A 55930-nucleotide genomic window follows, 5' to 3' on the forward strand; every position below is an offset into this window, starting at 1 on the left:
GCGATGCGCTCCACCATGCCGTCGCGGCACAGCCGCTTGGTGGTCAATGTCAGCATCCGCTGTGAGATCCCGGGAATCGCCCGCTCCAATTCACGGAAACGCCGCACCCCTTTACTCAATTCGACGATCACCAATACCGTCCACCGATCCCCCAGCCGGTCGAGCACATCGCGGATGCCGCAGTCGTCATCGCCACAGGGCCCATCGGGAATAGTGCCCGCGACCTGCGCGGTGACCGCTGTGTTCGTGACCGACATGAAAGTGCCTCCTTATGCCGCGCGCCGCGGCCACCGATGCTGGGGACGAATTCAGCAACTACAACAATCGGGAGCGTTGCAATGATCCTGGTAACCGGTATCTCCGGATCCCTCGGCGGCCTCGTCCACCGCGGCCTGTCCGCCCTCGACGGCCTCACAGTAGCGGCGGGCAGCCGCTCCGGTGACGACACCATCACGCGCCGAATCGATTTCGACGATCCGGCAACATTGTCCACGGGACTGCGGGATGTCGATGTTCTGGTACTGATTTCGGCCGGATATGCCGAAGACGATGTGGTGTTGGCCCGCCACGGTGCGGTGATCGACGCCGCCGCGGCGGCGGGGGTCCGGCACGTGATCTACACCAGCCTCGCGGGTTCCGGGGAGCTGATGACCATTGCCCTGCCCCATCGGTGGACCGAAAAGCGGCTGGCTACAGCACCATTCGACGTGACCGTGCTCCGCAACGGCCTCTACGCGGAGGTTCCGGTCGGGCTCGCCGTCGCCGGCGCGGCCGCCTCGGCCGAATCCGGGGTGTTCGCCGCGGCATTCGGCACCGGCCGGATATCAGTGGTGGCGCGCGAGGATCTGGCCGAGGTGGCCGTACGGGTGGCCGCGGAGACCGAGCGCGATCTGGTCGACGGAAGGCGGAGCAGGCATGCGGGCAAGGTGTACGAGCTGGAGGGTGTGACCGCGGTCGGTGGCGCGGATATCGCCGAGATTCTCAGCGAATCCCTCGGTCGCCCGGTGCGATACGCGCCGATCTCGCTCGGCGCAATGCGGAATATGTTGCAGGGCAGTGGATTGGAGCCGTATCAGATCACGCACACGCTCTCGTTGTTCGCGAACCTCGGTGCCGGACTGCTCGAAGCGTCGAGCAGCGACCTGCTCGACCTGCTGCCGAGTGCACCACGTGACGTTCGAGCACTCATCACCGGCGCGGTGCAGGCGGGTGGGTACCTGTCTGTGTCGGTGAACGCGGCGCAATGAGCCGGGCGGGCGTACGCTCCCGCGGCCCTGACACCGTCCCAAATCGGTAGCCCTGCCGCCCGACCTAATTCGGTGGCCGCGTGCTTCGGCCCCGAATAGGCTCGGTAGATGCGCTTGCTCGTGCCGTACCACCTCGATGAATACCGGCCGGAGATCAATGCTCCGATCACCCCGGATGCGGTGGTCACGGCCGAGCTGCCGGATGTCGATGATCCATGGGCACGGATGGCCGTGCTCTATGACGCGGTGGCGGATCGTGTTGCCGAGTCCGCGATCCGCGGTGAATGCGCGATCGTCGCCTCCGGAGATTGCACGACCGCGCTCGGCACGGTGGCCGGATTGCAAAGGGCCGGACTGGATCCCGCGCTCGTCTGGTTCGACGGGCACGGTGACGTGCAAACCCTCGAGACCTCCGCGTCGGGCTACCTCGGTGGCTTCCCGCTGCGGATGCTCGTCGGCTATGGCCGTCACTTGATAGCCGACCGAATCGGCTTGCGTGACATCCCCGAAGACCGTGCCGTCCTGGTCGGCGGCCGCGATCTCGACCCACCGGAGGTCGAATATCTGCACACCGCGCAGATCCGGCACCGTCCGGTCGACGATATCGGCGACCTCCCGGACGGCCCGCTCTATCTTCACATCGACTTCGACGTGGTCACCCCGGATGACCTCCCGGGCCTGCTCTTCCCCGCCCCGAACGGCCCGACCCTGGCCGAAGTCTCAGACGCCGTCCGAGCGGTTCTCGCCACCGGCCGAGTCGCCGCCTTCGGCCTGGCCTGCACGTGGCGCGACGACGCCACCGCCGCCGCGCACGTCCGCTCCCTCGTCGACTCCGCCTGATTCCTACCCGGCGGCCTTGTACTTGCGCAGGTACTCGCCGGTGAGTGAAGTGGGATGGGTCAGCAATTCGGCGGGGGTTCCGGTGAAGACGATTTCGCCGCCGTCCTTGCCGCCGTCGGGGCCGAGATCGATCACCCAGTCGGAGTGGGCAACCACGTCGAGGTTGTGTTCGATCACCACCACCGTATTGCCGCGGTCGACCAAACCGTCCATCAGGGCGAGCAGGGTGTCCACATCCGACATGTGCAGACCGGTGGTCGGTTCGTCGAGGACATAGACGGTGCCGGTGTTCTGCAGTTGGGTCGCCAGTTTGATGCGTTGGCGTTCGCCGCCGGACAGGGTGCTCATGGCCTGGCCCAGGCTGAGATAGTCCAGGCCCACTTCGTTCATCGTGCGCAGCTTTGTGGACAGTGCCTTTTCGGTGAAGAAACCGAGGGCCTCTTCGGCCGACATCGCCAGCACATCGGCAATCGACTTGTCGCGCAAGGTCAGTGCCAGTACCTCGTCGGAGAACCGTCGTCCGTCACAGGCATCGCAGTGGGTGGTCACCGGGTCCATATAGGCGATCTCGGTAATGATCACGCCGCGACCCTCGCACTGTTTACAGGCTCCGGTCGAGTTGAAACTGAACAGGCCGGGCGACTCCCCCGTCGCCTTGGCGAACAGCTTCCTGATCGGGTCCATCAGGCCCAGATACGTTGCGGGCGTGGACCGCGACGATGCCCCGATCGCCGACTGGTCGACGAAGATCGCATCCGGATACTGCCGGACGAACACATCACGGATGAGGCTGCTCTTACCGGAGCCGGCGACGCCGGTGATCGAGGTGAGAATGCCGGTCGGCACCGCGACGGTCACATCTTTCAGGTTGTGCACATCGGCATGCTCGATCAGCAACGCGCCGTTCGACTTACGGAAGGTCTCCTTCACCGCGAACGGCCTGCGCAATCCCGCACCCGTCGGCGTATCCGCGGTCCGCAGTTCGGCGAAGGTCCCCTCGAACACCACCTGCCCGCCGTGCAGACCGGCACGCGGACCGACGTCGACGATATGGTCGGCGATCTGGATGACATCCGGATCGTGCTCGACCACCAGCACGGTATTGCCCTTGTCCCGCAGTGCCTTCAGCAGGTTGTTCAACCGGCCGACATCACGCGGATGCAATCCGACGCTCGGTTCGTCGAAAACATAGGTCATCCCGATCAGCGTGCTCGACAGATGTTTGATCATCTTGAGCCGTTGCCCCTCACCGCCGGACAGGGTCGAGGTCGGCCGATCCAGGCTCAGATAACCGAGTCCGATATCGGTCACCCGCTGCAGCGCGGTCCGGATCGCGGCGACCAGTCCGAGTGCGGCCGGATCGGTGATCTCATCGAGTGCCGCCATCAGATCGGTGATCTGCAGTTCGGACCAGTCGGCGATATTGCGGCCATCGATCTTCGTGGCCAATGCCGCTTCGTTGAGCCGAGCACCACGACAGGTAGCGCAGACACCCTCGGTGAGGAATTTCTGCATCTGTTCGCGCGTCTTCTCGCTGAGCGTGGAGGTGTCGCGCTGCAACCGGGTGCGCGTAAATTTGGCCGCCAGCCCTTCGTAATTCGCCTTCCAAGTGCCCTTCGCGAAGGTCAGCTCCACCTTGCCGCCGGTGCCGTAGAGCAGGTCGGTGAACTCGTCCTCGGTGTAGTCTGCCAGTTTCTTATCCGGATCGAAGCGCCCGGATTTGCCGTACATCTGCCACTCGCCACTGTCCACCGCATAACCGGGCAGCAGAATCGCACCCTCGTTCAGCGATTTGCTCCGGTCGACCAACCGATCCGGATCGGCCCGCACCGCGACCCCGAGTCCGTCACAGTCCGGGCACATGCCCTGCGGCACATTGAACGAGTAGTTGTAGACGAATCCGGCTGAGGGCGAACCGAATCGGGCGAACATCGCCCGCACCATCGAGTAGATATCGGTCATCGTCCCGACGGTCGAGCGCGGCCCACCGCCGACGGGCTGCTGGTCGATGATGACCGGAGCCGTCAGGTTCTCGATCGCCTCGGCGTGCGGCCGTTCATAGCGCGGCAGGAAGTTGAGAATGAATGCCGGGAATGTCGCATACAGCTGACGCTGCGACTCCACGGCAATGGTGTCGAAGACGATCGACGATTTGCCCGACCCGGAGACGCCGGTAAAGACGGTGATCTTGTTCTTGGGGATTTCCAACGACACATTGCGCAGGTTGTGCTCACTGGCACCGAGCACGCGGATGACATCCGTGGGGGCGACGGAATCGGCAAAAGGCATGTCGCCCACCATGCCATGCGCTACCGACAAATTGCCCGGCGGAACGTGATGCAGATCACATTAATGCAGTATGTGCATGGAATGGTCGATAAGCCCTGACCAGCGCTTTCTTCGGCCGCGGCCGGAAAGGTCCAACAGCTCGGCGGATTCCGTTGAGGCTCTTGAATTTCGCCTTCCGCGGCTCTACGTCTCGTCTTATGAACCAAGGAAGAGGCGTTCGCACGGAAGGCGCGGATAGCGACTGGTGTCGCCGAGGTCGATGGTGACCGCGTCGGCGTGGTGCCGCCGCTGGTGCTCACGCGTGAATATCAGCGCGGCGGTAAGGCAGGCGGCGTAGTCGAGGCGCACGCCGTGCAGGAATACGCTGAGGTGTACATCCGGTTCGTCGGGACGAGGCGAAACCCCTTTGGGTTCATGATGTTTCGGACTCACGACTCCTCGATGTCGCGAACATCTGTGGGATGAATGGTGATTGCGTCGGCGTGGTCGAGATCAGCGTCCGAATCGGAAGCCCATCCGTCCTCGTCGACCGGCAACACCGAGCCGTCCGCCCCATGAAACATCGGACGGCTATCGACGGGAGCACGGTCGAGTTTCTGGTGGGTGTCTTCGTGAAAGTCCGCGAGCAGACGACGCACGGATGGAGCTATTCGCGGGCCTGCCCACTCGCGGACGGCGGCCGCGACTTGCTCGACCAGCTCGGGCGGTGCGCCGCTGTACTCGACTGGCGGCCCGATGAACGGATCTCGTTGTGGAAGCTCTCGTTTCGGCTCGGACATGACGCAAAGGGTGTGTCAAGTGCCAACGTTCGGGCAGGCGCAATTGCGAACTGGCGAAACTCAAGTGAAAGCGCAGTAATCCTTCCGCTGACACAGTTACGCTCCTTCCGCCACGGAAGGAAGCTGCATCGCAAGCCGGAAGGGGATCGCAAGGGGTGACCACCGAAGACGATGATGGGCCAGAGGACAACGGAACCACATTGCCGCGTAGGCAACTGGGCCGTTTATTGCGAGAAGCACGGACGCGGGCGGGCCTGAGCTTGGAGGTGGCCGCGCGAACACTCGGCTGGGGTAACGCAACGATTAGCAGACTGGAGAACGGCCGCAACAAGACCGTCAGGGCGACAGATCTTGATGCCCTGGGTGGGCTGTACGGGATCGACGCGGAAGACCTTGTGGCTTGGAAGGAGCTTGCGGGACAGGCCCCGGTCCGGTCCTGGCTGCGCACCTACAGCGACCTACTGGAACCGAAGTTCAACACCTACATCGAACTCGAATCCGCCGCAAGCGAATTGGCTATATTTCAGCCGCTCATCATCCCCGGTCTGCTCCAAACTCACGACTACGCGCAGGCCATGAACCGAGCTAAGCGGCCGCGAATCCCGGACGAGGGGTTGGAACGGGTGGCAGCGGTTCTTGCGCGGCGTCAGAATCTGCTCACGCGGCCCCGGAACCCGTGCAAGCTCACGGCCGTGATCCACGAGAACGCGCTGCGGACCATCATCGGCGGCGCACAGGTGATGGCTGATCAGTGCAGGCACGCGGCGGACATGAGTACGCTCGACAACATCGAGGTACGCATACTCAGGCAAGAAGCTGGCTTGCCGATTGGCAGGCTGGTCACCCCATTCATCGTGATGACCTTCCCGAAGGACGGACAAGGCAAACCGGTGGAACCGGCGGTCGTCTACGCGGAAAGTTACACAGGGGATGCGTACCTGGAGAAGCGCGACGACGTGCAGCGCTGTCGGCACACGTTCCGTACGTTGGCCGGGGCGACGATGGACGCTCGCTCGAGCCGCACCCTATTGAGAGAGATGGCGAGGAGTTACAACTGTGAACGCTGAAGTCGACCTAGCAGGGGCGAAGTGGTTCAAATCAAGCCGCAGCTCGGGGACCAGCGGCGAATGCGTGGAGGTTGCCTGGCTCGACGGGGGCGCGGTCGGTGTACGTGACTCGAAGAACCCCACCCGCGCGGCGCTGGTGTTCACTCCGTCCGAGTGGGACGCCTTCACCGCAGGCGTGAACGACGGCGAGTTCGACCGTCCGTAAGTCCCGATTCCCGATAGAGATAGCAAGGAGTCATGGCAGTGAATCTTGATGGCGACCTGGCTGGCGCGCAGTGGTTCAAGTCCCGACGCAGTGAAGCCGGAAAAGACTGCGTTGAGGTGGCCTTCCTCGACGGCGGCCACGTCGGCATCCGGGACTCGAAAAACCCGACCGGCCCCGCGCTTGTCTTCACGCCCGGCGAGTGGGACGCCTTCACCGCTGGCATGAACGATGGTGAGTTCGACCGCACGTAGTCCCGAAATAGCAAAGCGGCCCTCAGTTTTCAATCTGCTGGGGGCCGCTTTGTGTGTCCGCTTGTCGCGTATTCGGACTATTTGTTGAGGAAAATGCCTGCGATATCAGCCTTTTTGATCTGGGTGTCCTGATTGACCTGGGCACCGCACAGCAGGTCCACCTGGATCATCGTGGCGTCGACCGCCGTGCCCGCGGGCTCGTGATCATCGTTGGTCTGCTGCTTGATGAATTTGGTGATCGTCGTGCGTTTGGTGTCCTGATCCTGTTTGACGTAGTCGCGGCAGGTGGTGTCACCACCTTGGTTGAGCGCCCGCTCGATATCGGTGCATCCGGCCAGCAGTGCCGCGACCGCCGCGACCCCGAGTCCGGTGCGTAAGAGCGTGGCGTTCATAGAGATCCTCCTGGCGGTTCGGCGGGCGACCATGCCCGCGACAACGCCGTACAGCCTAGGGCAACGGCGCGGTTACGGTCGGAACGTGCACAGCGGCACATTCATCTCCGCCGATGTGAGCGAACCATGATGGCCGATCAGCATGGACTCGAGCGGTTCGGCACCGGTGCGCACGACGCCGCGCAGACCACTTGCCGCGACCACGAGATCGCCGATGCGCTGGGCGATATGCGGTGCCACGGTGGGGCCGAACCAGCCGCGATCTATCGCCTCGGTGCGGGGGATGACATCGAAGTCGGCGCCGAGGTATTCCCGCCAGGTCGCCGCCACATCGGCGGTCGCGCCGTCGGCGGTGAAGACATGGCGGGCGCGCGGTTCGCCACCGAGTAGGCATACGCCCTCGCGCAGTACCTCGATTTTGTCGTAGTCGACGCGGTCGACGAGTTCCACCATGCCGTGGTCGGCGGTCACGATGAGCGCGGCGTCGGGTGGCAGATGTTCGGCGATGGTGGCAGCCAGCCGGTCGACGTGCGCGAGCTCCAAAAGCCAAGCGTCCGAGGATGGTCCGCGCACATGACCGGTCGTGTCGAGGTTGCCGTGGTAGGCGTAGACCAGCGAGCGCGGGCCCGCGCGCAATGCGATGGCGACGCCGTCGACGAAATCGCCGACAGAAACATAGGGGCGGAATTCGCAGCCGCGCAGCACCGCCCTGGTCAGCCCGGACCCCGCCTGTAGACGCGGCGCGACCTGGGCCACCGCAATACCGTCGGCCGCGGCGCGCTCGAAAACCGTGGCGGTGGGCTGGAATTGCTCCGGCACCAGATCCTGCAGCAGGTCGATCTTCGGTCCCGCGCCGTGTAGCCGCCAGGTCAGCGCATTCACCAGCCGGTCGTAGCCGGGCACGTGTATCAGGTATCCGGTGAACCCGTGTTCGCCGGGCGGCACGCCGACGCCGAGTGAGCTCAGGCTGACCGTCGTCGTGCTCGGGAAGCCCGCCGTCAGCGTGCGCTGCGCCAGTGCCGACAGGAATGGCGCCGCATCGGAATTCGCGGCGAGTGCGTCCGCGCCGAGACCGTCGATCAGCAGCACGCAGATCCGGTCGGCGGCGAGCGCGAGGCCGAGCCGGTCGACCTCGCCGGGCACGCCGAGCCCGGCGAGGAGGGATGGAAACAGATCAGCCAGGGAGCCCGTGCCGTAACGGGGCGTGGTGAACACGAACTCGAGGGTACTCAGGCCTGGCCGGTCTCGAATCGACTGATTTTGCTGTCGCGGACGGTGAAGCGCCACGTGGTGCGCATCGAACCCCAGCGGGAATTCGTGTAGTCGGCAACCAGTTCGGTGCCGTGGTCGCCGATCGATTCGACATTCATGCGCCCATTGCTGCCGAAGATCTCGGAGTCGGTCCACTGGACGAGATTGCGCTCCACACCGTCATCGGACATGGTCGCGTCGTCGGTGAGGATGGCGTAGAAGCGGTCCTGATCGCTGTCGTTGAGCGCGGTGACGAATTCCTGGACTGTGGGATCGAGCTGCTGTGTCATCGGAACATCCCTCTCGAAGAGTGCGGGTGCATCGGAGGAGCAAACGTTCGGCTTCACTCTAGTGGCGTGCGCGCTCGCGCGGGTGTCACGCGCCGGGGCCGACCAGCGCGGTGAAGGTGCGCATGATGTCCTCGACCAGCGTGGGCGCGGTGGTGCCGAGTTGGATGCTGCGCTTTTCGAGTTGACCGTCCAGCCACAGCGAGGCCATGCCGTGCGCCAAGCTCCACCACATGACGGCCAGCGTGTCGGCTTTGTCGGCGGGCAGCAATCCCGCGGCGACGGCTTCGGCGATGGTATCGGCGAGGACATCGAAGGCCGCGTCGCCCGCCGCCGCCGCATCCGGATGCTTATCGGGTTGCGAGAGTTCCGGGCGGAACATGAGACGGAAGTAGCCGGGATTTTCCTGGGAGAACCGCACATAGGTTTCGGCCAGCGCGGTCAACGCTTGCAGCGGTGTGCCGGCGGCGGCGCGCGCGGCGGCCAAGTCGCTGCCGAGCCGTCGGAAACCCTGAGTCGACAGAGCGGCGAGCAGGGCCGAGCGATCAGCGAAATGGTGGTACGGCGCGCCGGTGCTCACGCCCGCCTCGCGGGCCACCCGCCGCAGGCTCACCGCGCCGAGGCCCTCGGTCTCGATCAGCCGCAGGCAGGCGGCGAGGAGCGTGTCGCGCAGCGCGCCGTGATGGTAACTGGTCCGCGTCACCAATCGAGCGTATTCGACGCCTGCTGGACAGCCTAACTATGCAGTGCTTAGATGATCTGAGCGGCGCTCAGATGGGCTGGCCGCCATCCCTCCTTCGAAGCGGGTAAGCATATGAGCTCACAGGTACTCGTAACCGGCGCAACAGGATTCGTCGCTGGACACGTCATCGCCGAACTGCTCGAGCACGGATATGCCGTGCGTGGCACGGTTCGCGACCTCGGAAAAGCGGATAAACGCGCACATCTGGTGGCACTCGCGGATCGGCTCGGCGGCGAGTTGGAGTTCGTCGCGGTGGATCTCAACGACGATGCGGGCTGGGCGGCGGCCGTTTCGGGCTGCGCGTTCGTCCTGCACGTGGCATCACCGTTTCCGGCGACGCCACCGGACGACGAACGGGAACTGATCGATACCGCGGTCGACGGGACATTGCGAGTGTTGCGGGCGTGTGCGGACAGTGGTGTTCAGCGGGTCGTGCTCACCTCCTCGATCGCCGCGATCACCTATGGTCACGAGACGGATGCGGTGCGCACCGAGGCCGATTGGTCGGTGGTCGAACGTAGTGCGGCCTATCAGAAGAGCAAGACGCTGGCCGAGCGGGCGGCGTGGGATTTCGCCGCGGATTCGGACCTCGAGCTGGTGGTGGTGAATCCCGGAATGGTGTTGGGGCCGTTGCAATCCGCGGCGACGAGCACCTCGCACGAGCCGGTGCGCCGACTGCTCGCCCGGGATGCGCCGGGTTCACCGCGGGTGGGATGGGCAGTGGTGGATGTGCGGGATCTCGCAGTGGCGCATCGGCTGGCGCTGGAGGCTCCCGGCGCGGTCGGGAATCGGTATATCTGCGCGGGCGAACATGTCTGGATGGCGGATATGGGGCGTACGTTGGCCCAGGAGTTCGGGCCGCGTGGATACCGGGTACCGACTCGGGTGATCCCCGATGTTCTCGTGCGGGCGATTGCATTGTTCGACAAGGGGATTCGATTGACAGTGCCGATGTTGGGTCGTACCGAGCAGCTCAGCTCCGAGAAAGCGCGGCGGGAACTCGGATGGTCGATGCGGCCGGTGCGGGAGACGGTGCTGGATACCGCGGAGAGTTTGATCGAGTTCGGCGTCGTGCCACGGGCTGCCGACGCGGCGGCGCGTCGGACAGCCGTGAATGCGTAGGGCGGGGCCATGCTGATCGCGACACTCATCATCGGCACCATCGGTTTGGTGCGACGCTGGTTGGGGAGGCGGACACCGGAGACGAAATCCGGTGCGCCGCAATGGCGAAATGCGGTGCGCCGGATCATCGGGTCGGTCAGGTTGCGGCGACCGGGTCCGGCATTGGCGGCGGTGATGACGTTGGCCGGGATGATTTGGGTGGGACTGGCGCTCGCGCCGTGCTGATCGGTTCGGCCTGGTAGACAGAAAGGGTGACGGCTGCGCGACGCAAGTTCCGGTTCGGTGTCACTCTGCTCGCTCCCGCTTCGCGGGCGGAGTGGATACAGAAGTGTCGCAGGGCCGAGGAACTCGGGTACGACGTGGTCGGTGTGGCCGACCATCTGGGGTTGCCCGCGCCGTTTCCGGCAATGATTCTCGCGGCCGAGGCGACCGAGCGGGTTCGGTTGACGACGTTCGTATTGAATACGCCGTTCTACAACGCGGCGCTCTTGGCGCGCGAGGCCGCGACGGCCGATCAACTCACCGATGGACGGGTCGAGTTGGGACTCGGAGCCGGGTATGTCCGGGAGGAATTCGAAACGGCCGGAATCACTTTCGAGAGCGCGGGCAAGCGGGTCGAGCAGTTGGCGGCGACCGCGGCGACATTGCGGCGGTTGTTCGCCGATCCCGAGTATCAGCCCCGGCCCGCGCAGCCCTCGGGTCCGCCACTGGTCATCGCCGGTTGGGGCGATCGGCTGCTGCGGGTCGCGGCCGAATATGCCGATATCGTCGCGCTGCCGGGTGCCGCTCCGGCGTACAACGGTGGACCACTGCAGTTCGTCGGACCCGCCGCCACCGATGCGCGGATGGCGTACCTGCGGGAGTTGCTCGGGTCACGGGCCGAGGAGGTCGAGCTGAATATCCTGCTGCAGCGGGTAATTCCACCGGAGGAACGGTCGGCCGCATTGGAACTGTATGGGCCGCATCTGCCCACCGATGTCGCCGACCGCCCAGAGGAGTTGCCCGCATTGCTGATCGGCACGGCGAAGGAAATGGCGCGGCAGTTGGAAGAGCGCCGGGAACGGTTCGGATTCAGCTACGTCTCTGTGCTGGAGACCAGCATGGAGCCGATGGGCGCGGTCATCGAACTGCTGCGCTGAATGCGGGGACACGCCACGGCAGGTCAGTCCGCGACATTGTGTGCGGCCAGCCAGTCGGCCGCCCGTTTGCGGGAAGCCCGACTCAGCCAGGCGTCCTGGATGACCTCCGCCAACTCCTGCCTGCTGAGTTCACCGATGCGGCTGCCGCGCACCAGGACCGATAGATGCCCGTCGAAATGCGGGGTGGTGAAGAACGGTGAATCCGGATCCTGTACCAGCGCGAGTTTGTCGGACTCCGAGGGCACCCAGATCACGATCACATCGGTATAGCGCTCACCGGTGTCCGGGTCGAAAGCGTCGGGGCGCGGATTGCGGAAGAAGACGAAGGATTTGCCGCCGACCTGGTACACCGCATTGCCGTGCGGTCCGTCCACCCGGTTGACGAACGGCATGCCGGTGGCCAGTTCGTGCACGTCGGCCACCTTGGCTCGTCGCGAAACTCTCGCCATATCAGCAGCGTAGACCGCAATCGCAGATCGGAGTTGAACCTTCAATGGAGGACGGTCGGTTTGCCGTCGAACTCTCGACGCAACCTATATGCGTACGCCATCATGAGATAGCGAATGTGAGCTCACACTAACGATGGGGTTAACGAGGTGGCACAATTCCGCACCCTCACCCAACAACGGGCCGCACTGGAAAAAGAATGGGCGCGTTGGGCGACGGCTCCGAGTAGCACTCTCGGTATACCCGCGGGTTCGACCTCGCTACGCAATGAGGTCATCCAGTCCTGGCAGCGCTCGCTGACGACCGTCGATCCGAATCGCACCGAGGCGCCCGGTTTGGGCGATGTCCGCGATCGCTGGACCGAATCGCCACTGCGCCAACCGATTACCGAGCTGGCCGGTGATCTGCGCGATATCTCCGAGGACTCCGGCTATCTCGCGGCAGTCACCGATGCCGCGGGCACCATCCTCTGGTCCTGCGGCGATCGCGCGCTGCGCCGCCAGGCCGAGGCGGTGAACTTCGCGCCGGGCGGCTGCTGGGACGAAAGCCATATGGGTACCAACGGATTGTCGCTCGCCCTGCACAGCGACCGCCCGACCACCGTGTTCTCCGCCGAACATCTGGTCGCCGCGCTGCACGGCTGGGTGTGCTATTCCGTGCCGATCCACGCACCCGACGGCCGCCAGGTCGGTGCGCTCGATCTGTCCAGTTCCTGGGAGCGTTCGCATCCGATGGTGATCACCTCGGTCCGCGCGCTGGTCACCGCGGTCGAGACAATGTTGCGGGCGGCCGCACCGACACCGGCGCGCGGTGTGCGGCTCGAATGTCTGGGCGGCGCACGGCTGGTCCGCGACGGCAGGCCGGTGCCATTGCCGCCGCGCCACCTGGAAATTCTGGCGCTGCTCGCGCTGGAGCCCGACGGGTTCACTCCCGAACAACTGCAGGCCGCGGTCTACGGCGACCGTCCGGTGTCCTCGAGCACGCTCAAGGCCGATGTCTCACATCTGCGGCGCACGACCGGCGGTGAGATCAGCAACCGCCGCTACATGCTCACCGGTCCGGTCTCCTGCGATGCGGTCGATCTGCTCGCCGCGATCCAGGCGGGCGACACCACCTCGGCGGTCTGGCTCTACCGCGGACCGCTGCTGCCCGGTTCGGACACTCCCGGCGTGCTGCAGTGGCGCAACCATCTCGATGTCGGGGTGCGCACCGCGGTACTGGCTAGTGACCGCGCCGATCACGCCGTCGCCTTCGGCGAGCACTCACCCGGCGATATCGAGGTGCATGAGCACGCGCTGCGGTTGCTACCCGCCGACGATGTGCGCCGGGCCGTAGTCGTCGCCCGGTTGTACACCGCACTGCGCTCCTGAGTCACCCCTGTAACAACGGCACCAACCTCGCACCAACCTTCTCGGGACATAGTGGCCCGGCAGGCAGATTCGCGAGGAGCGCCCACACATGATCTACGCCAAACCGGGGTCCGCCACCGGCATCGTCACCTACGCCAGTCGCTACGACAACTTCATCGGTGGCGACTGGGCGGCTCCGATCGAGGGCAGGTACTTCGAGAACCCGTCCCCGGTGGACGGCGAAACCTTCTGCTCGGTGGCACGATCCTCCGCGGCCGATATCGATATGGCCCTCGAAGCCGCGCACCTCGCCGCCGGGAATTGGGCCGCCACCTCGCCCGCCCAGCGCGCGAATATCCTCAACAAGATCGCCGACCGGATCGAGCACAGCCTCGAACCCCTCGCCATCGCCGAAACCTGGGACAACGGCAAACCCGTTCGCGAAACCCTCGCCGCCGACCTGCCTTTGGCGGTCGATCACTTCCGCTACTTCGCCGGCGCCATCCGCGCCCAGGAGGGCAGCATCGCCGAAATCGATGCCGACACCATCGCCTACCACTTCCACGAACCACTCGGCGTGGTCGGTCAGATCATCCCGTGGAACTTCCCGATTCTGATGGCCGCGTGGAAGCTGGCCCCGGCCCTGGCGGCGGGCAACTGCGTGGTGCTCAAACCCGCCGAGCAGACCCCGGCATCGATTCTGCTGGTGATCGAGCTCATCGCCGACCTACTGCCGCCCGGAGTTCTCAACGTGGTCAACGGTTTCGGTATCGAGGCGGGCAAGCCGCTGGCGGCGAGTCCGCGCGTGGCCAAGGTCGCCTTCACCGGTGAGACCACCACCGGACGGCTCATCATGCAGTACGCGAGCGAGAACATCATTCCGGTCAGTCTGGAGTTGGGCGGTAAGAGCCCCAATATCTTCCTGCCCGATGTCATGGCCGCCGATGACGAGTTCCTGGACAAGGCCGTCGAGGGTTTCGTGATGTTCGCCCTCAACCAGGGCGAGGTGTGCACCTGTCCCTCGCGCGCACTGATCCATTCGTCGATCTACGACGAATTCCTGGCCCGCTGCATCGAGCGGACCAGAGCCATCAGGGGCGGTAATCCGCTCGACGACACCACCATGATCGGAGCCCAAGCCAGCAACGACCAATTCGAAAAGATCCTCTCCTACATAGATATCGGCAGGCGGGAAGGCGCCCGCGTACTCACCGGAGGCGAAGCACGCAAGGTGGACGGACTGCCGGGTGGCTACTACATCCAGCCGACGATTTTCGAGGGCACCAATACGATGCGGATCTTCCAGGAGGAGATCTTCGGCCCGGTGGTGGCGGTGACCAGGTTCGACACCGTCGAAGAGGCGACCATGATCGCCAACGACACCCTTTACGGCCTCGGCGCCGGGGTGTGGACCAGGGAGATCACCACGGCCTACCGGATGGGCCGAGCAATCAAGGCAGGGCGAGTATGGACCAACTGTTTCCACGCGTACCCCGCACACGCCGCCTTCGGCGGGTACAAGAAGTCCGGCATCGGCCGGGAAAACCACAAAATGATGCTCGAGCACTACCAGCAGACCAAGAATCTGCTGGTCAGTTATTCACCGACAAAACTCGGATTCTTCTGATGCATCGCAGAGTAGCCCGCGTCGCGATCACCGAGCGGGCGCGAGAAGTGTTGCGCCGGTTGATAGAACAGCACGGACCGGTGCTGTTCCACCAATCCGGCGGCTGCTGCGACGGCAGTTCACCGATGTGCTTCGGGGTGCGCGAATTCCGGGTCGGCGCCGCGGATGTGCTGCTGGGCCGACTACCGTGGCATACCGAATTCTGGATCAGCGGCGATCAATTCGAACTGTGGAAACACACCCATCTCACCGTGGACGTGGTCGCCGGGCGCGGCAGCGGATTCTCGCTGGAGGCGCCCGAGGGTGTGCGGTTCATCATCAGATCGCGGCTGCTGACCGATGAGGAGACAGCGGTGTTGGCGGCCGGACCGCCACCACGGACGGGAGCCGATCGGATGAGTTGACTGCCGAAAAGTCAGTCGCCGGTGCCTGATTCACGCCTGCGGGTGCGTCCGCGGGCGGCCAACGGGTGATCGGCCAGGGGGTCCGCAGCCCCGGGCCGACACCACGAAGCCCCGCCGTCCCGCTGCAGACCGGGACGGCGGGGTCCGGTGTCTTACCGACCAGGCAGGAAACGGAAGCCGCGGGTGAGCGTCATCAGCAGCCGCTGCCATTTGTCCTGCGAAATCACCGGCGGCGCATCGAGATTCATGAACCGCGTGACCACCACGGTCTGCGGTTCGGTGAACTTCAGCAGCCCGTCCGAGCCGTGCCTGCGCCCGACACCGGAGATACCCATACCGCCCATCGGGGCTGCGGTGGTGCCCCAGGCCGGGGCATAACCCTCGTCGACGCAGACGGTGCCCGCGTGCAGCCGCTCGGCGATCCGCTCCCCCGCGTCCTTGCTCTCCGCCCAGACGCTCGCGTTCAAGCCGTATTCGGTGTCATTGGCCAACCCGATCGCCTCCTCGACGCTATCGACCGGGTAGATCGAGACCAGCGGGCCGAAGGTTTCGTTGCGGCCGCATTCCATCTCGCCGGTGACATCGGCGAGCACCGTGGGTTCGAAGAACAGCGGTCCCAGATCCGGGCGCGCCTTGCCGCCCGCGAGTACCTGAGCGCCCTTGGAAGTCGCGTCGGCGACGTGCTTCGAGACGGTCTCCAATTGCGCCTCGGAGATCAGGCTGCCGATATCAGCCGAATGGTCATAGGCCGCACCGAGTTTCGCGGCCTGAACGGCGGCGACGAACTTCTCGGTGAACTCCGCGGCGACCGCCTTCTCCACATACAGTCGTTCGATCGAAATACACAGCTGACCCGCATTGGAGAAGCACGCGCGCACCGCGGCCTTGGCGGCCTTGTCGAGCTTCGCGCCGCGGGTGACGATCATCGGGTTCTTGCCGCCGAGTTCGGCGGAGAAGCCGATGAGCCTGCGCCCGCACTGTTCGGCCAGGGTGCGCCCGGTCGCGGAGGAGCCGGTGAACATCAGGTAATCGCAGTTGTCCACGATGGCGGTGCCGACCACGGTGCCCGGTCCGGTGACGACGGCGAGCAGGTCGCGGGGCAGTCCGGCCTGGTACAGCAGTTCGGCGCCGGCCAGTGCGGAGAACGGGGTCTGGCTATCGGGTTTGACGATTACCGCATTGCCCGCGAGCAGCGCCGGGATCGAATCGCCGATGGACAGCAGCATCGGATAGTTCCACGGCGCGACCACACCGACGACGCCCTTGGGCTGGTGACGCACGGTCGCCCGGTTGAGCACCGGGAAGGCGCCGGGAACACGGTGCGCGTCGAGCAGATCGGGCGCGACCCTGGCGAAGTAGCGGGCCGCGAACATCAGGCCCATGATCTCTTCCTGGGCGGCCCAGCGCGCTTTACCGGTTTCGGCCTGGATCACGTCCATCAGGAATTCGCGCTGTTCGACGACCAATTCGCGGTATCGCTCGAGTACCGCGGCACGATCCTTGGCCGAGCGCACGGCCCATCGGGACTGCGCGGCCTTGGCCTTGTCGAATGCGGCGGCCACGTCATCGGCGGTGCCCACGGGTACGCTGCCGAGTGCGGTGCCGGTGAAGGTTTCGGCGATGGTTTTGCGCGCACGGGCGTCCGGATCAGCGATCGCGGCGAGCGCACTCAGGCGGTCGAAGACTTCGGCATTCGGCGCGGGCATCGGTGCCTCCTACTTGTGAGTAACCCCCGGATACACACAACATACGCCGCCTGCCGTAGCCATAGCAGCCACTACCCGGGTTTGGCAGGTGACAACGCCTATTCGACCGAAACTGTCACGTTCGCGAGAGCTGATTTGTCTCATGAGCACCTGAACCCCATCGAGGGAGGAACCATGAATATCGCACTCTGGATCGGACAGATCGTGCTGGCCGTCGTGTTCACCGCATCCGGGATCGCGAAATCCACACAATCCAAGGAGAAGTTGGTCGAGATGGGCCAGACGGGTGTCGCGGTGTACCCGAAGACGGTGGTGCGCTTGACCGCCTACGCCGAATTGCTCGGTGTCATCGGCATTATCGTGCCGTGGTGGACCGGGATCGCGCCGGTGCTCACCCCGCTGGCGGCGGTCGGTTTCGCCGTGGTGATGATCGGTGCGATCAGCTCGCACATACGTCTGCGCGAGCCCCGCAACATCGCGATCACCACGACGATCCTGATCATTGCCGTACTGGTCGCCATCGGCCGATTCGCCGGCCTGTGACCGCGTTAATTGAGCCCACACCGGGCTCGCTCCATGCGCACGCGGGTCGACGAAGCGCTCAAAGGCAGAGCACGGGTTCGCGTGGCCCGGTATCAGCGAGGTCGCACCGCTGCGCACCGAGGAATTGATCGCCGGTTGAGCAATTCCTTTGCCGCCGTGGACTTCTTCGAACGACGCGGACTGGCGTTCATGGTCGCCGTCAACTACTTCGACGGCGCACCGGTCTACACAGTCGAGGAGGTCCGCGACGCCCTGGACCTCGACGACCACATCCCGGTACTGCTCGGCGACGCCCGAAACCGCCAGTCCTGCAAGAACAACCCTGCTGACGCTGGTCCAGCATCTCATCGAACGGGCCAGCGCAAGTAGGACGGGTATGTCAACTCGAGTCCCGCTCAGCGGGACATGAGCAACGAAATGGTCACAACTGGTTTAGGTTATGGCGATGTTCAGAGCGAGGCTCGGGGTCCGAACGCGGATTCTGGCGATCGCGCTCGTGCCGAGCCTGACTCTGCTCGTGGTCGGCGTGGGCGCGGCGGGATATCTGGTTGCCGAGGGAAATAAAGCCAAGGACTGGGCGGCACAGAATCAGCAGGCGATACCCGCGGCCCGCGAATTGCTCGAGGCTGTCCAAGGCGAACGTGCGGTTACGCTGGCCGCGCTAACCGGCGACGAGACGCTCACCCCCACCCTGGGCGCGGCCCGCATGCGCCTCGACAGCGCGCTGAAGGGGCTGCTCGATGCTTCGGCCGGATTGCGGGAGGTGGACGATTCGAAGATCGGCGATAACGCCGCGAACTTCACCACCCTCACGGCGTCGATGACACAGGTCCGCACGCTGACCGATGCCGGGACGTTGCCAGTCCCCGACGCATACAACTTCTACAACAGGCTGCTCGACATCTTCACCTTCGGCACCGAGCTAGCCGAGCAGAGCGCACCGGATGCCGAGATCGGCGTGCACATCGCCGACAGTATGCGGATCTTCCTGGTGGTCGAGGCGATGTCGCGCAGCACCGCGCTCGCGGGCATGATCGCCAATGCGAACGGGCCGACCCCCATTCCGATGGAGGAGTTCCTGCGCGAGATCGGCTTCTATCACGCCGAGGCCGCCAATCTCGCAGGCGAACTGGACCGCACGCAGCGCGAGAGCCTGCAGACGCTGACGACTAGCCAGGCCTGGCAGCAGCTGACCGCCATGGAAAACGCGCTCGCCCAACGCAATACATCAGCGACGAGTACCACCTCCAGCTCGTCGAGTTCGTCCAGCAGCACTACCAAACAGGCGACGCCGCCAGCCTTGCCGTTGAGCACCCAGGAGTGGCACAGTGCCGCCGCCGAGGTGAACCGCGGCCTGATCGATGTGTGGATCACCCAGAGCAAGTACTCGCAGCAGTTGGCCGAGGAGAAGGCCGACGATGCCACCGCGCGATCCGCGTGGGCCGGTGGCGGTGTCGTCGTGGTCAGCCTGCTGGCATTCTTGATCGCGATCCTGCTGGCCAACCGAGTCATCAACCGGCTCGAGCGGCTTCGCGGTGAAACCCTCGCGCTGGCCGATGAGCGGCTGCCCGAGCTGATGCGTCGGCTCGGCGAGGGTGAGCTCATTGATCCGGAGGCCGAATCAGCGGAACTGGATTACGGTCACGACGAAATCGGCCAGGTGGCCCAGGCCTTCCAGCACGCGCATGCCGCGGCCGTGGCGGGCGCGGTGACCGAGGCACGCACCCGTGAGGGCGTGAAGGCGGTCTTTCTGAATATCGCGCACCGCAGCCAGATCGTGGTGCACCGGCAACTGGAGATCCTCGACAAGGCCGAAGAGCGCCAAGAGGATCCCGTCATGCTGGACACGCTGTTCCGGCTCGATCACCTCGCCACTCGCGAACGCCGCAATGCCGAGAACCTGATCATCCTCGCCGGTGGTCAGCCGGGCCGTCAGTGGCGCAATCCGGTGCCGTTGATCGACCTGGTGCGCAGCGCGGTCGGCGAAACGCTGGACTACGCAAGGGTGCGGGTATCGCGGCTGCCTGAAACCCATGTACACGGGGCGGTGGTGGCCGACTTGATCCACCTGCTCGCCGAGCTGGTCGACAATGCGACCTCCTTCTCACCGCCGCAGTCGCGGGTCGAGGTGAGCGGCAATGTGGTGGGGAAGGGCGTGGTCACCGAGATCAGCGATCAGGGGATGGGCATGGCCGAGTCCGAGATCGCCCGGGTCAACGAGATGCTGCGCAAGCCACCGGATTTCGGTGTCGCGGCATTGTCGTCGGACTCCCGCCTCGGACTGTTCGTGGTCGCACAGCTGGCCACCAGGCACGGGGTGTCGATCCGGCTGACGGAATCCGACTACGGCGGCATCCGCGCTATCGTGCTCATCCCGTCGGCTCTGCTCGCCGATGAACCAGCCGCGCTGACAACGGGTTCCGAGCAGCTGGAATCGGCGCGCCGACGACGGCACCCGGTCCCCTTCGTCGACTCCTCTCCCTTTGGTGGCGCCGAAACCGAGTCCGCCGTGCTCACCGCACCTGCGCTGGCATCGCCCGCGATCGAGTCATCGGCGCCGCGCCCTGCGTTCGAGGCGCCGCAGCCCACCGCAGCGGATACCAGGCCCGCGCTACCGCGCCGGAACCGGCAGGCCAGCATCGCACCACAGTTGACGCAGCCGACCGTGGTCGAGCCGGAAGCCGAAGAGTCGCAGGAGCGGGAGCGCTCCGCGGAGCAGGCCCGAGATCTGATGTCCGCCATCGAAAATGGGACCAGGCAGGGCCGCCGCGCCGTCCCCGATGCCGTGCTGCCCGAAGTGGCGGCCGCCGAGCAATTCGGCACCTATCAGGGACCGAGCGGCAATCCCTCGGATGAACAGGAAGGCAACGGTGACTTCTTCCAGCCCCGGTGATCTCAACTGGCTCCTCGACGACCTCGTCGATCGACTGGCCGGCGTGCGCTACGCCGTAGTCCTATCCACCGACGGCCTACTGCTGGGCCGCTCCACCGCCATGACCCGCGAAGACGCCGAACACTTCGCCGCCATGTCCTCCACCCTCTACGGCCTCGCCCGTAGCGCCGGCGCCCGCTTCGACGGCGGCGGAGTCCGCCAAGCCGTCATCGAACTCGACCGCGCCGTACTGTTCGTCACCTCCGCAGGCGACAACGCCTGCCTCGCACTACAAGCCACCGAAACAGCCAACCTCGGCATGGTCGCCTACGAAATGAACGTCACCGTCCAACGCGTCGGCACCTACCTATCCACCCCAGCGCGTTTGCCATGACACACGGCGGTGGGCAATGGTTCGACGACGAGGCCGGTCCGCTGGTCCGGCCCTACGCGGTCACCCGCGGGCGGGTGATGGGGGCAGGCCATGACCTGGACATGCTCACCGTGGTCGTCACGGCCGATCCGCCGCCCACCCTGCGGCGGACCGACCCGGAATACGCGGATATCGTACGACTGTGCCGCGCACCGCAGTCGGTCGCCGAGGTGGCGGCGTATCTGAAACTTCCCTTGGCAGTCACCAAGATTCTCGTCGGCGATCTGATCGGCGAGGGCCACTTGATCTTCCGGGCACCGGTGCAGCCGGACGCAGGACCCGGCGATCTCAACATATTGCGAGCGGTACTGGATGGCATCCGAAAACTTTGACCCGACCCGGCCAGCTGCGACACCGCAGCTCGCGGCCTCGGTCAAAATTCTCATCGCCGGCGGATTCGGCGTCGGCAAAACAACCATGGTGTCCTCGATCAGCGAAGTCGCACCGCTGCGCACCGAGGAATTGATCACCGAGGTCTCCACCGGAGTCGACGACCTATCCGGCGTCGAACACAAAACCACCACCACCGTCGCCCTCGACTTCGGCCGCATCACCATCGACCACGACCTCGTCCTCTACCTATTCGGCACACCCGGCCAAGACCGATTCTGGTTCCTCTGGGACGAACTCTCACGCGGCGCACTCGGGGCCGTCGTCATCGCCGACACCCGCCGGTTGAGCAACTCCTTCGCCGCCGTGGACTTCTTCGAACGCCGCGGACTCGCATTCCTCGTCGCCGTCAACTGCTTCGAAGCCGCACCCGTCTACACCATCGACGAAGTCCGCGACGCACTCGACCTCGACCCCCACATCCCAGTCATGCTCTGCGACGCCCGCGACCGCACCTCCTCTAAAGAAGTACTGCTGAACCTGGTACAGCACCTCATCGAACGGGCCGGGCGGGCTCCTGTCGCCACCTGATCGTGGCCAAGGGACCTTCGAAGCCGTTGTCGGCCAGAAAGACCCGGACTGCGGCGAGGCTGTCGTGCGGTTCCAGCTCAGTGATGTCGGTGCTCATTTCTGATGCCCTTGAACGCGGAACGCAGTCCGTCGATCCGGATCGATTCACGATCGAACGATCAACCGGAAACCCAGATGTGAGGTCGAGGTCTCAACAGCCTGGGCCATTCGGGCCGCGGGTCGGTACCGCCGGCAATAGTTCAGGGCGCACAGGTGTGAGCCGCCCTTGATGACGCGGCGGCCGATGCGCGGCTGCGCTCTGTCGCGACTGTTTTCTTCCGTGCCGCCTCGCGGATCGACGGCGACACAGCAGGCATGCGCTTGGCTCTGGTGCGCGGTGTACCAGTCCTGGGTCCACTCCCACACGTTGCCGACCATATCCACCAGGCCGTATCCGTTCGCAGGGAAGGAACCCACCGGCGACGTTCCTTCGAATCTATCCACCCGCGTGTTGTGGTACGGGAATTCGCCGTGCCAGGTGTTGGCCATCACCGTATTCCCCGGCTCGAATTCGTCACCCCACGCGAACTCGGCGCCCTCCAAACCCCCTCGGCAGGCGTACTCCCATTCGGCCTCCGTCGGTACGTCCTTACCCGCCCAGTCGGCGTATGCCGCGACGTCGTCCCACGCGATGTGCACCACCGGATGGTCGGGCCGCTTCCGGATCGAGGTACCCGGTCCCTGCGGATGCCGCCAATTCGCACCGGGAACCCAATGCCACCACTGATACGGGCGGTCCATGCGCACAGGACGATCCGGCTTGACGAACACCGACGAGCCCGCGACCAGCTGATCAGGATCGGCATCGGGGTAGTCAGCTGCCGTCGGCGCCCGCTCGGCGACGGTGACGTAGCGGGTGTGGGAGACGAATCTGGCGAATTCGGTATTCGTCACCGGACGCGGGTCGATCCAGAATCCGCCGACCGACACCCGGTGTGCCGGCGCCTCCTCGGGATAGTGGCTGTCCGAGCCCATGGTGAACGTGCCGCCCTCGATCCACACCATCCGCTCGTGCCCGCCCGGTGCCGGTGACCGGGTAGGGGTGGTCGGCGAATTCCTGGCACCGCTGTCCGTCGCGCGGCTCGAATCCGGACGATGATCACTGTGCTGTAGCCCGTTCGCTGCTCCACTCATACTGTCCAACTATCCACCGCCGACGAAAATCCGGGTATGTGATTCGATTTCATCACCGCGGCGGTCCTATTCCGCATCCGGCATCCTGGTGGTTATCGCGGCATCGGCCGAGCCTGCGGAGTATCGTCAAGCCTGTCCACAGGGTCGGCCGTCGTTGCCGATACTGGTGCTGAATCGCGACCCCGACCGCGAGTTCGACTACGTAGCGGCGCCGAGCAGGCGGTCGACTGTCCGACGCGCAGGGCTGGACGGTGGTCAGCATCAGGAACGACCGGGCGACGGTATTTGAAGCGCCGCAGGGCAACTCGCCTTCGAGGCGAGGGCCGCAGTTCGACGCCTGACCTCGTTCTCACCCGTCGTGGGTGAAGTGAGCGTATCCGCGGCTGCCTAGATTTCGGTCCGGGGGTCTACCCATCGGGGGTCTATCTGTGAGGAGAACGCCCATGGCAATCCCATTCCGCGGTGTGGTCAACCTCGATATCCGCGATTCGGTCCCGGACTGGGGCCCTTACGAGCAGCCGAAGGCGCCATCGGGATCGCCCAATGTCGTGTACATCGTGCTCGATGACGTCGGGTTCGGTGCCATGAGCTGCTACGGCGGTCCGATCGAGACGCCGAATATCGATCGGATAGCCGCGAAAGGCCTGCGCTACAGCCAGTGGCACACCACCGCGCTGTGCTCCCCGACCCGCTCCTGTCTGCTCACCGGCCGCAACCACACCACCAACGGCATGGCCTGCATCAGCGAGTGCGCGGTCGGATTCCCGGGAGCCAACGGCCACATCCCACCGGAGTGCGCCACCCTCGCCGAGGTTCTGGTCGAGCAGGGCTTCAGCACGGCAATGGTCGGCAAATGGCATCTGTGCGCCGAGGACGAGATGAATCTGGCGTCCACCAAGCGCAATTGGCCCGTAGGCCGTGGGTTCGAGCGCTTCTACGGATTCCTCGGAGCGGAGACCAACCAGTGGTATCCGGATCTGGTGCACGACAACCATCCCGTCGAGCAGCCGTCGACACCGGAGGAGGGCTATCACCTCAGCGTCGACATCACCGACCGAGCCATCGAATACATCGACGACGTCAAGGCCATCGCCCCCGATCGTCCGGTCTTCCTCTACTACGCCCCGGGCTGCGCGCACGCTCCGCACCACGCACCCCGCGAATGGATCGAACGCTACCGCGGCCGGTTCGACGCGGGATACGAGGCAATGCGCGCGGAAAACCTCGACCGGCAGAAGCAGATGGGCCTGGTCCCCGAGAACACCGAACTGCCGCCACTCAACCCGATCGGCACCCCCGAGACCCGCAGCGGACCCGACGGCGAGCCGTTCCCGCCGCTGGACTACACCCGCCCCTGGGACACCCTCGCCGATGACGAGAAGCGATTGTTCTCCCGCATGGCAGAGGTGTACGCGGGATTCCTCTCCCACTGCGACGACCAGATCGGCCGCCTGCTCGACTACCTGGAACGCATCGAGCAACTCGACAACACCATCATCGTGGTGGTCTCCGACAACGGGGCCAGCGGCGAGGGCGGACCGGATGGCTCGGTCAACGAGAACAAGATTGCCAACAGCGTCCCCGACGACCTCGCCGAGAACCTGGCCAAACTGGACGAGCTGGGCGGTCCCAAGACCTACAACCACTACCCGAACGGGTGGGCGGTGGCGTTCAACGCCCCCTTCAAGATGTGGAAGCGGTACTCGTTCAACGGTGGTACCTGCGATCCGTGCCTGATCTCCTGGCCCGCCGGGATCAACGCCCACGGCGAGATCCGCGACCAGTACCACCACGCCGTCGACTTGGTGCCAACTCTGCTGGACTGTCTCGGAATCCAACTTCCCGACATGGTGAAAGGCCACGCTCAGGTGCCGCTGCAGGGGGTGAGCATGCGCTACAGCTTCGACGCGGCCAACATTCCGACCGCCAAGCACTCGCAGTTCTACTCCATGCTCGGCGGACGGGGGATATGGCACGACGGCTGGAAAGCCGTCACCACCCACCCCACCCTCAGCGGCTGGAGCCACTTCCCCGACGACACCTGGGAGCTCTACCACACCGAGGTGGACCGTTCCGAGATGCACGACCTGGCCGCCGAGGAACCGGGCAAGCTCGCCGAACTCATCGGCCTGTGGTTCTACGAAGCGGGGACCAACCAGGCATTCCCGCTCGATGACCGCTCGGCCGTCGAAATTCTCACCACCTCCCGCCCCCAGCTCACACCGCCGCGCAACCGTTACGTGTACCGGCCGGGCGGCGCGGAGGTACCGGAGTCGGTCGCGGTCAACATCCGAAACCGCTCCTACTCGATCGGAGCGCTCGTCGACCTGCCCGGCCCGGACGCCTCCGGTGTGCTGTTCTCGCACGGCGGCCGGTTCGGCGGGCACGCCCTCTATATCAAGGACAACCGGCTGCACTACGTCTACAACTTCCTGGGCAGCGAGGAGCAGCGGATCATCGCGACCGAAGATCTACCCCCCGGCCAGAACCTGATCCTGGCCGCCTCCTTCGACAAGGACAGCGAAGATCCGCCCGGCACCGCTCGCGGAGTCCTGAGCCTCTACTACGGCGACCGCAAAGTCGGTGAAGGCCGAATCCGCACCCAGCCCGGCAAATTCAGCATCGCCGGGGAGGGCCTCCACGCGGGCCGCGACAACGCCGAAGCCGTCACCGACGACTACCCCGGAACACGACCCTGGTCCCTCACCGGCGGGACCCTACACCGGGTCGCTGTCGACGTCAGCGGCGAACCGTTCGTCGACCTCGAACGCGAAGCCGTCGCCATGCTCTCGCGCGAGTAACGGCACGGACGACCACCAGGCGTTGCGGAAAGTAGAAGACAGGCAGCACCTGGTGCGAGGAGTGATGCCATGACCACACATGACCAGACCGAGACTGACGCCCGTCTCACCTGGCAGCGCACTGCACCAGCCGGCGATCCGCTTCCGAGCTGGAGGGACTCCGTCAGCAAACAGGAAGTGGTGGACTTCGTCGATCGGGTGACCACCGAAGGCGGTCCCGACGAAGTCCCGCCGGAGGACCGGATCGCGGTCTTCGACAACGACGGCACCCTGTGGTGTGAGAAGCCGATGCCGATCCAACTCGACTTCGTCTTACGCCGCCTGGTCGTGATGGCCGAGCAGGATGAGGCCCTGCGCACCCGCCAGCCCTGGCAGGCCGCCTACACCAAGGACTACGGGTGGCTGAACGACGTGATCACCAAGCACTACCACGGCGACGACAGTCAGCTGAAAGTGCTGGCCGCCGGTGTCCTGGCGGCGTTCGCCGAAACCAGCGTGGAAGAGTTCGAGGCCCACGCCGACACGTTCCTACGCACCGCCCGACATCCCACCCTCGACCGCGACTACCTGGCGTGCAGTTACGCGCCGATGGTCGAACTACTGAAATACCTGGCCGCCAACGGGTTCCACAACTACATTGTCTCCGGCGGCGGCCGCGACTTCATGCGGCCGATCAGCCAGGACGTGTATGGAATCCCGCGGCAACGGGTCATCGGCAGCGGGGTATCGCTGGCTTGGAAGGACGACGGATACAGCGGCACCATCGTCCGCGAGCCCAAGGCCGATGTCTTCGACGACGGTCCCGAGAAGCCGGTGCAGATCTGGAACCGTGTCGGTAGGAGGCCTCTGCTGGCAGCGGGAAACAGCAACGGGGACATCCCGATGCTGCAGTTCTCCGAACAGCCGAACCGCCCCGCGTTGCGGTTGCTGCTGCTGCACGACGACCCCGACCGCGAGTTCGACTACGTCGCGGGCGCCGAGCAGGCTCTCCAGTTGGCCCGCAACAACGGATGGACGGTAGTCGGCATCAAGGACGACTGGACCACCGTGTTCTGACCGATCCCGACCCGCCAGCGTCCCGGCCCGATACCGATCAACATCCACAGCCGGACCCCGCCGCCGTGGCCATCCGAGTGGCGAACGTATGCATCAATACCTGTTCGCCACCGCAGGCAGTTCGGGTGTCGGCCCGATGCGCGGTGGCATCAGCGCCAGCACGACCGGTAGTTCCTTCCGCGCATTCAGGCTTGATGCAACCAGGAAATGAAGAGCAGCACGCCACCGACGGCCAGCAGCAGTGATACCGGAATCGGCCACCACGGGCCGTGCCGACCGAGCAGCCGGCGGGTCAGACGCACCTGCACCGCACCGAGTCCGGCCAGCGCCAGTCCCCATACGGGCAGTAGCCCAACCCCGAGCAGTGCGTGTACCGCCCAGGCCCCGGCCAGCGTCGGACCACCCCACGAGTGCTCGAGATCGTTGTCCGCGATGAGCGGATAGCAGATTCCGCGCACCGCCGCGATTGTTGCCAGGAAAGCAAGAAACCAGGTCAGCAGGCCGATCACACCGGCCAGCACCGAATGCATGACTGCACGCACTGCCAAGGAATCTCGCGGCGCGATGAAAATGCCCAGCAACCGGCGAGGGACCCGAAACCGGCTCGCTATGGGGCCGAGACCGATCACTGGCGCAACCAACGCATATGCGGCCCAACGCAACAGTGAGTGAACCGTGGTCATGTCATCGACCGTATCCCGCGCAGCCGATGCGCGGGCACCTCAGGCCAATCGGCCCGCATCGACGAGGTCGTCGAACAGCAACTGATCGACCGGCGGCACCAGCGCGCGATCCGCATAGGAGAACCAGGCGACCTCTTCGATTTCACTGCTGGCCGCGAGGGTGCCGCGGTAGTCGGCGGTGTAGCAGCTCATCCGGACGACCACATCGCTGGCCGGTCCATGCAGTGCGGCCTCGTAGGTGCCGACGTGGGCGACGGATTCCGGGAGCAGCGCGACGGTCAGTTCCTCTTCGATCTCACGCAGCAGCGTCTGCAGGTCGGACTCCGTGCCCTCGCGTTTGCCGCCCGGAATGTAGAAGATGTCCTTGCCCTTCGGGCGCGCGCACAGGATGCGGCCGTCTTCGATGCGTACCCACGCGACCGTGTCGATCAGCTTCGGCACTCGCCCATCCGCCACCGCCGCAGCCTAATGGACGTATCGATCAATGGGCGTGCTGGAGGTCGGCGGGCAGGATGGAGCGCCCGCCCGCCGCGCCGGGACCATCGACGGGGCGCAGGTCCTGCCCGCGTACCCGCTCGCCGCATTCGGCGCAGACCGGTTCGATCACCGTGGTCTTACCGCAGGATTCGTGCACGGCCTGCACCGGCGGGCCGTCAGGTGCGGCCCACTGGTCACCCCATTGCCGCATGGTATTGACGACGAGCCAGAGTGAGCGGCCCTTTGGGGTCAGCCGGTAGTCGTAGCGGACCGGATTCTCCTGATAGGGCACCTTGACCATGATGTCGTGCGCGACGAGGTGTTCCAGGCGCTGGGTGAGCACATTGCGCGCGATGCCGAGACGCGCGCGGAAGTCGTCGAAGCGGGTCACGCCGAAGAGTGCGTCGCGCACGATCAGCAGCGTCCACCATTCGCCGACCACCTCCAGACACTGGGCGACCGAGCAGTTCATCTCGTCGAAGCTGGTCCTGCGCATGAGCCTCAGCATAGTCGGTTGCTTCAAAGAACTCACTAGCCTAACGGTTCGTTTCCCCAACAGCCGGTCCTCGTCCGCGCGACCAATGTCAGTACCGGCGGCGGTTGGTCAGTCGACGACATCGCTATCTGGGATCGCGGCGGCGCACTGATCGCCTCTGCCCGGCAAACCCGCCGAGTCCTCGGCTGAATCGGGAACTGTCGTGACTTCTGTTGTCGCGGCGCAGGAGATAGGGCCCCACCCACGCATGGTGATCATGACCAGGTGTGGTTACTACGCCACGTGCACGGTGAATCCGGTGTGACCCATGGCTGCGGCGACATGGTCGGCGGCGGCTTTGAGGTCGCGGGTCGGGGGTAGCGAGCCGTCGAAGGTGGTGACCGACAGATCGTCGGCGGTGGTCTCCCAGGTGCCCGCGATACGGCCGCCGATGACCAGGATGGGAGAGATCCAACCCGCTGCCCGACTCACCCGGGCGCGATGTTCGGTGCGGAGTAGTTCGGTGTCGCCCGTGCCCGGTCCGAGGACGTATTGGTCGAAAGCGCCCAGCAGATGTACCGAGGTGCCGGTCGGTTCGGTGGCGGCCAGTTCGTCGGCGTGTTCGGTGAGTATGTAGGCGCGCCTGCCCGCGATATCGACCTCGGTGAGTGCGTCCCCGAGTTCCGAGAACCACCGGCGCACCGTCGTCTTCTTCAGACTGTTGCGGCTGAGCCAAGCGTCGAAGGTTTCCGGTGTCGCCGGGCCGTACGCGCCGAGGTAGCCGGCAATAGCCAAGGGTGCGGCGGCATCGGGTTCGGGTAGGCCGCGCCAACCGTTGATCAGATGGGCCGGGCTGGTGAAGGTGATCCGATTGCCTTGCGCGGGACCGTGACACAGTGCCCCCTGCCAGGCCAGCGGCTTGAGCAGCGCACCCCAGCCGGAGCGCAATTCCTCGCCGAGCCGATGGAATGCGGGTTCGGCGACCAGCGCTTCGACCAGTTCGTCGCGGCTGAGCACCACGCCATCGAGCACCTGGGCCACCGCATCGGCCAGCGCCGCGACCTCCGCCGGCGACGCCCCGAAAGTGCGCTGCCAAGCGGGCTTTTCCCAGGTGCGGGCGGACCCGATCAAGGAGAGGATCGCTGCCGCCATATCGGGGGCGAGCGCGTGCAGAGTTCCGCGCATGGCCCAGGTCTTCATCAGGGTGCCCGCCGCCAATTCCGGTGATAGGGCACCTGGATCGGGTTTACTGCGCCGCAGCGCCACCGCGAGATCCGCGGCCGCGGTCACCTGGGCCTGCACACCGCACAGCCGCTCGACGATCTGGGCGACCCCGACATCGTTGGGTGACGCGACGAATTGCCTGCGCAGCCGCCAAGCGAAAACCTGATCCCAGGTGACGTGCACCTATGCCCCTCCTCTGTTCTGCCGACCGACCAGACCCAACCCCTTACCGGGTCCGGTGCAGTACCGGATTCATCCCAGCACTGTGCTGCAGAACAGTACTCCGACCGCGATCTCGAGAAGACCCACTACGGTCGCCGCCATCACGGCGAGCAATGCGGTCCGGTTCGTCGCGCGACGCACCGCGCCGACCGGCGCGACCAAGCGCTCGGCCCGATCCAGTACGGCAGTTGCCGCTGCGCTCAGCGCGACCGTCGGGGGCGGTTCGGTCGCGCCGACGATCGCGAGCAGGCCTCCGAGCAGCGGCTCCCGGCCGTGCGTGCGCGCCGCCGTATCGTCGGCGCACATCTCGAGTAGTCGGCCGATTTCGTGCACCCCGTCGGTCACCAGACGCATCCCGGGCAACGTGATCGCGATGCCGCGCAGGAATCGGAGCAGTCCGGCATGCCGCTCGCTCAGATGTGCATGCTCGTGGGCGAGCACCGCGGCGAGCTGTTCGTCGGTCAGCGCGTCGACAGCCGCGCTGGTGACGACGATGGTGTCGGGCCGTCCGGGCACGCAATAGGCTTGGCGCTCCGGCGAATCCAGCACGACCGCACCGACGCCGGGCACGCGACGACCGACCATGCGGACGGCGCGTCCGTGCGCGATGGTTTTGCGTCGCATGTACAGCATCGCCTGTGCGACGTGTGCCAGGATGCCGAGGAGCGCGACGGCGACCAGCGCCGCGCAGGTCAGGGTGCCCAATTGGACGAGCAGGCCACCGTGCAGGCGCATCGGCGTCGCCAGCGCGTCAAAGCTGTCGCGCAGCGTATCGATGGGATGCCAGTAGGTGGCGAATTCGACGATCAGCATGGCGGCCGCGATCGCCCACGCACCCAGTGCGCCCGCGATCGCGACCAGCCACGCGAGCACCCCGAGCCGGGGCGCGACACCGCGCCGAGTCAGTCCGCGCAGCACGGTCGGGCCGAAGGTGGCCACCAGGCTGCCGTAGATCATCAGGCTGACGGCTACGTTCACGGCGCCTCTGGGGTTTTGCGTGAGGTCAGGCGGCGCAGCGCGGCACGCAGTCCAGCCGACTCCTCCTCACTGATCCGATCGACGAAATGGCTGAGCACCAGATCCGAGCGCCCGCCCGAACCCAGTGCCTCGAGCATGAGCCGTGCGCTGTGTTCCTCGCGGGTCAGCGTCGGCCAATATCGATATGCCTTGCCCGCGCGTTCGCGCGCCAACCAGCCCTTGCGGTGCAGATTGTCCATGGTCGACATGACCGTGGTGTAGGCAATACCGCGCTCGGCGGCCAGTTCGTCGAAGATTTCGCGGACCGTTGTGGTCTCCGCGTCCCGATCCCAAATGCGGTCCATGATCACCGCCTCCAAATCCCCGAATCCACGCACGATGCCGACTCCCTCATCAACTACTGGACATCTCTGACGTCCCAGGGTAGCTGGCTCGGCTTGTTGCTACGTAGTCATACCGTAGATTCGTTCGATAGCGGCACGCTCTGCTCGAAGCTGAAGACGTTCTCCGGATCGTATCGGGCCTTCACCTGACGTAGCCACTCGCGGCCGGCACCGTAGTACTCGCACTCCCGATCCAACGCTCATCGTCCAATTCTCGGCGCTCTCACTTGCATCGACCCGATGAGCTGCCCGCGCCGCCGCGCAGTCTCCGCTCTACGCACTCGCCGGTCAGCACTATCCGCACCTTGTCCCCGACTGAACATAGAGTGCTGCCGTGGACGTGGTGATCGCTATTGGAGTCGTCATTGGTGCGGTAGTCGGCGTGCTGGGAGTGGTTGGCGTGCACTGGTTTCTGTGGCGGCGGCTCGTATGGGATACGACCGAGCGCGGGTCGATCGCTCGCCGGGTGGGGACCGGGGTGATCGTCGCGGGGACAGCACTTTTGATCGGTGCATTTGCGTCCGAATCGGCCGGGGTTCCATTTCTGATCACGCAGATCATCGCCTGGCCCGGCTATATGTGGGGCGCGCTCTTCCTCTACCTCGTGCTGTGGCTGTTGGTGGGTGAGCTGGTGCGGCCGCTTTTCCGGCGTTGGATTGCGCATTCGAGGACGGCCGAGGACGCTGCGGAAACTGCGGCCGGAGATCATCCCGCGCCGGTTTCACGGCGGCTCTTCGTCTCTCGAGCGGTGGGCGCTGCGGCGACACTGGCGGCGGTGACCACGGTGGGCTACGGCACCCACAGCGCGCTGACCGGCCCGCGAGTAAAGCAGTTGACGGTGCCGCTGGCCAATCTGCCGCGCGCCGCGCACGGCTACCGGATCGCCGTGGTCAGCGATATTCATCTCGGTCCGATTCTGGGCCGCGGATTCGCCGAGCGGGTGGTCGAGACGATCAACGGCACCCAGCCGGATCTCATTGCCGTGGTGGGCGATCTGGTCGACGGTAACGTCGAACACCTGCGCTCGGCCACCGAACCACTGGCGCGATTGCGCGCACGACACGGCGCCTATTTCGTCACCGGCAACCATGAATACTTCTCCGGTGCCGAGCAGTGGATCGAGCATGTGCAGGAACTCGGACTGCGGCTGCTGGCGAACAGCCGCACTGAGCTGCCGTATTTCGACCTGGCCGGGGTCAACGATATTCAGGGCGAACGTATCGGGCAGGGGCCGGACTTCGCCGCCGCGCTCGGCGACCGTGATCTCGCGCGTACCGCGGTGCTGCTGGCGCATCAGCCGGTGCAAATCCACGACGCGGTCGAGTTCGGCGTCGACCTGCAACTGTCCGGCCACACCCACGGCGGCCAGTTATGGCCCGGCAATTACCTTGCGGGCCTGGCCAATCCGACCGTCGCAGGCCTGGAGCGCTACGGAGACACCCAGCTCTATGTCACCCGCGGGGCGGGCGCGTGGGGACCTCCGGTCCGGGTCGGCGCCCCCTCCGATATCACCGTTGTCGAGCTGGCGTCGAAACAGGCGTGACACGCTACGGTACTGCCACACCTCCCACGACCGACTGGGCCCCATCGAATCTCCGGATGGGGCCCGGTCGAGATCAGGCGAGGTCGAACCGGTCGTTGTCGACCACCTTGACCCACGCGGCGACGAAGTCGTTCACGAACCTCTCCGCGCCGTCTTGCTGCGCATAAACCTCGGCTACCGAGCGCAGCACCGAGTGTGCGCCGAAGATGAGGTCGTTGGCGGTGGCCGTCCACTTGGGCCGGCCGGAGGACCGGTCGAAACCTTCGTAGACGTTTTCCGCCGACTCGGACGCCTTCCACTCGGTGCGCATGTCGAGCAGGTTGACGAAGAAGTCGTTTGTCAGCAGGCCTGGACGCTCGGTGAGCACACCGTGCTTGCTGCCGTCGTAGTTGGCGCCCAAAGCGCGCAGGCCGCCGACCAGTACCGTCATCTCCGGAGCCGTCACGTCGAGCATGTACGCCCGGTCGAGCAGCAGACGCTCCAGCGGAGCCTTCTCACCGGACCGCACGTAGTTGCGGAACCCGTCCGCCCGCGGTTCCAGCACCGCGAACGATTCCACATCGGTGTTCTCCTGCGTGGTGTCGGTGCGTCCGGGTGCGAATGGCACCGTGATGTCGTGGCCGGCGTCCTTGGCCGCCTTCTCCACCGCCGCGGACCCGGCGAGAATGATCAGGTCGGCCAGCGACACCTTCTTGCCGCCGGCGGCCGAACCGTTGAACTCCTGCTGGATCTGCTCGAGCACGGGCAGTACCTTCGCCAATTCGGCGGGTTCGTTGACCTCCCAATCCTTCTGGGGTGCGAGCCGAATCCGGGCGCCGTTGGCACCGCCGCGCTTGTCAGTGCTGCGGTAGCTCGCCGCGGCCGCCCACGCGGTCTTGACCAGCTGCGCGACCGAGAGGCCGGAGTCGAGTACGTTTCGCTTCAACGCCGTGACGTCCTGTTCATCGACCAGTTCGTGATCGACGGCCGGAACCGGATCCTGCCACAGCTGCGGCCCGGGAACCCATGGCCCGAGGTAGCGGCTGAGCGGTCCCATATCACGGTGCAGCAGCTTGTACCACGCCTTGGCGAATGCCTCCGACAGTTCCTCCGGGTGATCCAGCCAGCGGCGGGTGATCTCCCGATAGATCGGATCTTCCCGCAGCGACAGGTCCGTAGTCAGCATGGTCGGGGTTCGGGCGGGCCCGCCGAACGGATCCGGAATGGCCCCGTCGCCTGCACCGTCCTTCGGCTTGTACTGCCACGCCCCGGCCGGGCTCTTGGTCAGCTCCCACTCATAGCCGTACAGGTTCTGCAGGAAGCCGTTGTCCCACTTGGTCGGACTTGCAGTCCAGACGACCTCGAGACCGCTGGTGATGGCATCCTTACCCTTGCCGGTCGCGTGGGCACTCTTCCAGCCCAGGCCCTGCTGCTCGAGCGGGGCCGCTTCGGGTTCGGGACCGACCAGGTCGGCATCGCCCGCACCGTGGGTCTTGCCGAAACTGTGGCCGCCGACGATCAGTGCGGCAGTCTCCTCGTCGTTCATCGCCATGCGGCCGAACGTCTCGCGGATATCCCGCGCGGCGGCCACCGGATCCGGGCGGCCGTTGGGCCCTTCCGGATTCACATAGATCAGGCCCATCTGGACCGCGCCGAACGGCTTCGCCAGATCCCGGTCACCGCTGTAGCGCTCATCGCCGAGCCAGGTGTCCTCCGGGCCCCAGAACACCTCTTCCGGCTCCCAGATATCGGGGCGGCCGAAACCGAAGCCGAAGGTCTGGAAACCCATCGAGTCGAGAGCGACATTGCCGGCGAACACCAACAGGTCGGCCCAGGAGATCTTGTTGCCGTACTTCTGCTTGACCGGCCACAGCAGCCGACGAGCCTTGTCCAGACTGGCGTTGTCCGGCCAGCTGTTGAGTGGCGCGAAGCGCTGCGCCCCCTGACCGCCGCCACCACGCCCGTCGGCGATCCGGTACGTGCCCGCCGCATGCCAGCTCATCCGGATGAACAGACCACCGTAGTTGCCGTAGTCCGCAGGCCACCAGTCCTGCGAGTCGGTCAGGATCGCGGCGACATCGGCCTTCAGAGCGTCGACGTCGAGTTTCTTGAACTCCTCGGTGTAGTCGAAATCCTCGCCCAGCGGGTTGGCCTTGGACGAATGTGCGTGCAGCACCGAGACATCGATCTGCTCGGGCCACCAGTCCTTGTTGGTGCGGGGGCGATGGTCGGTCTGCGGAGTCGGGGATGGGATGGCCGGGTTCTCGCTCTCGCTTGCGCTTCGAGTTCCGGTCTCAGGAGCGGGAGGGCGGCTGTCGGATGTCATGACATTCCTTCCTGAAATGGGTATGCGGGCTGCAATCAGGACGCGATCATTCGGCGTGCGATGTGGCGCAGTCGGGACACAGGCCCCAGTAGATGACCTCGGCCTCGTCGATCGAGAAGCCGCGGTCGTCGGTCGCGGTCAAGCACGGGGCCTCGCCGACCGCGCAGTCGACATCGGCGATCGATCCGCACGACCGGCATACGACGTGGTGGTGATTGTCACCGACCCGTGTTTCGTACCGCGCGACCGAGCCGGACGGCTGAATGCATCGAAGCAGGCCCGCGGCGGTGAGCACGCGCAACGAGTCGTACACCGCCTGGTGCGACACCGCTGACAGGCGAGATCGCACCGCGCGGATGATCGAATCCGTGTCGGCGTGCGGATAGTCGTGCACCGCACTCAAAATCGCAATACGCGGAGCGGTCACGCGAAGCGAAACTCCCCGCAGCATCTGCTGGAATTCCGTGTCCGTGGGCACGCCCAGGAGTCTCGTCCGTTTTCTGGAACGAGTCAAGCATTCCTGCCGATGTTTCGGGTTTCGGTGCTGCGTCTGATCGAGAGGTATGTATCGAGGTGGGGGCGCGGCGGTGCGGTTGCCAGGTCTACAGCGCCATCATGACCGGCCTCGACCATCCGCACGCCCCGCACTTGGCAACGCTCAGCAACCGGTGCTCAACACTCGATAGACGGCTAGAAGAGTGCACTCGGGCCTGCGTAGTTGGTCCGCGGGAAAATGGTTGGTCGGGAGGATGTTCGGACTGCTAACCTCGGCGAGACCGTGACATCACGCGAGGAGGTGAGACCCATGCAGGCTGTATCGATGTGGGAGCTCCCTCTCGTCATCACGGTTGGGCGAACGATGTAGACGTCGCCGGGAGCGCCTGGGAGACAAGGCAATCCCGAAAGGCGACAACCAATGAATTCTGAGCATTCAACTGCGGGTATGGGCGAGCCAACCGTAGTAGTCACGCGGGCCGCGCTGACGCAGTGGCACGCGCTGGACAACGACCGGGTGGTGGGCTGCGGCGACGCTTCGCGGCGCCCCGACGGCCGGATCTTTCTCAGCATCGACTCCTGGCACGACGCGGTCTTCGACCAGCTCGCCCACGCGATGCTGACGGACCTTCCGGCCCCGCTGTACACGGTCGTCGATGAGATCGACGTGGGCCTGACATCCAGCTGGGAGCGAGTCGGTTTCACGACTCGGCGCCGTGAGTGGGAATACCTCGTGCGCACCGACCCGCGGGTCACCGGACTCGACGCGACGCCCCCGCCTCCGGGTACCACGATCGTCGTCGGCGGTGACGCGGAGCAGGGTCCGCTGCGTGCATTGGACCGCGCGATACGCCTCGAGGTCGAGGCTGCTGTCGGATGGCAGCAGATGCCGGCGGAGGTGTTGCCCCGCCTGAGCGGGAACACCCCGCTGGATCTGTCGAAGTATGTGGTGGCAGCACAGCCCGATCGATACGTGGGACTGGTCCGGGTGATGCAGCGCCGTCACTGGGCAAGGATCGGGCTGATCGCAGTCCGGGCCGATCAGCATCGCCGCGGTATCGGGCGGGCGCTGCTAGCCCACACGCTGGGCGCATTGCACCACCGCGGGATCGACACGGCGTCAACCGAAGTCAACGAATCCAACACAGCGGCCACGGCACTGTTGGAGGGCATCGGAGCCCGACGCGCAAGCAGCAACCTGGAGTTGGTGCTGCGATGACAGATGCGACGAAGAGCAGAAAGGGTATCGAAATAGAGGGCACCGTCATCGAATGCCTCCGCAACGCCACCTTCACGGTAGAGCTTCCGAACGGGCACAAGGTGCTCACCCACATCAGCGGGAAGATACGGAAGAACTACATCAAGATCATGCTGCATGATCGGGTACTGGTGGAGCTGAGCCCCTACGACCTCACCCGCGGCCGAATCGTGTTCCGGTACAGGACGTAGCCGGCCCGGGACACCGCCGAGTCGGCTCCGTCCCGACACAAACACGGCGGCCGGATTGCATCCGGCCGCCGATACCGCGTCGGCCTCCGACACCGAAGGGCTGTCTTGGGTCAAGATCATGGCAGGAACTGGCTGGTCACAAGGTTGGTGCCGGGCGTAAGACCTCTTTCAGACTGCGCGCTCATAGCCGATGGGCGTGTGGTTACCGTGGCAGTCGTGGGCGCGAGGAGCACTGTCCGGAAGCAACCGGGGACCTCAGTGGTGCCGGCTGGCGCGGTGCTGTAGATCAGTCCTCCCTTTGCCGGAAACCGAGTAGGGATCTGCGGAGACCGCTGAACACATAGCCGGCCGCCCACACTGAAATCAAAATGAGAACAACGAACAGCGGTAGCCAGCTGTCCTTATGGTGATCGACGCTCCACCAGACCCCCGTAAACAGAATCGCGCAGATAAACAGCAGGATGTCGCGCAAGCCGCCGCGATAGGAGGCGGCCGCTCTGCGCAGCGGCCGGTATCGGTTGACGGTCGCGACCAGGTCGTCGATGCGACTATCGATGCTCCGTTGGAGTTCGGCTCGCCGCTCCACCTCCTCCGGAGGTAGGCGGTCCAGCAGTTCCATATCCTGCTTGATCGTCTTGCGGACATCCGGGCCCCTCAGATATCCCACCGCTGCACCGAGAGCCAATCCACCGGCGATCGGCGCGATCCCCACGGCAAGGTCAGCCAACGCGGACATGCTTCGCTCTCCCTAGCCACCCTATCGATATCGCGGCAAGCACCAGTGTCTCGACTATCGGGTAGGCGGCGAGCCGATCGCCCGGCCGTGGGTGGTGGCCGAAGGCGACGGATTCACCGTTCACCAGCATGCGGTCGACCTCGGCGTGCGGGATGCCTGCGGCCTCGACGATGTCTTTGACGGTCTGATGCGGACGGATCGGCCGGAGCTGTGCCGCGCACCGCGCGGCCAAGGGCACGAAGTCGTTCAGCTCGGCATACACCCGCGGTTCGACACTTGCGGTCACAGGACCATTGTCGCCCCGACACACAACAACAGTCCTCATCCGGTGCTGACCGAACGCATCCGCGCATGTCCTCACCTGCCGCTGATGGCGTTGAACAAATGCACGCCGACGCCGAATACGGCTGGCGACCGGGCCGGGTCTACTTTCCGGACACTTCGGCCAATCCGGGGCAGATACGTCAATGTTCCGTCTCGTTCGTTGGGCACCACGGAGTCCGGCCCGCCACGCGGAAATGTTGTGAGGAGGCGGGAATCCGTGAGAGTTGCGACTTTTGTCTTCACGTCGGGGGAAACGTCGTGGGCGACGGATCGATGTGGAAGACTCGATCACGGCGGGCGGCTCCACACAGGCGGAGACCCTCGTTGGTGACGAGAGGCCTTGTTCTCGTTGCCGGCTATCAGGATCTGGTACTTCGAAATCCCTTGCTGGTCTGGTTCATGAACCGGACGGGCGAGGGTGAGTCACACGTCAGAAGTGACCGACTACGAAGGAGATAGCCATGGCGAGTGCGCAACAGGCAACGCCGGCCAGGCGGCCACGAAAGGGCAAGAAGAGCGGGCCGGTGACCGAGTATTGCGCCTTGTGGCATATAAAGCCCGGACATGCCGAGCAGGTGATCGATGAGATTGCGGCGGGCCTGTCGAGCCGGGGGGATGTACGGGACATGTATAAGAAGATCGGCGTTCACGACGCCAGGTATGTGGTCCTCGACAACGGTACGCGGCTTCTCATCACGATCAGCTTCGACTTGGATTTCGACCCCTACTTCGACGACGCCATCGCATCCCTCGTCGGCGGCGACAAGAGCCAGATCAAGTTCGGCTGGATGAATCATCTTGTGGAGGCACCCGAAGGCGGCTACGACTCCATGTCGTGGGAGGCGTTCAAGAATTGGCTGGTCGAGACCCAGACGGAAGCCGATATCTTCGCCAATACCAACGACGCGACCGTGCAAGAGATCGACAAGGCGCTGCGTGTGCAGCAGGCGTTCCAACAGGTGCTCGACCACCCCGAGGCCGCGCAGGCGCTCCAGCACCCGGCGTTGAAGCCGCTGCTGGAAGAAGCGGCGGGCTGAACCCGCACGGCGGAGCCGGTTAGCGGCTGCCGCTGGTTATGGAGGCGAACGCATCCATGGCAACAGTAGAAGAGCCTGTCATGCTCGAATTGGACGATATCCAGAACGGGGCCATACATCCGCGGCCCTCGCCGTATGTCGGCGCCTATATTGTGCTGCGCATCGACGACCGGCGCGCCGGTCGTGAGCTGTTACGCAGGCTGATTCCGGCGATCGCCGACGCCACGAGCCCGATGGATCCAAGCCGCCAGGCGTGGGTCAGTGCCGGACTCAGCTTCCGGGGCCTCGAGGCGCTGGGTGTTCCGCAGGACTCGCTCGACAGCTTCCCCCTGGCGTTCCAGCAGGGCATGGCCGCGCGGGCGGCAGAGCTGGGGGATGTCGGTGACAGCGCCCCCGAAAACTGGGAGAAACCGTTTGGCACCCCGGATGTCCATGTCGGGCTCAGCGCGCTCTCGCCCGACGCGGCGCGGCTCGAGCCCGTACTCGCCCGTGCCCGGACGGCGTTTGAGGAACTCTCCGGGGTCACCGCTCTATGGAGCCTGGATTGTCACGTGCTGCCCACGGAGAAAGAAGCTTTCGGGTTCCGGGACGGCATCAGTCATCCAGCAATTGAAGGCAGCGGTATTCCGGGATCGAACCCCCAAGAGAAGCCCCTCAAGGCGGGCGAGTTTTTGCTGGGCTATGAGAATGAGCGGCATGAGCTGTCTCCGATGCCGCGGCCCGAGGTTCTGGGTAAGAACGGCACCTATGTCGCTTTTCGCAAGCTGCACCAACGTGTTGCGGCGTTTCGCCAGTATCTGAAGGCGAACTCCTCGACTCCGGAAGAGGAAGACTTTCTGGCGGCAAAGATGATGGGGCGCTGGCAGAGCGGCGCACCGTTGGCGCTGTGTCCGATGCGCGATGACCCCGAGCTGGGTGCCGACCCGAAACTCAACAATGATTTCCTCTACAAGGATGATGATCCGCAGGGCTTGAAAACACCCGCCGGCTCGCACATTCGACGTCTGAATCCGCGCGACTCGGACATCAGCGGCTTCGCGCGTTTTCATCGCATGATCCGGCGCGGCACCAGCTACGGCCCGATGCTTCCGCCCGGGGTCATCGACGACGATGGTGCCGAACGAGGGTTGGCGTTCGTCTTTGTCGGCGCGAACTTGGAGCGGCAATTCGAGTTCGTCCAGTCGGAGTGGGTGAACAAGGGGCAGTTCTTTCATGGCCCCGTCGGCGATAAGGACCCGATCGCGGGCGCGAACAGCGGAAGCGATCACTTCACCATCCCTCAACAGCCGATCCGCCGACGGCTACAGGGTCTGCCGGCTTTCGTCGTCACACGGGGAGGCGAGTATTTCTTCGTGCCCGGCCTGCGCGCCCTGCACTGGTTGGCCGATCTCGAGACCTGACGAGGGAACACAGCGATCCCACGCTCCCTGGCCCGCCTACACTTCCCGATGGGGTGGCCGGCACCTGCGCTGGGTGAGATCGCGCTCTACCAGAGTCGTTTCGATGGTCTACAGGAGTTGGTGAGAAATGTCTGACCATAATTCCGGGCCTCGGGCCTTAGCAGATCCCGTTGTGGACATCACCGACGTCTACGCCTTCCCCAGTCCGGAACAGCCCGGCTTTCTGGTCTTGGCGCTCAACGTGTTTCCGAACGCAGAACCAGCCGCGCAGTTTTCCGATGCGGTCGACTACCGATTCCGACTGCGGCCGGTCACGATCCCGCGCGGAACCACTCCCGCGTTTGTTGTCGGCGAGAAGGAATACACCTTCAGCTTCCGTTTCGCGGGCCCGGTCGAGCACCAGGCCGGCTCGCCGCTCGCGCAGGAAGGCACCTGCACCGCCTCAACCGGCCAGACCGCGTCCTTCCGGGTGAACGACGAACAGGGTGGAAAGGCTCACGGCCTGCGCGCCTTTGCCGGACGGCGGATGGATCCATTTTTCTTCGACGGCGTCAGGGCGGCGCAAACGATCATGACCCGACAGTTGGCGTTTGTCAGCCCCGGCGACAGCAGGCAGTACCGCCAAAACGTCCTCAGCATCGTCGTCGAACTCGACATCGCCACGACTTTCGGGGCGGACGCCGGACCGCTGTTTGCCGTCGTCGGCGAAACGATGATTCCCGGGCCGATCACGGTCCGTCTCGAGCGCTTCGGCCGCCCCCTGATGAAGAGCGTCGTCCTCGGCGCAAAGGACTTCGATACCGTCAACCGGGATCTGGATATTCGCGATCTGTATAACCAGGAGGACCCATACAACCTGGGGCCGACATACCTTGGTGCGTACCGGGCGCGGATGAACGCGAATCTCGGCTTCTGGGATAGCCTCGACCACAAGATTGACTGGCCGCCGGACGCGCACGGCACCCACCCTCTGACCGAGCTGCTGTTGGCCGATTTCATGGTGATCGATGTGTCGAAGCCGTATGCCGAGGATAGCTACTTCGAGATCGAGCGGGCGTTGTTGAACGGCGCCAGCCATCAGAGCTGTGGTGGCCGAAGCCTCAATGACGATGTCGGAGACACGATTGTGACGACGCTGATCAATGCCGGGAACGGCGCCCGGATCAGCGACGGTGTCGACCAACAGGCAGTCCGGGCCTCTCGCACCTTCCCATATCTCGTTCCCCCGGAACTGAACCCTCCGGCCAAGATCGAGCTTTCCCTTGACAAGTCCGGGTGAGGACGGTGATGACGAGACGCAGCGACCCGGCAGCAACCGGCGGAGTGATCGATGGCGAGTTACCAACGACGGCAGGTGCTCTCGCGCTGGCGAATCTGCAAGCGCAGATCGACGGCCAGCAGCGGATGGCCCTCGCGGGAGGGCTCGACGTGGGTGGTCGAGCCGAGCTCATTGAACTCGTGGCGCTGCGGGGGCACATCCTCGGTTGCATCGCAGACTACGAATGGGCGCAAGCGCGGGCCGAACAGCTCACGCACCATCGCCCGGCTGACGGCGTAGCCCTCATCGCGCGCGCCCGGGCGCGGGCGACATTCCATCGCTTCACCGATGCGCTGGGTGACCTCGATAAAGCCCGGCGGCTCGGAGCAGATCCCCCCGTGGTGGATGCCGAACACGCCGCGATCCTGCAGGCGGTCGGACGCTACGACGAAGCCCTCACATTCATGCGGGAGGCTGTGAAACGCCGAGCCGATTTCGCCTCTGTCGCGGCGCTGGCTTCGCTCTGCGCTGAGAGCGGGGATGTGGCCACCGCCGAGCATCTATTCGACGAGAGTCGGGATCACTACCGTGGGGTCTCGCCGATTCCGCTGGCGCAGCTCTACTTTCGGCGCGCCAAAATGTGGCTCGCGCAGGGAAACCTCCCACGCGGGCACAGTTGGCTCAGCGCCGCGCATCGCCGCCTTCCGGCCTACGCCCCCGCGCAAGGCCATCTGGCCGAAGTCGAGGCGGCCCTCGGCGAGACCGACTCCGCGATCGCCCGGCTGCACCCGCTGACGATCTCCTCCGACGACCCCGACTACCCGGCACAACTCGCCCGCATACTGAGCGAGGTCGGCCGCGTAGAAGAGGCTCGTGAATGGCGTGCCCGGGCGGCAGCCCGCTACGACGAACTGGTCGCGCGACATCCCGAGGCCTTCGCCGACCACGCGGCGGAGTTCTTGCTCGACGCAGGTGCCGACCCCCATCGGGCACTACTGCTCGCGAGGAGGAATCTCGAGGTCCGCCAGACACCACGGGCCCATGAGCTCCTTTCTCGTGCCACGCGTGCGGTTGACGGTGCTCGGGCCGGAGGCAGGAGAAGGGCGTAGCGGACGTCATCGTTATCGGTGCCGAACCGGCCAGTATGTTCGCCACACAAGCAACGGTGCGCCCTCATTGGAGCGTCATCGTCCAGAGCCTTGGTCCCGGCCTCGAGGAACGCCTGTTTCCACTTGCCGACCGATGCCGTGCTCACCCGCGCCGCCTGGCAGCTTCCGCGGCACTCATCTCCCCGGCCAGCACCGACAACACCACCCGCACCTTGTCCTCGACCGGAACCTTCAACCGCCGTGACCTGGCCACAGGATCGGCTCCTTCCCGGCTCGATGGGCTCGGAGCGTAAACCGAGCAGCCCTGCCAAGAAGTTTGACTCGCGAGAGGGCGATCTATGCGAACATATGTTCGTGTCCAGGTCTGTCCGCTCGACGTCGCCGCGTTCCCGACGGCCGCGGATCGAGCCGCGGGCCGAGGCGTCGATCCTGCATGCCGATCTCGACTCGTTCTATGCCTCGGTGGAACAGCGCGATAATCCGCGGCTGCGGGGGCGGCCGGTGATCGTCGGTGGCGGCGTTGTGCTGGCGGCCAGCTATGAGGCGAAGGCGTTCGGGGTGCGTACGCCGATGAATGGTGGTGCGGCGCTGCGGCTTTGCCCACATGCAATTGTGGTGCCGCCGCGCATGTCGGCCTATGCCGAGGCGAGCAAGGCCGTCTTCGAGGTCTTCCACAACACGACGCCGGTGGTCGAGGGCATTTCGATCGACGAGGCGTTTCTCGATGTGAGTGGGCTGCGGCGGATCGCGGGCGAACCCGTCGAGATCGGGCGGCGGTTGCGGGATGCGGTGCGCGAGCAGGTCGGGTTGCCGATTTCGGTCGGTATCGCGCGGACGAAATTCCTGGCGAAGGTGGCCAGCGCGGTTGCCAAACCCGACGGGTTGCGCCTGGTGCCTCCGGGACTCGAACTCGATTTCCTGCATCCGCTGCCGGTCGAACGACTATGGGGCGTCGGCGAAGTCACCTCCCGCACCCTGCACGAACACGGCATCACCCGCATCGGTCAACTCGCCGAACTCGGTGAATCACCGTTGCGCGCCATTCTCGGACCCGCCGCGGCACGGCACCTGTACGCCCTGTCCTGGGCGCGCGACCCGCGGCGCGTCGAATCCGGCGTCCGCCGCCGCTCCATCGGCGCGCAACGCGCACTCGGTCGTCGGCACCGATCACCCGACGAGGTCGAGGCCTACCTGCACGGCCTCACCGACCGCCTCGGCCGCCGATTGCGCGCGGCCGACCGGGTGACCCGAACCGTGGTGCTGCGCATGCGTTTCGACGATTTCACCCGTGCCACCCGCTCGCACACCCTGCCCGAGGCCACCGATCACACCCAAACCATCCTCTACGCCGCGCGCACCTTACTCAGCACCGCGATGCCCATGATCCAAGAGCGCGGCCTCACCCTCATCGGGCTGGCTCTCACCAACCTCGACAACGCCGACGCCGTCCAACTCACCCTGCCGTTGGAACCCCGCGCCACCAACACCCTCGATGCCACGCTCGACGACCTGCGCCGCCGCTTCGGCTCGGCCGCCGTCACCCGTGCCGCCCTCATCGGTCGCGGCGAAGGCCTCTCGGTCCCACTGCTGCCGGACTGATGCGCTCGAACGCGCCGTGTATCCTCCATGCAGGCCGGTTCGGCGGGGGGTGACCATCGAACTTTCGGAAACCACGGATGAGCAGGCCATAGCTGTTGCCGTGCGTCCGAGGAGATTTCGATGCCATACGCACTACTCGGCCTGATCACAGTGGCCCTGTGGGTCTACTGCCTGGTCGACATCATCACCTGCCCCGATGCGGGCATCCGGAATCTGCCGAAGCTGGCGTGGCTCATCGTCGTCATCCTGGTGCCGACCGTGGGCGCACTGTTGTGGCTGTTCGCGGGCCGCCCACTGCGCGAAGGCGGCCCGCGTTCCAGCACCCGCTACGCCGAATACGACCGGCCCGGCCGCTACGTCCCACAGAATCCGGACGATGACGAAGCTTTCCTGCGCGGCCTGCGTGAACGCGCCGAGTCGCAGCGCCGCGAGGCCCGCCGCCAGGAGGAAGAGCGCCGGCGCGAACAAGGCGAACTGTAAGCGTCCTCGATTCGCGCGAGCGGTCCACCGACGCGGTCAGAGGCGTTCGATGATGGTGGCGTTGGCGAGGCCGCCTGCTTCGCACATCGTCATCAGGCCGTAGCGGCCTTCGGACTGCTCGAGGTGGTTGACCAGGGTGGCGAGGATACGGGTGCCGGAGGCGCCAAGAGGGTGATGGACCATTCGATTTCCGGGAAACGCGCCTCGAGTTCATCGTCGGCGAAGGCTGGGCGCAGTCCGGCCAGACCTTCGGCGGTGGTGCTCGGGCGGATGGCCTCATCGGCGGTGAGCGTGCCCGCAGGGACGAGTTCGCTGTCGAACCCGCCAGCCGCGGCGGTTTCAGCGGCCAATCGGTGCGAGCGGGCGGCGAACGCGTCGAGCGTCTCGCGGTCCAGCTTCCAGCGCTGGGCGATGATTTCGGCCGAAATACCCTGTCCGATAAGACCTTCCGGGAAGCGGTGGGCCAGCGGACCGCAGTTGGCGTCCTTACCCTGAGCGTTGGAGAACATCGGGACCCGGCTCATCGACTCCACACCGCAGGCGATCGCGATGTCGTAGGCACCGGCGATCACACCCTGCGCCGCGAAATGCGCGGCCTGCTGGCTGGACCCACATTGCCGATCGACAGTGGTCGCGGGCACGGACTGCGGGAACCCGGCGGCCAGCACTGCGGTGCGCGAAATATTGAGCGCCTGCTCACCACTCTGGGTGACGCAACCACCGATCACATCATCGACGAGTGCCGGATCGAGGTCATTGCGTTCGACCAGGGTCCGCAGCACCTCTGCCAGCAGTGTCGCCGGATGCACATCCGCGAGCCCACCACCGGGTTTCCCCTTCCCGGAGGGTGTGCGAACAACGTCGACAATAACCGCGGATGTCATGACGGCTCCCTACTGTGTCTGCGATCGTCCATGCGAACGACGATTAACTTATGACACTGTACGCCGCCCCACCTCACCCCCGCGACTCCCGTTGGGCGTGCACCCGCATGCTGCTACACCATCAGCGAGAACGCTTGGGGCGCTTATCCATCAACCGCAGGATCAGCGGGGTGAAGATGAGTTGCATGGCCAGATCCATTTTCCCGCCGGGGACGACAATGCAGTTGGGGCGGGACATGAAGGAGTCGTGCAGCATGGACAGCAGGTAGGGGAAGTCGATGACCTTGGGGTCGGCGAAGCGGATGACGACGAAACTTTCGTCCGCGGTGGGGATGGTGCGGGCGATGAAGGGGTTCGAGGTGTCCACGGTGGGGACGCGCTGGAAGTTGACGTAGGTGTGGGAGAACTGGGGGCAGATGTATTTCACGTAGTCGGGCATGCGGCGCAGGATCGTATCGATTACGGCCTCACTGGAATAGCCGCGTTCGGTCTTGTCCCGGATCACCTTCTGGGTCCATTCGAGGTTGACGATCGGCACCACCCCGACCAGTAGATCCGCGTATTGCGCGACATTCACCGAATCGGTGACGGCGGCGCCGTGCAGGCCTTCGTAGAACAGCAGATCGCTGCCCGGCGTCAGATCCTCCCACGGCGTAAAGGTGCCTGCGGGTTGCCCGTATGGTTTGGCTTCCAACTCGTCGTGCAAGTATTTGCGCACCGAACCGACGCCGGTCTCACCGTAATCGCGGAACAGCGTCTCCAACTCTTTCAGCAGATTCGCCTCCTCACCGAAATGCGAGAAGGTGCGATTGTCGCTCTGCTCCGCCTCGGCCATCGCGAGCTTCATCTCGTTACGGTCGTAGCGATGGAACGAATCCCCCTCCACGATCACCGCATTGATGCCTTCGCGACGGAATATCTCCTGAAAGGTCCGCGTGACACTGGTCGTGCCCGCACCGGATGAGCCGGTAATGGCGACGACGGGATGTTTGACCGACATGACACCTCCTCGATTGCCGGACTGTGTTCAATTTGCGGTGCTCCCGGTGCCCCCCCCGTGGTCACGCTGCGCTACCGCCTCCGGGCGCTTCGCTCGCACGCCGGGGATTTCAGCGCCCGGCCGGACGGAACAGCGACCGCGACCCGAACAGTGAACTGTCGAAGCTGGGCCCTTCCTCGGGCTCGCTGTGATAGCGCTCGATCCGCGCGACCTCATTACGCGAACCGAAGATCAGCGGTACCTGCTGATGCACCTGCTCCGGCGTCACCTCCAGCACTCGATCACCGCCGGTGGTCGCCCAGCCCCCGGCCTGTTCGACGATGTAGGCAATCGGATTCGCGCCGTACAGCAACGACACCCGCCCCGGCCGCCGAGTGTCGTATGGATAGAGGTAGACCCCGCCGCGGGTGAGGATGTGGAAGGTATCGGCGACCAATGACGCGACCCAGCGCATATTGAAATCCCGCCCCCGTGGCCCGTCCACACCGTCGAGACATTCGTGGACATACCGCCGCACCGGCCGTTCCCAGAACCGCTCATTGGCGGCATTGATCGCGAATCCCGAAGTATCCTCCGGGATTCGCATCCGCGGATGGGTCAAAACGAATGCGCCGATCTCCCGATCCAGGGTGAATCCGTCGACGCCGCTGCCCGTAGTGAGCACCAGCATGGTCGCCGGCCCGTACAGCGTGAATCCCGCGCAGACCTGCCGCACCCCCGGCTGCAAGAAGTCCGCGGTACTCGGCGCACCGTTGTCCGGTGCCCGCAGCACACTGAAAATCGTTCCGACAGGCAGATTTACATCGATATTCGAGGATCCGTCCAACGGATCGAAGGCCAGCAGATATTTGCCGCGCCGATGCACGTCGGGCACCGGATGGATATCGGTCATCTGCTCCGATAACAGCGCCGACAGATGCCCCGTCCATTGGGTCTCGGACACCATGATGTCATTGGCGATGGCGTCGAGTTTGCGGTGCACCGTCGGCGGCAGGTTATCGGGTTCGGAGGCGCCCAGTGAGCCGACAATGGCACCCCTGGTCACCTGGTTGGCGATGATTTTCGTCGCGGTCGCGACGACATTCACCAGAGCGGAGAATTCACCGGACGATCCGGGATGCCGGTGCTCCTCCTCGATCGTGTATCGGGTGAGGGTCTTCAGTCCTTCTGGCATGAGTTCTCGATCTCGTCACGCGGGCGCCCGTGCGGTCGGCCCATCCGGCTGCTGTCCTGCTGTGTCCGATTGGCGGCGCTCCCGGGGCCCTGCGTGCTCACGCGAGCTACCGCCTCCGGGCCCGTCGCTCACGCCGCGGAATACGCTGCTGCCGTAGACATCTCGGTCGGTCAGCGTGATCAGGTCGGTTTTGGTGAGCGGTCGCCGCAGTTCGACCAGCCGTTTGGCCTGCCGTAACCGGCAGCGGTCCAGGGCATTGCGCACGCTGCGCGCATTGGAGAATCGGGGGCGGCTCATTCGCAGCGTGAGATATTCGCCGAAGGCGGCGTATCCGGTGTCGTCGAACCGGAAATTGTCCCGTGCCACCATGAGTTCGGCGATGCGCACCAACTCGTCGTGGGTGTAGTCGCTGAATTCCAGATGATGGGCCACCCGCGAGGACAATCCCGGATTCGCCGAGAAGAACTTGTCCATCCGATCCGGATAGCCCGCGAAGATCACCACCAGGCTGGTGCGCTCGCTCTCCATCTCCTGCAGCAGGATCTCGATGACTTCCTGTCCGTAGTCACGTTCGTTCTCCGGGCGGAACAGGTAGTAGGCCTCGTCGATGAACAGCACTCCCCCGGCCGCCTTGGCCAGGGCCTCCTTCGTTTTGGGTGCGGTGTGTCCGATGAACTGGCCGACCAGATCGTCGCGAGTTACCGTGTGCACCTCGGGTTTACGGATATAGCCGAGCGCGTGCAGCATCTCGGCCATCCGCAGGGCGACGGTGGTCTTGCCGGCGCCGGGGCCGCCGGTGAAACTCATATGCATCGTCGGCCGAGAGGCTTGCAGGCCGAAGCGCTGCCTGGCCCGATCGATCAGCAGCAGCGCCGCGATCTCACGCACCCGCCGCTTCACGTTCGCCAGACCGACGAGTTCGGCATCGAGCCTGGTCAATACGTCCGCGACGTCATTGCCCGCGATATCGCTGGACAGATCCAGCACCGCATCCTCGGCGAGCAGCTCCTCCGGCGGTGTGTCCGCCGGCACCGCACGTACCGGCCTGCCGTCGTCCGCACCGGGCCGGTGCAATCGGAAACCGCTTGCCGCGCTCGACCTTTCAGCCGCCATACCGGGTACCCGACCGTTCGTCGGTGGCATACGAGTGCAGGCCGTAGGTCTGGCGCCGGTCCGGTCCCTCGGTGCGAGTCAGCAGGAATCCGGGCTCATCGACGGGACGCTGCACCAGAAAGCTCAGTGCGGTGGTCTGTCTGCCATAGCGGGCGTCGTAGGCGAGAACCCGGATGTAGTGTCGCGGGAAAGTATTGCGGCATGCGTCGATCTCGGCGAGCACACCGTCGGGCTCGTCGAGATCGAACAGCGGCAGCCCCCACATCTCCCAATAGGCGTTGCGGGGGTGCGGATCATCGGTGTATTCGATGGACACCGGCCAGTTGTTGAGCAAGGCGTAACGCACCTGAGCCGCGATCTCGGCGTCGGTGAGTTCGGGCAGATACGAGAAGGTTCCGTGGCGCAGATACATGTGCGGAGTCCTGTCGTTCAGCGGCTGGCCGTCGGCACGGCATCCGGCGCGTCGGTGGAGGTGTAGTCGAAGGTGACATCGCCCCAGGTCGAAAGCGCGACATCGAGCGGGCGGCAGATCTCGGCGGCCTTGCGCAGCACATCCGGACCTTCCTTCAGCAAATCGCGACCCTCGTTGCGGGCCTTCACGACTGCCTCCAGCGCCACCCGATTCGCCTCCGCTCCAGCGGCGATGCCGAGCGGATGCCCGATGGTGCCGCCGCCGAATTGCAAGACCACGTCATCGCCGAAAAGGTCGAGCAACTGGTGCATCTGGCCCGCATGAATGCCGCCGGAGGCCACCGGCATGACTCCGCCGAGACTGGCCCAATACTGGTCGAAGAAGATGCCGTTGCCCGGATTGGTGGGAATGTGGTTCTCCCGCAACGTGTCGTAGAAGCCCCTGGTGGTCGCCGGATCGCCCTCGAGCTTGCCGACCACGGTGCCCGCGTGCAGGTGATCGACGCCGATCAGCCGGCACCATTTGGCCAGTACCCGGAAACTCACGCCGTGCGTCTTCTGCCGCGTGTAGGTGGAGTGCCCGGCCCGATGCAAGTGCAGCAATACGCCGTTACGCCGCGCCCAGTGCGACATCGACTGCATGGCGGTGAATCCCACCGTCAGGTCCATCATGATCACGACGCTGCCCAGCTGCTTGGCGAACTCGGCGCGCTCGTACATATCCTCCATGGTCGCCGCGGTGACATTGAGGTAGTGGCCTTTGATCTCACCGGTTTCGGCCGTGGCACGGTTGACGCCCTCCATGGCGAACAGATACCGGTCGCGCCAACGCATGAACGGCTGGGAGTTGATGTTCTCGTCGTCCTTGGTGAAATCCAGGCCACCCTTGCACGCCTCGTAGATCACCCGACCGTAATTCCGCGCGGACAGACCGAGTTTCGGCTTCACTGTCGCACCGAGCAGCGGCCTGCCGTATTTGTTCAGGTACTCGCGCTCCATGACGGTGCCGTGCGGCGGGCCCTGGAAGGTCTTGACGTAGGCCACCGGAATCCGCATATCCTCCAGGCGCAGTGCCAGCAGCGGCTTGAAGCCGAAGACATTGCCGATGACCGAGGAGGTGAGGTTGGTGATCGAACCCTCTTCGAACAGGTCGAGATCGTAGGCGACATAGGCGAAATACTCGCCTGGGCGGCCGGGAACCTCATCGATGCGGTAGCACTTGGCCTGGTAGCGGTCGTGTGCGGTGAGACGGTCGGTCCATACGACAGTCCATGTGGCAGTGGAGGATTCGCCCGCGACGGCGGCCGCGGCTTCGATCGGATCCACGCCTTTTTGCGGGGTCACCCGGAAGACGGCGAGGACATCGGTATCTTTGGGTACATAATCCGGGGCGTAGTAACCCATCGAGGCGTAGGAGTGGACACCCGGATCCCAGCGGTTGGGTTCGGTTTCGTCGGTCATCATTGCTCCGCTCGGTTTTGCGGGTGATCCGCGCTCGGGAACTGGTGCGCGAGGCACCCGCGCCCGGATATCGAGCAGGACACCTCGGCTCGGGTGTTGTGCGGGATGCTGCGCCTGAGACGTGGGGTGAACGCCTACTGGGTTCAAGGATGACGGCGTTGTCGATGACAAACAATTTGATTGTTCCTCGGAATACTCAACGGATTCATTGAGTTTGATACCGTCGAATCGTGGGCATGGTGAGTGCGGCAAGGATGGAAACATTCCTGGCCGTGGCTCGGCAGGGCAGCATTCGCCGCGCCGCCACCCAGCTGCACATCACCGAGGCCGCCGTCTCCGCGGCGGTCGCGCACATCGAAAAGCAGCTCGGGGCAAAGCTCATCGCGAAGGCCGGGCGGGGTATCGCGCTCACCGAGGCCGGGCGCATCTACTCCGAATACTGCCGCACCATCCTCGGCCTGATGAAGGAGGCCAATGCCGCGGTACGCCGGGCCGAAACCGGCAAGCTGCGGATCGGTGTAGTCGCAACGGCGGGTGAGTATGTGCTGCTGGGGCCGCTGGCGTCATTCCGGAATCGCTATCCGGATATCGAACTGAGCCTGTCGGTGCATCCGCGCGACGTGCTGTTCCTCGAATTGCACCACCACGAAACGGATCTCGTCATCGCGGGCCGCCCACCGCGCGACACCGGGCTGGTCATCCGCGCCCGCCGCCCCAGTCAGCTCGTGGTCGTCGGCGCGCCCGGCTGTCCCGATCCGCTGCGCAGCACCTGGCTGCTACGCGGTCGCGGCTCCGGAACCCGCGACGCCACACTCAGCCTCATCGACCGCCTCGAAATCTCCCCGCCCACCCTCACCCTTGGCAGCCATGGTGCGGTACTTGCCGCCGCCCGTGAAGGCTTGGGCGTGACCCTCATTCACACCGACGCCCTGGCCCAGGACCTGGAATCAGGTCTGCTGCAAGTACTTCCGGTCGACGGCACCCCCATGGACCGTCCATGGCACGCCGTCACCACTCGCACCCCCACCCCCACAACCCGCCTCTTCCTGGCCCACATTCTCGATCCAGCCGAAGTGGGCGCTCACGCCTTCCGCCCCGGCTAGAACGCCGGGCGGTGGAGTCCGAGGGGCACGACACCCGGACTCCACCCGACTGGCGATCGCAATGATCGCGCAGGTCATCGGCGATGAATTCGCCATTGGGTTGATTGTGGACCGAATACTCGCTCAGCAGCACGTTTCGCTGTTACGAGCCGGTGAATATCGTGTTCCGCGCGGCCCGATTCCCTGACCGAAATTCTATCGGATGGCACAGCCACGCCTCCAAGGCACCCTGCCCCGACGAGAGGGCCACGCTGTGCCAGACTGGCGCGCATGGCTGGCGGGGAAACGTTGATTTCGAATGTGTCCGATACCGCGCGTTGGGTGACCACCTACCGCGCGATGGAGACCGCGCGCGAAGATGCGCTGTTCCACGATCCGCTCGCCGAACGCCTGGCCGGCGAACGCGGATATGCCATGGTGGCGGCCGCATCGCGAATAATGCGCAATGGCTGGCCGGTCGTCACCCGAACCAGAATCATCGATGATCTCATCGCGACCGCCATCGCCGAGGGCTGCGACCGCGTGCTCAATCTCGCCGCCGGACTCGACACCCGCCCCTACCGCCTGGGCCTGCCGGCCGATTTCGTCTGGGTGGAGGCCGATCTGCCCGCACTCACCGCGGAGAAGGAGGCCGCTCTCGCGGAGGAGAAGCCGCACTGTGCGCTGATCCGCCGTGGTGTCGACCTGGCCGATCCGGCCGCGCTGGCGGCGTTCCTGGACTGGGCCCTCGGCCCGCTCGGTCCCGAAAATTCCCCCGCCACAAAGGCTTTGGTGCTCACCGAGGGTCTGCTGATGTACCTGGAGGAGGAGACGGTCCGCGCCATCGCCGCCGCCCTGTCCCGGTCGGAGATCCGTTGGTGGGTCATGGACGTCACCGTGGCAATGAATCGCATGCGGTCGAGTTCGATGTTCGAGAACGCACCCCTCAAATTCGAACCCGGCAACGGCATCGCCTACTTCGAAGATCTCGGCTGGCGCTCCCGCGAAGTCGAACATCTCCTCGTGCACGCCCGCAAACTCCACCGCGCACCCTGGTACCTGCGCCCATTCACGTATCTCCCCCAGCCCAACCCACGCAAACCCGGCCGCAACCCCTGGTCCGGCATCGTCCGCTTCGAAAGCGACTAGAGGGCCCGTCACGGTCAGTCCGAGACGGACGCGCCGGACGTTCCGGCGAGCCACCGCGAACCTAGCGGCAGGCGCGGCCGACACAGGTGGTCAATTCGGTGAGACGATGGTCGAGTTCGGTGATGGTGGCGGTGTGCTCGGCTCGCCCGGTCGGCGTCTTGATCAGGTTGGTCAGTTGGTAGGGATCTGTGGCTAGGTCATAGAGCTCGTATTCGCGGTCAGCGAGCGGGCGTTCACGGTCGTACCAGCGCACATACAGATACCGCTCGGTGCGCACCGCGACCCAGGAGGGCATGTCGAAGGTATACATCGCCGGTGTCTCGGTGCCCGGGATCTGTTCCTGGGCAATGCCGTTGCGGCCGTTCCCGCCCGGGCCGCCGTATTCGGCGGCGAAGTCGGTGCGCCAGCCGCTGGTGTCACCGTGCAGCACCGGTGCGAGCGAACGACCGTCCATCCGGTCGGGGGTGGCGAGAGCGGCCCAATCGAGGATGGTGGGTGCGAGGTCGATCGACAGACCCATCGCATCGGTGGTGCCGTGGCTGATACCGGGACCGGCGACAGCGAGGGGTACTCGCATGGATTCCTCGTAGGGCGCCATCTTCTGGGTGAGCCGGTGGGCGCCGAGGCTGTAGCCGTTGTCAGAGGTGAAGATCAGATAGGTGTTGTCGAGCTGGCCGGTGCGGTCGAGGGTATCGACGATCGCGGCGACCATCTCGTCCAACGATTTCAGTGCGCCGAGCCGGTTTGTGTAGTCGATGTCGTTGGTCGCCGCGATCGTCGCCGCGCGGGCGTCCGCGGTGTCGATAAGCCAACTGGGTTTGTCGGAAACATCGGGCTCCTGGAAGTTCGCCGACCGTGGTGCCGCGGTCGGCGCGGTCTCGGCCAGATGCCGTGGCGCGGGCGGGATCGGGAAGTGCGGCGCCGTGGAGGCGGCGTACCAGAAGAACGGCTGCCCGGTGGTGGCGGCTTCGGTGATGAACCGAACGGATTTTTCGCCGATGACGTCGGTTTCGTAATCCTTCGGCGCGACACCGTATTTCACGTGAGTGCCGTTCTCGTTGAGAGTGTAGTTGTAACCGGCGTAGAGAAAGTTGTCGATGCCCGCGTTCCAGTCGTCCCAGCCGGGTGGAATGTGGTCGGGGTCGTGTTCGAGGCCGTTGAGATATTTACCGGCCATCCCGGTGCGATAACCGGCGTCGTGCAGATATGTCGCGATGGTGTGGGATTCGTTGCCGTTGGCGCGGAACGCTTCGAAGCCGCCGACTTCACCACTGTTGGTGAGAACGCCGGTGTTGTGCCCGTATTCTCCGGTCAAAATCGACGACCGGGCAGCGCAGCAGATCGGCATCGGCGCGAAACCGTTGGTGAAATCGACACCGCGGTCACGGATCAGCGTGGCGGTGCGCGGCATCGCCTGCCACACCGGCGTGGTCATCGCATCGAGGTCATCGGCGAGGATCATCACGATGTTGGGGCGACGAGCATCGCCGTGAAGGGGGGTCGCCGCCACCACCGACAAGCACGTCGCGACCGACAGCACCGATACGGCAGCCACGGTCAACCAACGCAACGAACCACGCCGATCCATCGAGAACTCCCTACCTGGAATATCGAAACCGGACACACCACATATCGACGCGCCACGCGATATCGACAGCATTTCGACGCGCGACCAGCCAATGGATCTCTCATCAACTCCTCAATTTCACCAGAGCCACGGTACTGCCACATAATTCGAATCGAGGCCAGCGACAGGCACCCGCGATTGCGATAGGTGCCGTCCGAGACCACGAGCGGTTTCCACCGCCCGACGCCGAGCGCTAGGGCAGCGTTCGGCGACACGCCTCACCACGTCACGAATTCAGAACTGGCTGTGTTGGGAGTCGAAGGTGAGGATGCGGCCGCCGAGCAGGATCTGGGCACCGGCGGCCAGGGTGGTCAGTTGGTTCGGCATGGCGCGGAGCCACTCCTGGTGGCCGGGCATGCGAATGTAGGTGCCGTTGGCCGAGCCCTGGTCGACCACGGCGACATCCCATTCGACCAGCCGAACCTCCATATGCGCCCGCGACATCGCGCCCGAGCTGTCCGGCAGCCGGATCGGCCGCGCACCGCGGTGCACCGCCTCGGCATGTTCGGGTTCCCGCCCGAGGACGATGTCGTTATCGAGTACGAACGATGTCCCGTCATCGAGCATGAGCAACCCCAGCGGTGGCCGCACTCCCTCGGTCAACACGCAGGTCAACTGATCCATCCGAATCCCGCACACCGCGCAGAACGACACCCGCGGATCGTTCAAATGCTGCCGCGAACACATGAATCCCCGAACGACAGCCCTACCACTGCCGGCCATCCCATTTTCCAAATGCTTCGCCAGCGCTGCCGCCACGCCGTTCTCAGACTGCACGCCCTTCTGCAGCCCGACTCGTCGCCGTTCCCCGACGCTCGACACCGCATTCCTCGGCGGCAGATTTCCCATGCCCATCGCGGACGCTCGCTCCCACGGTGCGGCTTTCCCCGCCGATCCGCCCCCGATCGG

Annotated in this window: 57 protein-coding genes and 4 pseudogenes (2 of these 61 cut by a window edge); 31 read left to right on the forward strand and 30 right to left on the reverse strand. The window is 65.1% G+C overall.

Annotated elements, in window-relative coordinates:
- Positions 1-257 carry the 5' portion of a helix-turn-helix domain-containing protein gene (locus OIE68_RS11080; protein WP_327099296.1) on the reverse strand. 154 nt of this gene lie to the left of the window's left edge, so 257 of the gene's 411 nt are visible here — the first part of the coding sequence; its start codon is at positions 255-257; its stop codon lies off the left edge, out of view.
- 81 nt (positions 258-338) lie between these two features.
- Here OIE68_RS11080 and OIE68_RS11085 point away from each other — a divergent pair, with 81 nt between their 5' ends.
- Both OIE68_RS11085 and OIE68_RS11090 read left to right on the forward strand, forming a co-directional pair.
- Positions 339-1247 carry an NmrA family NAD(P)-binding protein gene (locus tag OIE68_RS11085; protein ID WP_327099297.1) on the forward strand — a complete coding sequence of 303 codons (909 nt, stop codon included), beginning with the start codon at positions 339-341 and terminating at the stop codon, positions 1245-1247.
- A gap of 108 nt (positions 1248-1355) precedes the next feature.
- Positions 1356-2087: an arginase family protein gene (locus tag OIE68_RS11090; RefSeq protein WP_327099298.1), complete on the forward strand. Its 732-nt coding sequence runs from the start codon at positions 1356-1358 to the stop codon at positions 2085-2087.
- A gap of 3 nt (positions 2088-2090) precedes the next feature.
- Here the strand turns inward: OIE68_RS11090 and OIE68_RS11095 are convergent, their stop codons facing one another.
- The 3 genes from OIE68_RS11095 to OIE68_RS11105 all read right to left on the reverse strand — a co-directional run bounded on the left by OIE68_RS11095 (position 2091) and on the right by OIE68_RS11105 (position 5155).
- Positions 2091-4376, reverse strand: coding sequence for an excinuclease ABC subunit UvrA (locus OIE68_RS11095; protein ID WP_327099299.1), 2286 nt, complete (start codon positions 4374-4376; stop codon positions 2091-2093).
- A gap of 195 nt (positions 4377-4571) precedes the next feature.
- Positions 4572-4808: a hypothetical protein gene (locus tag OIE68_RS11100; RefSeq protein WP_327099300.1), complete on the reverse strand. Its 237-nt coding sequence runs from the start codon at positions 4806-4808 to the stop codon at positions 4572-4574.
- Positions 4805-5155, reverse strand: coding sequence for a hypothetical protein (locus OIE68_RS11105; protein ID WP_327099301.1), 351 nt, complete (start codon positions 5153-5155; stop codon positions 4805-4807). The genes OIE68_RS11100 and OIE68_RS11105 overlap by 4 nt, the downstream gene beginning before the upstream one ends.
- Positions 5156-5310: 155 nt before the next feature.
- Here OIE68_RS11105 and OIE68_RS11110 point away from each other — a divergent pair, with 155 nt between their 5' ends.
- The 3 genes from OIE68_RS11110 to OIE68_RS11120 are packed head-to-tail and all read left to right on the forward strand — an operon-like array spanning position 5311 to position 6678.
- Complete coding sequence (locus OIE68_RS11110) at positions 5311-6222, forward strand: helix-turn-helix domain-containing protein (RefSeq protein ID WP_327099302.1); 912 nt, start codon at positions 5311-5313, stop codon at positions 6220-6222.
- Complete coding sequence (locus tag OIE68_RS11115; protein WP_327099303.1) at positions 6212-6427, forward strand: DUF397 domain-containing protein; 216 nt, start codon at positions 6212-6214, stop codon at positions 6425-6427. The genes OIE68_RS11110 and OIE68_RS11115 overlap by 11 nt, the downstream gene beginning before the upstream one ends.
- 32 nt (positions 6428-6459) lie before the next feature.
- Positions 6460-6678 (forward strand): DUF397 domain-containing protein, encoded by a 219-nt coding sequence (locus OIE68_RS11120; RefSeq protein WP_327099304.1) that lies wholly within the window; start codon positions 6460-6462, stop codon positions 6676-6678.
- A 77-nt stretch (positions 6679-6755) separates the two neighbouring features.
- On the opposite strand, the gene OIE68_RS11125 is transcribed toward OIE68_RS11120, so the two are convergent.
- The 4 genes from OIE68_RS11125 to OIE68_RS11140 all read right to left on the reverse strand — a co-directional run bounded on the left by OIE68_RS11125 (position 6756) and on the right by OIE68_RS11140 (position 9311).
- Entirely contained in the window at positions 6756-7070 is a 315-nt protein-coding gene (locus OIE68_RS11125) for a hypothetical protein (RefSeq protein ID WP_327099305.1), read from the reverse strand.
- A gap of 72 nt (positions 7071-7142) precedes the next feature.
- Positions 7143-8285: an alkaline phosphatase family protein gene (locus OIE68_RS11130; RefSeq protein ID WP_327099306.1), complete on the reverse strand. Its 1143-nt coding sequence runs from the start codon at positions 8283-8285 to the stop codon at positions 7143-7145.
- A gap of 14 nt (positions 8286-8299) precedes the next feature.
- On the reverse strand, positions 8300-8611 hold the full coding sequence (locus OIE68_RS11135; RefSeq protein WP_327099307.1) for a nuclear transport factor 2 family protein: 312 nt from the start codon (positions 8609-8611) through the stop codon (positions 8300-8302).
- A gap of 85 nt (positions 8612-8696) precedes the next feature.
- Positions 8697-9311 (reverse strand): TetR/AcrR family transcriptional regulator, encoded by a 615-nt coding sequence (locus OIE68_RS11140; RefSeq protein WP_327099308.1) that lies wholly within the window; start codon positions 9309-9311, stop codon positions 8697-8699.
- Positions 9312-9422: 111 nt separating this feature from the next.
- On the opposite strand from OIE68_RS11140, the gene OIE68_RS11145 reads away from it, so the two are divergent.
- From OIE68_RS11145 to OIE68_RS11155, 3 genes are read left to right on the forward strand one after another with little or no spacing between them, the layout of a single operon-like run.
- Entirely contained in the window at positions 9423-10472 is a 1050-nt protein-coding gene (locus tag OIE68_RS11145; RefSeq protein ID WP_327099309.1) for an aldehyde reductase, read from the forward strand.
- Between the two features lie 9 nt (positions 10473-10481).
- On the forward strand, positions 10482-10697 hold the full coding sequence (locus OIE68_RS11150) for a hypothetical protein (protein WP_327099310.1): 216 nt from the start codon (positions 10482-10484) through the stop codon (positions 10695-10697).
- 26 nt (positions 10698-10723) lie between these two features.
- Complete coding sequence (locus tag OIE68_RS11155; protein ID WP_327099311.1) at positions 10724-11611, forward strand: TIGR03621 family F420-dependent LLM class oxidoreductase; 888 nt, start codon at positions 10724-10726, stop codon at positions 11609-11611.
- A 23-nt stretch (positions 11612-11634) separates the two neighbouring features.
- Here OIE68_RS11155 and OIE68_RS11160 read toward each other — a convergent pair whose 3' ends face one another.
- Entirely contained in the window at positions 11635-12060 is a 426-nt protein-coding gene (locus OIE68_RS11160) for an MmcQ/YjbR family DNA-binding protein (protein ID WP_327099312.1), read from the reverse strand.
- Positions 12061-12207: 147 nt separating this feature from the next.
- Here OIE68_RS11160 and OIE68_RS11165 point away from each other — a divergent pair, with 147 nt between their 5' ends.
- From OIE68_RS11165 to OIE68_RS11175, 3 genes are all read left to right on the forward strand, one after another.
- Entirely contained in the window at positions 12208-13428 is a 1221-nt protein-coding gene (locus tag OIE68_RS11165; RefSeq protein ID WP_327099313.1) for a transcriptional regulator, read from the forward strand.
- An 88-nt stretch (positions 13429-13516) separates the two neighbouring features.
- A complete protein-coding gene (locus OIE68_RS11170; RefSeq protein WP_327099314.1) occupies positions 13517-15034 on the forward strand; it encodes an aldehyde dehydrogenase family protein in 1518 nt (505 codons plus the stop codon).
- Positions 15034-15438 carry a DUF779 domain-containing protein gene (locus tag OIE68_RS11175; RefSeq protein ID WP_327099315.1) on the forward strand — a complete coding sequence of 135 codons (405 nt, stop codon included), beginning with the start codon at positions 15034-15036 and terminating at the stop codon, positions 15436-15438. The genes OIE68_RS11170 and OIE68_RS11175 overlap by 1 nt, the downstream gene beginning before the upstream one ends.
- Before the next feature lie 152 nt (positions 15439-15590).
- Here OIE68_RS11175 and OIE68_RS11180 read toward each other — a convergent pair whose 3' ends face one another.
- The gene (locus tag OIE68_RS11180; RefSeq protein WP_327099316.1) at positions 15591-17144 is read right to left on the reverse strand and encodes a succinic semialdehyde dehydrogenase; all 1554 of its coding nucleotides are present in this window, start codon (positions 17142-17144) and stop codon (positions 15591-15593) included.
- A gap of 174 nt (positions 17145-17318) precedes the next feature.
- On the opposite strand from OIE68_RS11180, the gene OIE68_RS11185 reads away from it, so the two are divergent.
- From OIE68_RS11185 to OIE68_RS11210, 6 genes and pseudogenes are all read left to right on the forward strand, one after another.
- Positions 17319-17687, forward strand: coding sequence for a DoxX family protein (locus OIE68_RS11185; RefSeq protein WP_327099317.1), 369 nt, complete (start codon positions 17319-17321; stop codon positions 17685-17687).
- A gap of 129 nt (positions 17688-17816) precedes the next feature.
- A pseudogene (locus OIE68_RS11190) lies at positions 17817-18096 on the forward strand (ATP-binding protein); the annotation flags it as partial.
- A gap of 36 nt (positions 18097-18132) precedes the next feature.
- The gene (locus OIE68_RS11195) at positions 18133-20580 is read left to right on the forward strand and encodes a nitrate- and nitrite sensing domain-containing protein (RefSeq protein ID WP_327099319.1); all 2448 of its coding nucleotides are present in this window, start codon (positions 18133-18135) and stop codon (positions 20578-20580) included.
- Complete coding sequence (locus OIE68_RS11200) at positions 20558-20953, forward strand: roadblock/LC7 domain-containing protein (protein ID WP_327099320.1); 396 nt, start codon at positions 20558-20560, stop codon at positions 20951-20953. Before OIE68_RS11195 ends, OIE68_RS11200 begins: the two co-directional genes overlap by 23 nt.
- Positions 20950-21324, forward strand: coding sequence for a DUF742 domain-containing protein (locus OIE68_RS11205; RefSeq protein ID WP_040690502.1), 375 nt, complete (start codon positions 20950-20952; stop codon positions 21322-21324). The genes OIE68_RS11200 and OIE68_RS11205 overlap by 4 nt, the downstream gene beginning before the upstream one ends.
- Positions 21305-21913, forward strand: a complete 609-nt coding sequence (locus tag OIE68_RS11210) for a GTP-binding protein (protein WP_327099321.1) — start codon at positions 21305-21307, stop codon at positions 21911-21913. The genes OIE68_RS11205 and OIE68_RS11210 overlap by 20 nt, the downstream gene beginning before the upstream one ends.
- 144 nt (positions 21914-22057) lie before the next feature.
- Here OIE68_RS11210 and OIE68_RS11215 read toward each other — a convergent pair whose 3' ends face one another.
- Entirely contained in the window at positions 22058-22957 is a 900-nt protein-coding gene (locus tag OIE68_RS11215; RefSeq protein WP_327101634.1) for a formylglycine-generating enzyme family protein, read from the reverse strand.
- Positions 22958-23529: 572 nt separating this feature from the next.
- On the opposite strand from OIE68_RS11215, the gene OIE68_RS11220 reads away from it, so the two are divergent.
- A complete protein-coding gene (locus OIE68_RS11220) occupies positions 23530-25887 on the forward strand; it encodes an arylsulfatase (protein ID WP_327099322.1) in 2358 nt (785 codons plus the stop codon).
- A 69-nt stretch (positions 25888-25956) separates the two neighbouring features.
- Positions 25957-26943 (forward strand): HAD family hydrolase, encoded by a 987-nt coding sequence (locus tag OIE68_RS11225; RefSeq protein WP_327099323.1) that lies wholly within the window; start codon positions 25957-25959, stop codon positions 26941-26943.
- A 185-nt stretch (positions 26944-27128) separates the two neighbouring features.
- Here the strand turns inward: OIE68_RS11225 and OIE68_RS11230 are convergent, their stop codons facing one another.
- From OIE68_RS11230 to OIE68_RS11240, 3 genes are read right to left on the reverse strand one after another with little or no spacing between them, the layout of a single operon-like run.
- A complete protein-coding gene (locus OIE68_RS11230) occupies positions 27129-27626 on the reverse strand; it encodes a hypothetical protein (protein ID WP_327099324.1) in 498 nt (165 codons plus the stop codon).
- Positions 27627-27665: 39 nt separating this feature from the next.
- Positions 27666-28082: an NUDIX domain-containing protein gene (locus OIE68_RS11235; protein WP_327099325.1), complete on the reverse strand. Its 417-nt coding sequence runs from the start codon at positions 28080-28082 to the stop codon at positions 27666-27668.
- A 25-nt stretch (positions 28083-28107) separates the two neighbouring features.
- Positions 28108-28599, reverse strand: coding sequence for a helix-turn-helix domain-containing protein (locus OIE68_RS11240; RefSeq protein ID WP_327099326.1), 492 nt, complete (start codon positions 28597-28599; stop codon positions 28108-28110).
- Positions 28600-28671: 72 nt separating this feature from the next.
- Between OIE68_RS11240 and OIE68_RS11245 the strand changes: the two are divergent.
- Positions 28672-28788: pseudogene (locus OIE68_RS11245) on the forward strand (thioesterase family protein); the annotation flags it as partial.
- Between the two features lie 84 nt (positions 28789-28872).
- On the opposite strand, the gene OIE68_RS11250 reads toward OIE68_RS11245, so the two are convergent.
- From OIE68_RS11250 to OIE68_RS47050, 4 genes and pseudogenes are all read right to left on the reverse strand, one after another.
- Entirely contained in the window at positions 28873-29985 is a 1113-nt protein-coding gene (locus OIE68_RS11250; RefSeq protein ID WP_327099327.1) for a winged helix DNA-binding domain-containing protein, read from the reverse strand.
- 69 nt (positions 29986-30054) lie between these two features.
- Positions 30055-31002: a M56 family metallopeptidase gene (locus tag OIE68_RS11255; protein WP_327099328.1), complete on the reverse strand. Its 948-nt coding sequence runs from the start codon at positions 31000-31002 to the stop codon at positions 30055-30057.
- Positions 30999-31379, reverse strand: a complete 381-nt coding sequence (locus tag OIE68_RS11260) for a BlaI/MecI/CopY family transcriptional regulator (protein ID WP_040690485.1) — start codon at positions 31377-31379, stop codon at positions 30999-31001. Before OIE68_RS11260 ends, OIE68_RS11255 begins: the two co-directional genes overlap by 4 nt.
- 74 nt (positions 31380-31453) lie before the next feature.
- Positions 31454-31585, reverse strand: a pseudogene (locus OIE68_RS47050) (BBE domain-containing protein); the annotation flags it as partial.
- 134 nt (positions 31586-31719) lie between these two features.
- On the opposite strand from OIE68_RS47050, the gene OIE68_RS11265 reads away from it, so the two are divergent.
- Positions 31720-32928: a metallophosphoesterase gene (locus OIE68_RS11265; RefSeq protein ID WP_327099329.1), complete on the forward strand. Its 1209-nt coding sequence runs from the start codon at positions 31720-31722 to the stop codon at positions 32926-32928.
- A 73-nt stretch (positions 32929-33001) separates the two neighbouring features.
- Here OIE68_RS11265 and katG read toward each other — a convergent pair whose 3' ends face one another.
- Together katG and OIE68_RS11275 are read right to left on the reverse strand one after the other, a co-directional pair.
- Positions 33002-35233, reverse strand: a complete 2232-nt coding sequence (gene katG, locus OIE68_RS11270) for a catalase/peroxidase HPI (RefSeq protein ID WP_327099330.1) — start codon at positions 35231-35233, stop codon at positions 33002-33004.
- 46 nt (positions 35234-35279) lie between these two features.
- Positions 35280-35684, reverse strand: a complete 405-nt coding sequence (locus OIE68_RS11275) for a Fur family transcriptional regulator (RefSeq protein ID WP_419150764.1) — start codon at positions 35682-35684, stop codon at positions 35280-35282.
- A 492-nt stretch (positions 35685-36176) separates the two neighbouring features.
- Here OIE68_RS11275 and OIE68_RS11280 point away from each other — a divergent pair, with 492 nt between their 5' ends.
- Positions 36177-36947, forward strand: coding sequence for a GNAT family N-acetyltransferase (locus OIE68_RS11280; protein ID WP_327099332.1), 771 nt, complete (start codon positions 36177-36179; stop codon positions 36945-36947).
- A complete protein-coding gene (infA, locus tag OIE68_RS11285) occupies positions 36944-37177 on the forward strand; it encodes a translation initiation factor IF-1 (protein WP_327099333.1) in 234 nt (77 codons plus the stop codon). The genes OIE68_RS11280 and infA overlap by 4 nt, the downstream gene beginning before the upstream one ends.
- A gap of 286 nt (positions 37178-37463) precedes the next feature.
- Here infA and OIE68_RS11290 read toward each other — a convergent pair whose 3' ends face one another.
- Positions 37464-37913, reverse strand: a complete 450-nt coding sequence (locus OIE68_RS11290) for a hypothetical protein (protein WP_327099334.1) — start codon at positions 37911-37913, stop codon at positions 37464-37466.
- Positions 37897-38199, reverse strand: a complete 303-nt coding sequence (locus OIE68_RS11295; protein ID WP_327099335.1) for a hypothetical protein — start codon at positions 38197-38199, stop codon at positions 37897-37899. The genes OIE68_RS11290 and OIE68_RS11295 overlap by 17 nt, the downstream gene beginning before the upstream one ends.
- Positions 38200-38698: 499 nt before the next feature.
- On the opposite strand from OIE68_RS11295, the gene OIE68_RS11300 reads away from it, so the two are divergent.
- The 6 genes from OIE68_RS11300 to OIE68_RS11325 all read left to right on the forward strand — a co-directional run bounded on the left by OIE68_RS11300 (position 38699) and on the right by OIE68_RS11325 (position 45120).
- Complete coding sequence (locus tag OIE68_RS11300; protein ID WP_327099336.1) at positions 38699-39274, forward strand: hypothetical protein; 576 nt, start codon at positions 38699-38701, stop codon at positions 39272-39274.
- Positions 39275-39330: 56 nt separating this feature from the next.
- Positions 39331-40674 carry a Dyp-type peroxidase gene (locus OIE68_RS11305; protein ID WP_327099337.1) on the forward strand — a complete coding sequence of 448 codons (1344 nt, stop codon included), beginning with the start codon at positions 39331-39333 and terminating at the stop codon, positions 40672-40674.
- Between the two features lie 127 nt (positions 40675-40801).
- The gene (locus OIE68_RS11310; protein WP_327099338.1) at positions 40802-41953 is read left to right on the forward strand and encodes a DUF4331 family protein; all 1152 of its coding nucleotides are present in this window, start codon (positions 40802-40804) and stop codon (positions 41951-41953) included.
- Between the two features lie 8 nt (positions 41954-41961).
- A complete protein-coding gene (locus tag OIE68_RS11315; RefSeq protein ID WP_327099339.1) occupies positions 41962-43041 on the forward strand; it encodes a hypothetical protein in 1080 nt (359 codons plus the stop codon).
- A gap of 348 nt (positions 43042-43389) precedes the next feature.
- Positions 43390-44640, forward strand: coding sequence for a DNA polymerase IV (gene dinB, locus OIE68_RS11320; protein ID WP_327099340.1), 1251 nt, complete (start codon positions 43390-43392; stop codon positions 44638-44640).
- 120 nt (positions 44641-44760) lie between these two features.
- Entirely contained in the window at positions 44761-45120 is a 360-nt protein-coding gene (locus OIE68_RS11325; RefSeq protein WP_327099341.1) for a PLD nuclease N-terminal domain-containing protein, read from the forward strand.
- Between the two features lie 36 nt (positions 45121-45156).
- Here the strand turns inward: OIE68_RS11325 and OIE68_RS11330 are convergent.
- The 6 genes and pseudogenes from OIE68_RS11330 to OIE68_RS11355 all read right to left on the reverse strand — a co-directional run bounded on the left by OIE68_RS11330 (position 45157) and on the right by OIE68_RS11355 (position 51163).
- A pseudogene (locus OIE68_RS11330) lies at positions 45157-46004 on the reverse strand (thiolase family protein).
- A gap of 121 nt (positions 46005-46125) precedes the next feature.
- Positions 46126-47004 (reverse strand): phosphoribulokinase, encoded by an 879-nt coding sequence (locus OIE68_RS11335; RefSeq protein WP_327099342.1) that lies wholly within the window; start codon positions 47002-47004, stop codon positions 46126-46128.
- Positions 47005-47113: 109 nt separating this feature from the next.
- On the reverse strand, positions 47114-48178 hold the full coding sequence (locus OIE68_RS11340) for a class 1 fructose-bisphosphatase (RefSeq protein WP_327099343.1): 1065 nt from the start codon (positions 48176-48178) through the stop codon (positions 47114-47116).
- 15 nt (positions 48179-48193) lie between these two features.
- A complete protein-coding gene (locus OIE68_RS11345) occupies positions 48194-49291 on the reverse strand; it encodes an AAA family ATPase (protein WP_327099344.1) in 1098 nt (365 codons plus the stop codon).
- Positions 49281-49703 carry a ribulose bisphosphate carboxylase small subunit gene (locus OIE68_RS11350; RefSeq protein WP_040690447.1) on the reverse strand — a complete coding sequence of 141 codons (423 nt, stop codon included), beginning with the start codon at positions 49701-49703 and terminating at the stop codon, positions 49281-49283. Before OIE68_RS11350 ends, OIE68_RS11345 begins: the two co-directional genes overlap by 11 nt.
- Before the next feature lie 17 nt (positions 49704-49720).
- Positions 49721-51163, reverse strand: a complete 1443-nt coding sequence (locus OIE68_RS11355; RefSeq protein ID WP_327099345.1) for a form I ribulose bisphosphate carboxylase large subunit — start codon at positions 51161-51163, stop codon at positions 49721-49723.
- Positions 51164-51399: 236 nt separating this feature from the next.
- Between OIE68_RS11355 and OIE68_RS11360 the strand changes: the two genes are divergently transcribed.
- Together OIE68_RS11360 and OIE68_RS11365 are read left to right on the forward strand one after the other, a co-directional pair.
- Positions 51400-52266: a LysR family transcriptional regulator gene (locus tag OIE68_RS11360; RefSeq protein WP_327101635.1), complete on the forward strand. Its 867-nt coding sequence runs from the start codon at positions 51400-51402 to the stop codon at positions 52264-52266.
- A gap of 270 nt (positions 52267-52536) precedes the next feature.
- Positions 52537-53394, forward strand: a complete 858-nt coding sequence (locus tag OIE68_RS11365) for an SAM-dependent methyltransferase (RefSeq protein WP_327099346.1) — start codon at positions 52537-52539, stop codon at positions 53392-53394.
- A 61-nt stretch (positions 53395-53455) separates the two neighbouring features.
- On the opposite strand, the gene OIE68_RS11370 is transcribed toward OIE68_RS11365, so the two are convergent.
- Together OIE68_RS11370 and OIE68_RS11375 are read right to left on the reverse strand one after the other, a co-directional pair.
- The gene (locus tag OIE68_RS11370; RefSeq protein WP_327099347.1) at positions 53456-54982 is read right to left on the reverse strand and encodes a sulfatase-like hydrolase/transferase; all 1527 of its coding nucleotides are present in this window, start codon (positions 54980-54982) and stop codon (positions 53456-53458) included.
- Positions 54983-55255: 273 nt separating this feature from the next.
- A protein-coding gene (locus tag OIE68_RS11375) for an FHA domain-containing protein (RefSeq protein ID WP_327099348.1) crosses the window boundary here: on the reverse strand, positions 55256-55930 show its final stretch. Its footprint extends 750 nt past the window's final position; 675 of the gene's 1425 nt are visible here — the last part of the coding sequence; its start codon lies off the right edge, out of view — the gene reads right to left on this strand; the stop codon is at positions 55256-55258.

It is taken from the genome of Nocardia vinacea (genome assembly GCF_035920345.1).
GTDB classification, from domain to species: Bacteria; Actinomycetota; Actinomycetes; order Mycobacteriales; family Mycobacteriaceae; genus Nocardia; species Nocardia vinacea_A.

Bases quoted from the DNA above. Each gene is read 5' to 3' on its own strand.
- OIE68_RS11085 (WP_327099297.1), top strand. From the start codon at position 339: ATGATCCTGGTAACCGGTATCTCCGGATCCCTCGGCGGCCTCGTCCAC.
- OIE68_RS11090 (WP_327099298.1), top strand. From the start codon at position 1,356: ATGCGCTTGCTCGTGCCGTACCACCTCGATGAATACCGGCCGGAGATC.
- OIE68_RS11095 (WP_327099299.1), bottom strand. From the start codon at position 4,376: ATGCCTTTTGCCGATTCCGTCGCCCCCACGGATGTCATCCGCGTGCTC.
- OIE68_RS11105 (WP_327099301.1), bottom strand. From the start codon at position 5,155: ATGTCCGAGCCGAAACGAGAGCTTCCACAACGAGATCCGTTCATCGGG.
- OIE68_RS11120 (WP_327099304.1), top strand. From the start codon at position 6,460: ATGGCAGTGAATCTTGATGGCGACCTGGCTGGCGCGCAGTGGTTCAAG.
- OIE68_RS11125 (WP_327099305.1), bottom strand. From the start codon at position 7,070: ATGAACGCCACGCTCTTACGCACCGGACTCGGGGTCGCGGCGGTCGCG.
- OIE68_RS11135 (WP_327099307.1), bottom strand. From the start codon at position 8,611: ATGACACAGCAGCTCGATCCCACAGTCCAGGAATTCGTCACCGCGCTC.
- OIE68_RS11145 (WP_327099309.1), top strand. From the start codon at position 9,423: ATGAGCTCACAGGTACTCGTAACCGGCGCAACAGGATTCGTCGCTGGA.
- OIE68_RS11150 (WP_327099310.1), top strand. From the start codon at position 10,482: ATGCTGATCGCGACACTCATCATCGGCACCATCGGTTTGGTGCGACGC.
- OIE68_RS11160 (WP_327099312.1), bottom strand. From the start codon at position 12,060: ATGGCGAGAGTTTCGCGACGAGCCAAGGTGGCCGACGTGCACGAACTG.
- OIE68_RS11170 (WP_327099314.1), top strand. From the start codon at position 13,517: ATGATCTACGCCAAACCGGGGTCCGCCACCGGCATCGTCACCTACGCC.
- OIE68_RS11175 (WP_327099315.1), top strand. From the start codon at position 15,034: ATGCATCGCAGAGTAGCCCGCGTCGCGATCACCGAGCGGGCGCGAGAA.
- OIE68_RS11180 (WP_327099316.1), bottom strand. From the start codon at position 17,144: ATGCCCGCGCCGAATGCCGAAGTCTTCGACCGCCTGAGTGCGCTCGCC.
- OIE68_RS11185 (WP_327099317.1), top strand. From the start codon at position 17,319: ATGAATATCGCACTCTGGATCGGACAGATCGTGCTGGCCGTCGTGTTC.
- OIE68_RS11195 (WP_327099319.1), top strand. From the start codon at position 18,133: ATGTTCAGAGCGAGGCTCGGGGTCCGAACGCGGATTCTGGCGATCGCG.
- OIE68_RS11205 (WP_040690502.1), top strand. From the start codon at position 20,950: ATGACACACGGCGGTGGGCAATGGTTCGACGACGAGGCCGGTCCGCTG.
- OIE68_RS11210 (WP_327099321.1), top strand. From the start codon at position 21,305: ATGGCATCCGAAAACTTTGACCCGACCCGGCCAGCTGCGACACCGCAG.
- OIE68_RS11215 (WP_327101634.1), bottom strand. From the start codon at position 22,957: ATGGTGTGGATCGAGGGCGGCACGTTCACCATGGGCTCGGACAGCCAC.
- OIE68_RS11220 (WP_327099322.1), top strand. From the start codon at position 23,530: ATGGCAATCCCATTCCGCGGTGTGGTCAACCTCGATATCCGCGATTCG.
- OIE68_RS11225 (WP_327099323.1), top strand. From the start codon at position 25,957: ATGACCACACATGACCAGACCGAGACTGACGCCCGTCTCACCTGGCAG.
- OIE68_RS11230 (WP_327099324.1), bottom strand. From the start codon at position 27,626: ATGACCACGGTTCACTCACTGTTGCGTTGGGCCGCATATGCGTTGGTT.
- OIE68_RS11240 (WP_327099326.1), bottom strand. From the start codon at position 28,599: ATGCGCAGGACCAGCTTCGACGAGATGAACTGCTCGGTCGCCCAGTGT.
- katG (WP_327099330.1), bottom strand. From the start codon at position 35,233: ATGACATCCGACAGCCGCCCTCCCGCTCCTGAGACCGGAACTCGAAGC.
- OIE68_RS11275 (WP_419150764.1), bottom strand. From the start codon at position 35,684: ATGCTGCGGGGAGTTTCGCTTCGCGTGACCGCTCCGCGTATTGCGATT.
- OIE68_RS11280 (WP_327099332.1), top strand. From the start codon at position 36,177: ATGGGCGAGCCAACCGTAGTAGTCACGCGGGCCGCGCTGACGCAGTGG.
- infA (WP_327099333.1), top strand. From the start codon at position 36,944: ATGACAGATGCGACGAAGAGCAGAAAGGGTATCGAAATAGAGGGCACC.
- OIE68_RS11290 (WP_327099334.1), bottom strand. From the start codon at position 37,913: ATGTCCGCGTTGGCTGACCTTGCCGTGGGGATCGCGCCGATCGCCGGT.
- OIE68_RS11300 (WP_327099336.1), top strand. From the start codon at position 38,699: ATGGCGAGTGCGCAACAGGCAACGCCGGCCAGGCGGCCACGAAAGGGC.
- OIE68_RS11305 (WP_327099337.1), top strand. From the start codon at position 39,331: ATGGCAACAGTAGAAGAGCCTGTCATGCTCGAATTGGACGATATCCAG.
- OIE68_RS11310 (WP_327099338.1), top strand. From the start codon at position 40,802: ATGTCTGACCATAATTCCGGGCCTCGGGCCTTAGCAGATCCCGTTGTG.
- OIE68_RS11315 (WP_327099339.1), top strand. From the start codon at position 41,962: ATGACGAGACGCAGCGACCCGGCAGCAACCGGCGGAGTGATCGATGGC.
- dinB (WP_327099340.1), top strand. From the start codon at position 43,390: ATGTTCGTGTCCAGGTCTGTCCGCTCGACGTCGCCGCGTTCCCGACGG.
- OIE68_RS11325 (WP_327099341.1), top strand. From the start codon at position 44,761: ATGCCATACGCACTACTCGGCCTGATCACAGTGGCCCTGTGGGTCTAC.
- OIE68_RS11335 (WP_327099342.1), bottom strand. From the start codon at position 47,004: ATGTCGGTCAAACATCCCGTCGTCGCCATTACCGGCTCATCCGGTGCG.
- OIE68_RS11340 (WP_327099343.1), bottom strand. From the start codon at position 48,178: ATGCCAGAAGGACTGAAGACCCTCACCCGATACACGATCGAGGAGGAG.
- OIE68_RS11345 (WP_327099344.1), bottom strand. From the start codon at position 49,291: ATGGCGGCTGAAAGGTCGAGCGCGGCAAGCGGTTTCCGATTGCACCGG.
- OIE68_RS11350 (WP_040690447.1), bottom strand. From the start codon at position 49,703: ATGTATCTGCGCCACGGAACCTTCTCGTATCTGCCCGAACTCACCGAC.
- OIE68_RS11355 (WP_327099345.1), bottom strand. From the start codon at position 51,163: ATGACCGACGAAACCGAACCCAACCGCTGGGATCCGGGTGTCCACTCC.
- OIE68_RS11360 (WP_327101635.1), top strand. From the start codon at position 51,400: ATGGTGAGTGCGGCAAGGATGGAAACATTCCTGGCCGTGGCTCGGCAG.
- OIE68_RS11365 (WP_327099346.1), top strand. From the start codon at position 52,537: ATGGCTGGCGGGGAAACGTTGATTTCGAATGTGTCCGATACCGCGCGT.
- OIE68_RS11370 (WP_327099347.1), bottom strand. From the start codon at position 54,982: ATGGATCGGCGTGGTTCGTTGCGTTGGTTGACCGTGGCTGCCGTATCG.